We start from the raw sequence: 57,671 nt of genomic DNA, 5'->3' as shown, positions 1-57,671 counted from the left end.
GCTCCGGTTCCAGTGTCCCTGCGCCCCTCTACGCCAAGTGGACGGATGCCTATAACAAGCGCAAGCCGGGGTTCCAGATGCGCTATCTTCCCATCGGCACCAGCGAAGGCATAAAACAGATCTCCCACGGTGTCGGCGACTTCGGCGCCGGCGAAGTGGCGCTCACCGCCAAGGAGCGCAGTGAAGAAAATCTGCTGGAATTGCCCTCTGTGTTGATCGGCATCGTGCCCATCTATCACTTGCCCGGAACTCAGAAAGAGCTTCGTTTCTCCGGCGAACTACTGGCCGAGATTTTTCTTGGTACCGTGAAGACCTGGAATGCGCCGCAGATCGCCAAGCTGAACCCGGGCGTGTCCCTGCCGGATCTGCCCATCAAGGTGATTTACCGGCCTGGCGGCAAGGGCACCAATTACGTCTTCTCCGAGTTCCTGTCCAAGACCAGCCCCAAATTCCACGCGGAGATAGGGATCAGCCCCTCTCCCCGGTGGCCGGTCGGCGTCCCCGCCGAGCGCAGCTCCGACATGGCCGACAAGGTGAAGAGCGAGCCCGGCTCGATCGGCTTTGTGGAAGCTCAATACGCCATCAAGGCGGGCATCCCGTTCGGCCTCGTGCTCAACCCGGCGGGACACTTCGTCAAAGCTTCGTCGGAAACCATCACCAATGCCTGCCGCGCGGTCGAGGCGCCCTCGTGGGACAAGTTTGCCGCCTCCTTGACCAATGCGCCGGGCGCCGACTCATTCCCCATCACCAGCTTCACCTGGCTGTACCTGCGCACCAGCTCCCCCGATGCCCGGCGTGCTGCGGCTCTGGCGGATTTCTTGAACTGGGTGTACTCCGATGGCCAGCAGCTTGCCCTGCAGGAGGGCTACTCCGATCTGCCGTCCCAGTTGCTGGCCAAGGTGAAGGCGAAAGTCGCTTCCCTTCACTGAAGATCGAAGGGAATGGCTGCTGCCTACTTCAGCATGTAGAGCAGCATCAGCACCGGCGTCTCCGCCTTGATGGCGTGGGTCAGCTTCGCCGGCATGTGCGCCAGCGAGCCCGCGCTCGCGCTCATCACATCGTCGCCCAGCTTGAGCTGCGCTCGGCCTTCGAGGAAGTGCAGTACCGCCGGCACCTGCGCCGTATGTTCCGACAACTCTTCTCCCTGCGCGAAGCCGAACAGGATGATCTTCAGCTTTTCGTCCTGGTGCAGCGTGCGGCTTAGGATCCCCTTCTCGGGAATGGTCGCCTGCTTGGTGATGTCGGGAAAGAATGCGTACGCGCTCATCGGCTTATCGTACGCCGTTTATCCGGCGCAGTCCGCCTCCAGCGCTCACAGCTCGCTCAGGTTTCTGCCTCGCTTCTTATCCTCGGTCGATGCATGGCGCATGCTATGGCCCTCGAACAGGTGGACCAGCTCTTCACCCAGGTTCTTCGCATGGTCTCCTGCGCGCTCGAAGGCCTGAGCCATCAGCAGCAGGTTGATGGTTCGGGTGGGGTTCTGGCGGGCGGTTTGTTGCAGGTGCTTCCGGAACAGGGCCTGCCGCACTTCATCGATCTGGCGGTCCGCCTTGATGACGGATTGGGCCAGCACCGCGTCCCGGCTGACAAATGCCGTATGCGTTGTGTCCAACATTTGTTCCAGCGTAAGCCCCATCTTGAGCAGCGGTGCTGTATCTCTGCGCTCCAGCTTGGGATGAAACCGCTGGGCGCATTGTGCCACCCACAGCATCAAGTCTCCAATGCGCTCCAGATCGGTGATGAACTTCAGACAGGACAGCAGTTGTCGCGCCTGTATCTCGTCCACCTGTGTGATCGCCGCCGGGATTTCCTCGTCGATGAGGCGCTCGTAGCTGTCGAGGTCGTACTCGCACTCTTTGACCGCCAGCACCGCCATCCCCGATGAGCTCGATAGCAGATTGCCGACATTGAAGGCTGCGTCTCTCGCCACCAGGCATGCGTGCAGAATGATCTGCGTCAGCTCGGCGGTCGAATACGTCCGTTCTCGCCCCCGGTGGCGCATCGCCGGTGCATTGGAATTTGCTGCTACAGCTTGCCGCACGGTCCGGAGCTTACTCTTCCCAGGTTAAGAGAGCGTTACAGCCCCGTGAAATCGAGGATCGGGACCGCACGTGCGATCGGGAGCGCAGCTCAAAGCACCAGCAATGGTGCATAGTCTCGGCCGTCAAGCAATGTTAAAGGAATGTTAATTTCTGCCGCTGGCGGTTGCCTCGCGGCGCGACAGAGCTATCATTACTCTGGCTGCCGCTTCTGCAGTTGTCCAACTCACCAGCCCGACGATGATGGACGTGGACATGAACACATCTCGCAGTGATGATCGTATCTGGCTGAACCCGCCGAAATTCTGGGCCGCCACCAAGAACATGCCGCCGGCCGACGTGGACCGCCTCGTGGACAAGCTCTTTCATCTGGCTGAGACCCGCGATCTCGAGGCTTTGAAGCAGTACGATTTCATTTTGGTCGCCGGCAGGGCCGTGCCCAACTTCTTCCGGCGGCGGAGCTAAGTCCGGCCCGTATTCAGTTCCCGGTACGCCGGGATGAAGCTGTGCGAGTGTGGGGCGCTTCTCCCTTCTCTCGGCCGCATGCCCCGACTCCAGCGGTCACGATCTGCCCACTTCTGCTCTGTGATTCACCGACAATTCACGGGCGCGTAACCCTGCATTCACGACAGTGTGGCAATCTCGGCGCAACCCACCTTTCAGACAACCCAAGCGGGGCGCCGTCTCACCTCCGGCGCCTCGCTTCCGCCTGGTGCGATCAGTTTTCCTGGTAGGAGCGCAGCTCCACGTCGGTGCGGCGCAGGCGCGACGCCAGCGCTGTCGCGATGCCCTCCATCATGTTCAGCGCCAGCATCCGGTGGTCCACGGTAAGTTCGTCGAAGCGTTTTCTTGTGATGACGTAGAGTTCGGTGTCGGTATGCGACACCGCATCCGCCGACCGCGGTGCTCGGTCCAGGAACGACATTTCGCCGAAGAAATCTCCCCGCCCGAACGTCGCCAGGTGGTGTCCCGACTTGGCTCCCAGCGGCATCAGGATGCGCACCGTTCCCCGCCGGATCAGGAATAGTTCGTCGCCCGCGTCGCCCATGGAAAAGATCTTTTCCCCCGCCTTGTACGACTTGTTCACCGTGCACGACTCGAACGCCGCCAACGTCTCTTCTTTGCGCTGCCGGAACAGTTCGATCTCCCGCAGATCCAGCAGTTTCTCCTGCTCGCGCTCCATCCGCTCCTCTTCCAGGATCCGGTCCTCGATCCACTCTAGAGCCTCGTCCAGGTGGGCGAAGATCTTCGCGTGCCGCTCCGCACGGACCAGTCCGACGGTATCGAAGTACCGTTCCATGTCCTGGCCGCTCGGCACTTCGTTCGGCATGTGGCTGAAGATCAGCACCCCGCCCCGGTCCGCCAACATGTCTTCGATCTGCTCCAGCATGTGGGCGGCGGTGAAATCCACCGACTGCACCCGCCGCATGTCCAGCACCACGTATGTCCGTTTCTTCAGTTCCGGCTCGAGTTCGGTGTAGAGCTGGTCGGTCGTGCCGAAGAACAGGCTGCCTTGCAGTTCGAAGATGACGGTACGGTCGCCGCGCTTCTCCAGGATCGCCATCTCCTGCGGCAGCCGCATCTGCTTGGAGAACCTTTCGTTCCCATTGACCTTCCGCCGCACCACCGCGCCCCCCACCTGCTGCCGGATGAACAGCATGATGGCCAGTCCGATGCCCACGCCCGACGCCGCGATCAGGCTCACCGTCTCCGCCACCACCACCACCGTCGCGATCACCCCGAAGTCCAGGATGGTCGAGCGCGACTTCAGCAGGTGCAGGCTGTTGCGGTCGAACATCCGCACGCCCACCACGATCAGGATCCCGGCCAGTGCCGCAATCGGCACCCAGGCGATCAGCCTACCCAGGATGAGGAACGCGAGCAGCGCCAGCGCTCCTTCGATGACCCCCGACCTCCGCGTCTGCCCGCCGCTGGACATGTTGACCAGCGTTGCCCCCATCTGCCCCGATCCCGGCACGCCTCCGATCGCCACCGACGCCAGGTTTCCCAGCCCCTGCCCGATCAATTCCTTGTTCGAGTTGTGGCGGCTGCGCGTCAACGCGTCCAGCACCACGCTGGTCTTCAGCGTGTCGATCGAGAGCAGCACCGCCAGCGTCAGCGCTGTTGAGAACAGCAGATTCATGTCCAGGCCGTGCAGCGCGCTCACCGCCTTCCAGCGGCCCACGATGGCTTCGACGAAACCGACATTGGACCCAGCCAGTGGCCCGATCACCAGCTTGTTGCCCGCCAGCGCCAGCATGGACTTGTCCGCGAGCCCCAGCGCAAAATATGCGCCCATGCCCGCCAGCAGCCCCAGGATCGCCGCCGGCACCGCCTTGGTCACCTTCGGCGCCAACACCATCACCGCGACGGTGACCGCGCCCACGATCATGCCTTCCCACTTCCAATGCCCCGGCGAGCCCACCGCCTCCCAGAACCCGAGCGACTTCGGCGTCCCCAGGTATTTCGGCACTTGGCTGAGGATGATCACCAGCCCGACGCCGCTCAGGTAACCGCTGACCACCGGGTAAGGCATGTACTTGATCAGCTTCCCCAGCCCGATCACGCCGAAGGCGATCTCCATCACGCCGCACAGCAATGCCACCACGGCCAGCATGAGCAGCGCCGGCTCCGGGCCAACGCCTCGTTGCGTGAGTACGATGGCCAGCGCCGACATCACCGCCGTCGCCGGTGCGCACGGCGCCGTGATCAGCCGCCGGGTCCCCCCGAACGTCGGTGCCACCATCCCCAGCGCGAACGTCCCCAGGATGCCCGCGATCGCACCCTGCGCCGCGTAGCTGCTGCCCAGCGGCGCGAGAATGGTCACGCCGAAAGCAATGGCCGACGGCAGCGCCACCAGCATCGCTGCCAGACCGCCCCAGAAGTCGCCCGCCAGATCCTGGGTCCGCCGCACAGTGCCACCTTCTCCCGCTGGCTGCGATTGGGGAGCTTGGGACGCGTTGCTGCGCGCGACTGCGGGTTCAGCCATTCGTTTTCCTGTATTGCTCGGCGGAGTATGCCATTTTTCGCCTGATTTGCCACGCCTCGGATGCCAGCGATCACCGTTCCTTGCGGCTCTCGCAGTGAGCTCCGCAATACCCGAGCACGGCTTTGGCGATCTTGCCGTTTGCGCCGGCCGCCCACGCCACCCCCGACAAGGGAGCGCCAGCCACAGCGTTGAACCCCTCCGGCAGGAAGGACTTCCAGCTCTTCAGTCCGTCCTCGGAGAACGCGCTCCCGCTGGATCCGACCGCCGCCAGCCCGCCGCCTTCCGTCACGTATGCGATTCCCGAGAAATACTCCTGCTCCGCCACCTTCGCCGGTTTCCAGGTCTTGCCGCCATCATCCGTCGTGGCCAGGTTTGCGCCCCCCGCATCGGAACGACTGTAGTCTCCCCCGGCGATCACCCCATGACGCGCATCGCGGAACGCCACCGAAAAGATGCCGGCAGACGGAATCCCGTGCTGGATCGGTGTCTCGCTCACCTTCCAGCTTCTGCCCCGGTTGCTCGATCGGAACACCCGCGCCGCCGCTCCGCCGGTCACGAACCAGGCATTCTTCTGTCCCTCGGTCGCGATGCAGGTTCCGCTGGCCGCGAATGCGCCCTCGCCCTCGATCGCCTCCGGTATTCTGCGCCGGTCCACATATTTCCATGTCTTGCCGCCATCTTCGGTGGTGATGATCTGGAATCTTCCGTCCACCGGGTCGCCGACGGCGATGCCGTGCTTCTCGTCCCAGAATGCCATGCAGTCGAAGAAGCCCTTGGGATCATGGTTGGTGAACTGGAGTTCCCAGTGATTGCCGCGATCGTTGGTCTTGTAGATCCGCGATCGCTCGCCCGGCCCCGCGGCCAGTAGAAAGGCCGAGAACCCGAACCCATGCACATCGCGGAAGTCGAGCCCTTCCGCTCCCGGAACCTGCCCCGGCTTCCAGGTTTGTCCGCCGTCGACGGTGAGGAGGTAGGTCCCGTGGGTGCCGCTTGCCCACGCGATGCTTTCGTCGACGACACTGATCCCGCGCAGCGATTCCTTGGTGTTGCTTTCCTGCGGCTGCCATTGCCCGGCCGCGCTCGCTGCCAGCCACACAATGAGTGCCAGAATTCGGTACATGATGAGGACGTCCGCTGGGCGATCCCTTTCCACCATCTGCAATTTTCCGTCTGGGCGCCAGGATGGGAGGCGGCAAAGTATACACCGCAGAATCTTCCACGCCCGGGCCCACCCGTAGCTACGGCTTGACGCCCCACCTGCAATAGTGCTCTATTCGCCTGCACGCTCGTGCGAAACATGTGAGGAGGCCCAGCCCATGATCCGTCAGGACGTTCTCCAGAAGTTTCCAGACCTCTTCGGTGCCAAGCGGGTGAACGGTCGAGAAGTCAGCGTCGAACAGACGATCGCCACGCTCACCCGAGAGCTGGGTCCCGAGATCGCTGCCGGCCTGACCGCACGTCGGACGTTACTGGAGTCCCCCGCGCCGGTCACCAAGAAGTATGCCTGGCCGAAGTGGGACGAGAGGTTTGAGGATCCCATCACTGGGAAGTCTTGGACCTTTCGCCAGATCGTCCAAGGCCTGATTGACAATTTTCTGGGCCGGGACAGCGAGTGGCGCTGGCGGCTCAACGACCAGGTGCCCATCCCCAAGGACGCCCACCCCCTGACCAATCCCGGCTTGGAGCTCACCGGGCCGTGGCATCCCCTCGACATGGCCTTCAACGCCTTGAATAGCCCGGCGCCCGTGAACATGCCCGACTGGGAAGACGCCTCCCCGCCCCACTTCCAGCCCGATGGCACGCCCAAGGATCAGCCGGTGGGGATTTTTGCCGCCTTGCAGAACGCCAAGGAGATCCTGGAAGGTCAATGGGACGGCCGCCCCTATGAGGTGGTGAAGAAAGGCAACAAACGGACGTACAAGATCAACAAGCCGTCTTCGCAGTGGCCCACCCGGTTTTGTCGCCCGGCCGGTATGCACGTGCGATTTGATCACATCCGGGTCGACGATCAACCGGTGTCCGGCCTGATCGCCATTGCTGTCCTCTGGACCCTCAACAACTACGAATCTCTCACCCGCGCCGGCACCGGCGTCTACTTCTACATCCCGAAACATCAGACGCCTCAGGAAGCCCTCATCCTGGAGAAGCTCCTGTCGCGGCTGGAAGGCATCATCGGCGTCCCCGCCGGCACCATCAAGATCAAGGTGCTCTACGAGGAGGGAAATGCGGGACGCTTCTTGCCCGCCATTGCCTGGGTCTTGCGCCGTCGCCTCCTGGGGACGAACGTCGGCCGCTGGGACTACTTGGGCAGCATCATCGAGATGTGGAAGGACGACGCCAAGGGCGTCTTTCCCGATCCGCAGACCGTCGGCATGGCCACCCCCACCATGATCGCCTATCAGCGCTACAACGCCCTGATGATGCTCATGGCCGGCATGAAGAACGGCGAGCTCAGCCAGGCCGCCCCCATCGGCGGCATGGCGGCGGTCATGATCTATCAACCCAGCGATCCCTATGGCCGCGCGCGATACAACCCGCTGGCTCTCCGCGCCATGGTCATCGACAAGCTCCGCGAGCGCATCCTCGGCCTCATGTTCGTGCCCGAGCAGCCTCTGCCCGCAGGGCAACACCCGACCTTGGACGACATCCTTGCCGGTCGCGTGAAGGGACGGCTCTACGATGCCTACCGCCAGAGCTGGGTCGCCAGCCCGGAAACCGCCTACGTCGCCGCCGGCAATGCTCCCTTGCGCGCACCCGTGGCCCACCTCCAGGCCATCCTCGATGCCCCGCAAGAGACCGTGGACGTGAATGGCAAACCGCTGCCCACAGTCGCCAGTGGTCTCAGTGATGCGGAGCGGAGCCTGCTGAAATCCCGTGGCTTATTGGATGCGAAGGGTCAGATTACTCCCCAGGTCATCACCAAGAGCACGCTCGACACCCCGGAGAAACTCTTTACCCAGGAACTCTGGGACGCCATCTACAGCGTGCCCAAGGGTGAGGTCACTATCGAGCACATCCAGCACTCTTTCTACATGGCGGCGAACTACGGCTTCCAGATCCTCAACGGCAACTTCGCGGCCGCCATCGACGACTACGAGCTCAAGCTGCGCTTCATGAACGACCTCGCCACCTACCGCATCAACGTGTCCTGGCTCTGGACCCTTGTCCAGCACCAGGCCGCCATCACCAAGGACGGCCATCTCAAGCGCTCCGCGCTCACCGAGGATGGGGTCGAACTAGCTGCCAACGCCGCCGAGATCAAGGCCGGCACCCGCTTCACCCACGAGCTTTTCCAGAAGGTGTGGGACCACCACAACCAATGGACCGCGGAGTTCTTCGCCGAGCTGGATCGCCGCGGCGATCCCGGCCGCTTCGACCGTTCCAAAGCTCCCGTCATCATGGAGCTGCTGAAACGCCAATTGCTTTCGCCCCGCTACATCCAGCACAGCGCCCGCGTGCTCTTCGAGGTGGGCCAGGCCAACCCGAAGCAGCGCACCCAGATCCTGGAGACGCTCTTCGATCTCCCCCGCGAGGAGATCGCCAAGCGCGTCCAATCAGGCGCCCTGGACAAGATCGCCTTGGACGCCCACGACTATATCTATGACGTCTTTCCCGCACCGGTGGCGGCCGGCGCCCGGCGCTGAGATCACAGGGGAGCCTTGGGGTGCCCCGTCCTAGCCCGGGTTCGGCTAGGGCGGGGTGTGCGGCGGTGGTGGCAAACCCTTGCTGCTGGTCTCGATGACCTGCGGACCGACCTGGGTCAGCGAGCCGCCGGCGGCGAACGGGGAGCACGTGGGAACCATCATCTACGCTTGAGCTAGTGAGCGCCACGAGCCCGCGTCCCGCTCTCTAGATCGCAGGTCACGCGGCACCATCCGTGTGGTAGTGTCGTTCGTCATGCGAACAGTCACCTTTCTCCTGCTCCTCGCTACCAGTGTCGTGGCCCAAGCCCCTCCCCAGCAGCAACACCAACAGCAGCCACATTCGACGCAGCCCGGCAAGATGCGATCGTTCAGAGGCACGCCCGGGGACATCAATCTTATTACCGCCGAGATGAAAGCGCAGGAGAAAGCCTGGAACGACCGGGACGCCGCGGGCTACGTGGTCGACTTCATCGATGCGATGCAGTTCACGGACCTGGCGGGTACCGTCATCAGCGGCCGCAACCCGTTCCGGGATCGGCTTCAGCAGATGTTCCGCACGCATTTCAAGGGCGCGCACCTTAGGTACGAGATCCGCGAGATCCGCTTCGTGCGCCCGAGAGTCGTGGTCTGCGATATCGATGCAGAGATAACGAACTACAAGTCGTTGCCTCCCGGCGCCACCACCCGGCTCGGTCGCCCGCTGCGCACCCGCCTGAAGTACATCCTGACCAAGGAAGCCAGAAGTTGGGTGATCATCACCGGGCAGGAAACCGAGCGCAGAGAAAAAGACCAGAAATGACGTTGCGTGACCTGGAGGCGAAACCGCCCCGGCCAGATCACAGTTTGCGCAGGCCGCACGACAAAAGAAAACGGCACCGCATGCGGCGGTGCCGTTGGTCTTTTCGCAAAACAGCTCAGTGGGTGATGATGATCTGCGTTGGCGCGTTCGTCCCGTTTGAGAACGGTGACCCCGGGATCTGCGTGAGGTTCCCGTTCGAGTCGATGGTGACGCCGGTGATGGTCGAAGGACCAGTATCACAACAATCGGTCCCGAAATCGACGGCGTAACCGAACTTACCCGACGGATCGACCGCGATGTAGTGGAGCCACTGCCAGTTATTGAACACGAACGGCGACCCGCCGACCGCCTTAAGCTTCCCACTCGTGGTATCGAGGCTGAACACAGCGACATTGGAGGTGCCGTTGTAGTTGTTCGCGGCAACATAAGCCTGCCCCCCAACCATGAACTCCACTACTGTGTAAGGACCGCAGTCGTTAGCCCCTGTGGTAGTCGCGAAGGGCGATCCTTCTCCGGTCACTTCCGTGGGGACGCCGCTGTTCTGGTCGATCTTGTACACCGAGACGGTGCCCGGATCGCAGGCGTACTTGTTGGCAACCAGCAAGAATTGTCCGCTGGCGTCCACTGTCCCGCCGGTGCTGTAGTTGTCGGCGTCGAATGGAATACCGTTGTTCATCGCCGTCAAGGCGCCGTTACTGGGGCTGATCGTGAAGCCGTTGAACTGGCCGTTTTCGTTCGGCACATACAGGAAGCGTCCCTTCGGGTCCATCACCACCAGGTGTGGGTCGCTGGACAGGGGCAGGTCAGGTGGGATTTGCGTCAGCTTGCCGGCGCTGTCCACGGAAAAGGTGGAGATCGTGTTGTCGTTGTAGTTCGTCACGTACAGGACGGTTCCTGCGGGGTTCAACTTCGCCGAGTAAGGATTGCCCGCAGTACTGGCGAACGGCGACCCTGGGACGGCGGCCAGCGCGCCAGACGACTGGTCCACGCTGAACACGGCGATCTTGCCCTGCTCCGGCAGCGGCACGTAGATGAACCGGCTGGTCGGGTCGGCGTCGATGAAAACCGTAGCCACTCCGGCGCTGGAGCTGGAGGCTAGGCCCGCGTCGAATGCCGTTACCACCTGCGTCAGCGCGCCCGTGGTGGGATCCACCTTGTAGACATTGATGGTGGGAGTGGCGCTACCGTCGGCGCTGCCGTTGACCACGAAGGCGAACTTCGCCTCCACGCCGCCGGCCGGGATCAGGAACCCCTGGCCCACGGTCGTGCACCCGATGATGACCGCGACTCCAAGCAGGCAAGAGAAAGCTACTAGAACCATCAGTTTTTGCTTGTTCATGTCCAATCCTCTGTCAGGTCCTGCGGTTTGGCCCTGCTGTTTCAGTCCACTTGCTATTTCTTGCCGAAGCGGTACACCAAGCCCGCCGACAGGCGGAAGTTGTTCTGCGTCGCGTCGGCGTAACGCGTCCCCAGGTAATCGGCTTGCACGATGCGCACCGACAACCGCTCTGTCCACTTGACGTCGATCCCGCCCCCCAGCGCGAACCCCAGCACCGTGTCGGAGAAGCCTCCGGTCGAGGTGCCGTGGCTGACGCCCACCAACCCGTGCAGGTACGGCTTCAACTTCCCATGCCCCAGGTTGATCTGCGGCCCGAACAGGAAGTTGTGCATGGTCTGGTCGCAGCAGTAGTGGCCGGAGACGTCGGCCTTCAGCGCCAACCAATTGTTCCAGTTATAAGTGAAGGCGCCTTCCCAGCCGCTGGCGTTCCCCGCGGGCAGACTGAAGCCCGGGTCGGAACGCAGGTAGGAGTACCCGCCGAAAAGGTCCGCCTTGTACTCCTGGGCGAAGCCTGTCGCCGCGCACAGGAGGATCAAGGCTGTGACTACCAGAGTGCTTCTCATCAAAGCCCCCTTCTTAAAGGAATGTCGCTGCTACTGATGTCGACCTTGTGGGGTGTTACGAAAGACTGCACACGACCGCCCCATGATGTACAGTCATACTGGCGAAACGCGGATGGAGTGTCAAGCGCAATCAGGGGCGCTGTTTAACGATTGTATACGACTATATTCGTATCACAATATGCTTTAAAATCTTGCGCGGCCGGCAACCGGGATCCGTCCTGCCCGCTGAATTCGCTGTTGCGCTGCGATGTCCTGGCAGGCAGGGCTCCTCGATTTCCACAACTGGTATCAGCCGTAGGTCAATGCGATCCTCCCGGGGAGTCAGATACCTTGCAAAACACCTCAGAAGCGAACGACTCATGCCTCGGCACGGCGCAGCCGCGGATCGGCGGCTTCCCATCGCGCTCCATCAAAGCGGCGCGCGCCAAGGGAGCTTCGGGACAGAAGGGGGCGCCGCAGGAGGGAGCTTGCACCCCTCAATCCCATCGGGCTGTCTGACGGGCGGGTGGCCCGCCGGTTCGCTGGTCAGAGAACGTGTGGCTTCGGCCGGTTGTAGGGGGGTGCGAGCTACTAGGGCCCGTCGCCCAGGGCTAATTCAGTCCGGATTGCGTCAGCTTCACGCCACAGCCCACGCCGCTGGTTCCATTACAAGAGTTTCCGGCCGTGGAATTCGCGATGTTCGTGAAGTAGATGTTGGACGCCTGACCCGACCCACTCACGTTATCGACCACGAACCCGCTGGTGGCCCCGGTGTTCTGGGCTGCCGGGGCGGGCAGCGTGAACGCCGCTGCGGCGTTCGCCGGAAATGTGCTGGTGATGTCGAACGAGTAGATGCACGCGGTTGCGCATCCGGTCAGGGCGCCGCTGCCGCCGATGCTGAGGAAGATGCGGTCCGTAGCTCCGTTCTTGATCTCCGTGATGGGCGAACACGCGCCTCCGGATCCGCTACTGGTGATCAGCTCCAGAGGGCCGGCATTGGTAGTGGCGTTCATTTGGCCAAAGACGTTGAAACCGACGCGGTACAGGGCTTGGCGGTCGATATGTGCCGGTTCTCTCGCGCACAAATAAAAGAAGCCGGTGATCGAGCCCGGCGAACTGTTCAGGTACTTGTCATCGAAGGCGCCGCTATGCATGTTGTAGACAATCGGGCCAGTCGATGTGAACGAGATCGCCACCTTCCCACCCAGCGCCGTAGTGGTCTGGATCAGCTGCCCCGTGATCGTGCTGGTAGCGGTGCCATCGGTGAAGCCATTGAACCAGAGCACCCGTCCCGTGGTGGGATCGACGACGGGCGGATCGACCATGCTGCCGCCCGGTGACAGGTTCGTCCCACCCAGGCACGGCGGACTGCCGGCGCCGCAAGCACCGACGCTGCTGCCCACCTCCCGGACGTAGCTAGCCCGCCCCGTACTATCGCCCATAAAGATATTTCCCGAGGTCGAGTCGAACACCGGCCCGGTGAGAATGGCCCCGGCATTCACCGTGATCGGCCACCCCGTGACCACTTCCGCGGGAGTGCCGCTGAAGATCGGGGTGAACTTATGCAGCCGGCCATTGTTGTCGCCGACGTAGAGAACGTCGTGAGCATAATCGTAGAAGGGGGAAGAGTTCGTGTCCGGCTGCGCGCCGTTGAATGTGAGGTTGACGATGCAGGAGTTGCCCGCTGTGCACGCGCCCCACGACGCTACGATCTGGTCCGGCGCCACTGCCCCGGACGCGCTGCCTTGGCCGGACTTCCACTTCAGGATGTGCAGGATCGAACCGCCGTTGGCGTTCGTCCTCGACTCCACGTACGCCACCATGCTGCCGTCCAGGGAAAGCACGGGCGAGGTCAGCGTCGTGCCGGTGTTGTCCCCGGCGGGGTTGGTATTGTAAAACCACATGACCGAGGGGCCATTCTGGTTGCACAGGCCTCCGGCGGCGCCCTGCGTGGAATAGAGCTGGTTGAACGCGATGATGCTTCCGGTCGCGTCTAAGCCACCGGCGAGGGTGGCGCCTGCCCAGGTGAAGTTGGTCAGACCCTCGGCGAGCGTGATGCTGTTGCCTTTGGCGCCTGCGGTGGTGGCAGTGACGGTCACCACTGCGGCGGCCGAGCTGCCCGTCACGCCCACTCCGGCGCCGTTCCGAGTGATGGCCGCCGCCAGGTTGGCGGCCGTCACCGTCGTGCCAATAAGGCTGATCAGGAAGTTAGTGCCAGTGTTCAAGGTGGAGCTCGCGGTCAAGACCAGTGTGCCGCCGATGGTGACGGTTTGGCCGTTAGTCGGCTGGCCCGTGAAGGTTCCCGCCCGGCTCGCTTTCACCGCTGCCTGTCCGCCGGTAAGGCTGGTGGTGTAGGCCACGTAATCGTTCGCGCAGCTGGGTGCGGCGTTGATGTCAAAGCTGAACTTCGCTGGAAACATCCCCACACCGGACTCGCCGTTCGCGCCCAGCGATACGCCCCAGTCTCGTTTCATCGAAGACTTGCGCCCTCGGTTTTGGTTGAGATTGGGCGCTGGCGCCGCCGCAGGCTGTTGCTGTGCGACCGCGGCAGGTTGCATGGCCGCAGCCTGGCGCTTGATCACCTGCTCTCGGTACCGCGATACCTGCAGGAGTTGCCAGGCTTGGTAATCATTGGCCGGCGCAGAGAAAACCATGTGCCGGTGGCTCCAATCCGTGCTCGCGTGCAGCGGGACATGATTCGTCGGTGATCCACCAATCCCGCCGGCAGGAACAAGGACGAGAAGGATTCCTACAACCACGGCCAGCCTGGCCGATACAAGCCCCCCCCTCGTGATGATAGTTGGATTCTTGCGTCGCTTTAGCCTGCGGGAAGACTGTGGGATCGAATGGCAGCCATTGCCACTACCGTGGTCAGGGCACTCTGTTGCCTGTTTTGTTCCCCCACCTGCGTCCTGAGCCCGGTTATCGAACGTACCGATTCGCTCAATCATTAATTCCACACTCCTCACACCATCACACCATCGCCGGCTGGAAAGTTTCGGTTGACCTTCCGAACCTGCTCGAAACCATCGCGTTATTCTCTTATGAACCTAAGGTCTTGGACAAGAGTACCCCGGTAATTAAAGACCCTCCCGTCTGCTGACTTATGGACCAGGACGCAGCGGATGCTGCTCAGTAGCGGAGTTGCTCATCGAGATTCGGCATTGTACAGGCTCCATAGATCCTGAGAGGCGCGAAGCGGACGATAGACAGCTAATCCATGGGCGGCCCTAGAGGACGATTTTAGAACTCCCGATTAAGTGAAATGCTGTTTGCGCCAACTGGCCACGAGAGCCCTTTGTCCTAATGCGGATAGCGGCAGACAAGGAAAAGCTCAAGAAACTTCTTGACAAGCTAACTAGTGTTATAGTTAACTATAACAGTGCATGACGTGTGGGGGTTCATTTGAGCTGATCGGTTCGCAACTGAGTACGCCAGCGAATGACCCCTACCCGAGAGCAAAAGAAGTGAATTTGTTGAGGAGAATGAAACATGAGATCCCTTCGTTTTGTGCTGTCCGTTGTTCTGATGTCGCTTTCCACCGTGGCTTTCGCGCAGTCCGGCGCGCAAAAGCCTGTTGCGCCGTCCGACGCGCAAAAGTCCTCCGTGGCTCCTGTGCCGTCCGAGGCGCAGAAGTCCTTCGCAACCATGAAAACTCTGGCGGGTTCCTGGGAAGGACCCGTGACAACCTCCCCGCCGGCCGTCGAGGTCCAAGGCAAGCCCGCGCAGATCTTGCTTCGGGTGACTTCCCGGGGGAACGCGCTGATGCATGACTTGACCGTTGCGGGAATCCCCGACAATCCCATCACCATGTTTTACCTGGATAGCGATCGCATGCTCCTGACGCACTATTGCGACGCCGGAAACCGGCCTCGAATGACGGGCAAGATGTCGCCGGACGGCAAGAAGGTGGAATTCGAGTTTCTCGATATCGCCGGCAACCCGCAATACCACATGCACCATGCCGTCTTCACCATCATTGACGAGAACCATCACACCGAGGACTGGACCTTCATGATGAAGGACGACCCGATCCAGGCGCACTTCGACTTGCAGCGCAAGAAGTGACGGAAGGCGATCTCTCGCAAGGACGATCTGGAAACCTGGATGGACCGTGAATGGAACGACAGTCAGCCGATCTACCGCCAGCTGCGCGACCGCGTGGTGGCGATGATCCTGGACGGCGTGCTGAAGGAAGGCGACCCGCTTCCCTCGGTGCGCAATGTCGCGGCGGAATATCGGGTGAATCCGCTCACGGTCCTCAAGGGCTATCAGCAACTGGTGGATGAGGGCCTAGTCGAGTCCCGGCGCGGCCGCGGCATGTTCATCAATGCCGGCGCGCGCAACCTGCTGCTCCAGAGCGAGCGCCAGAAGTTCCTCGCGGAAGAATGGCCCCGGATCCAAGAAACCATTCAGCGGCTCGGCCTGACCGCGGAAGAACTGCTGGACGGCGCCCCAAGCCAGCAGCCCAAGTCGAAAGCTAAGAAAGAGGAGGAGCGCTGAAGCCATGGCATGCATAGAAGCTCGCGGTCTGCGCAAGGCCTACGGCACAACGGTCGCGCTGGACGGCGTCGATCTGCGTGTCGAAGAGGGCCGCATCCTCGGGCTCATCGGCCCCAACGGCGCCGGCAAGACCACCGCGCTCAACGCGATGCTCGGCCTCACTGCCTACCAGGGTGAGCTGCGGGTGCTCGGGCGCGACCCGTGGAGCGAGCGCGATCAGCTGGTGCGCGATGTCTGCTTCATCGCCGACGTCGCGGTGCTGCCGCGCTGGATACGGGTCTCGCAGGCGCTCGATTACGTCGCCGGCGTGCATCCGCGATTCGATCGTGCGAAGGCGGAAGGTTTTCTTGCGAAGACCACCATCAAGCGCGCCAGCAAAGTCCGAGAGCTGTCGAAGGGCATGGTGACCCAACTGCACCTCGCTCTGGTCATGGCGATTGACGCGAGATTGCTGGTCCTGGACGAGCCGACGCTCGGCCTCGACATCCTCTTCCGCAAGCAGTTCTACGATTCCCTGCTCAACGACTACTTCGACGGCAACCGCACCATCGTCGTCGCGACCCACCAGGTCGAGGAGGTCGAGCACGTGCTCACGGATCTCATGTTCATCGACCGCGGCCGCATCGTCTTCGACCGCAGCATGGAGGAGGTCGAGTCGCGCTACCTGGAAGTGTTGGTGAATCCCGAGCAGGTGGCCGCGGCACGGGCTCTCAAGCCCATGCACGAGCGCCAGGTGCTGGGTCGCAGCGTCATGCTCTTCGATGGCGCCGACCGGCAGCGGCTCGCCGCGCTTGGCGACGTCCGCACGCCGAGCATCGCCGATCTGTTCGTCGCGGTGGTCGGCGGCCAGGCACAAGGAGCATCGCAATGAACACCACTGCCATGGGGGAAGTGCCGGTGAGCGCGCAGACCAGCGCCGAGATCCCGCCGATGCGGCTGCTGTACTGGTCCGTACGGCGCGAGTTGTGGGAGAACCGTTACCTCTACCTCGCGCCGCTCGCGGTCGCGGCGCTGATCCTGGTGGGTTTCGCGTTCGGCCTGGTGCACCTGCCGGACAAGCTGCGGGCGGCCTCGGCGCTCGACGCCATGCAGCAGCACGAGCGCATCGAGCAGCCGTACACCTTTGCCGCGCTGCTGCTGATGTTCACCACCATCGTCGTCGGAATCTTCTATTGTCTCGACGCGCTGTACGGCGAGCGTCGCGATCGCAGCGTCCTGTTCTGGAAGTCCCTGCCTGTCTCCGACCTGACCACCGTGCTCGCCAAGGCGAGCATTCCGTTGGTCGTCCTGCCGCTGCTGACGTTCGTGGTCACAGTGGCGACGCAGGTGGACATGCTGTTGCTGGCCGGCGCCAGGCTGATGGGAACCGGACTTAGCGTATGGTCCCACCTGTCCTTCGGGCAGATGTCGTGGATCCTGTTCTACCACCTCGTCGTGGGACATGGGTTCTCGTACGCGCCGTTCTGGGGCTGGCTGCTGCTGTGCTCCGCCTGGTCGAAGCGCGCACCGTTGCTGTGGGCTACGTTGCCGCTGCTGGCTGTGGGGCTGGTCGAGAAGATCGCCTTCAACACGGCGCACTTCGGCCACTGGCTCGCATACCGCTTCGCGGGCGGCCCGGCCGCCATGCCGGCTCATGACACCCCAATGACCATCGCCGCCCTCACGCCGACGCCCATGCAGTTCCTGGCCAGCCCCGACTTCTGGTTCGGCCTGGCGCTCACCGCGGTCTTCCTGGTCGCAGCAGTCCGCCTGCGCCGCTCTCAGGGACCGATCTGAGCACATCACCCTTGGTTCCAGTTCTTCGCAGTGGGAGAAACGACCATGAGCACAACATTGATGATGGAACGGACTGCGGAAACGTCACCGCGGATCAGATCAGCAACGAGCATCGGCCGGATTGTCGGCGTGCTGTTGCTCGTGCACTTCGCCGCCGGACTTATAGTCCCGTTCGTGTTGCTGGACCGAGTCAGAAGGCCGGCAGGTTTCCTGGCAGGCGCGGCGGGGAGTCCTGTTCAGGTACGCGCGGCTGTGTTTCTCTTGTTCGTGGGCGGCGCGGTTGCGATCGGCATCGCCATCACGGCATGGCCGGTCTTTCGCCGGTACAGCTCTGCAATGGCGCTTTGGCTCCTGGCTCTTGCCGTGGCGGCTTTTGCGCTACAGGCCGTCGACAATGGCGCCTTGCTGTCCATACTGTCTTTGAGCCAGGAATACGCAAAGGCAGATGCTGCGAAACTCGACCTTTTTCAGGTGCTGGCCGGCGTGGTCGGGTCAGCCCGGAAGTGGGCACATTACACGTCGCTGCTTGTCGCAGTTAGTTGGATCTTCCTGCTCTACAGTGTGTTGTACCGCTTCAGGCTCGTTCCGCGCGTGCTCGCTGCGTTTGGGCTGGTCGCGAGCATGCTTCAGATCACTGGGGTCACATTGCGGGGCCTTTTGGGGTATTCGCCCGAAACGCGGTTGGCCATGCCATTGGCTCCGGCCTACGTGGCTCTGGCGGTGTGGCTGATGGTCAAGGGCTTCGATGAACGGCATTGCCCCCTTCAAGCCGAAGCACGAGGCGCTGAAGTCGCCGGGGCGTAGAAATCACAAGACATGAGGACAACGATGGAAGGAGCAATGGCGGGTGGCCCAGACAACGCCGGAATGTTACACCTCGCCATGATTGGGGGTGCCCCGCCTAACGCGGTTTTCGTTGGGTGGGCGTGCTTCTGCCTCTGCGCATCGGCGGTTGATTTCTAAAGAATGGTCGGCCCTAGAGGACGTTTTAGAACTCGAGCCGATCTGCGGGCGTGAGCGCGCCTGGGCGAGCGGGAGCCCGCAGGCGAGATCCTGAGGACGAAGTCCGAAGGATCCACACGCTACAACTTACTTCTTGATTCGTTGTTCGTCTTTCCCACCCTCTGCGTCCACACCCCGGGCCGCAAAGCAAGGGCACCCTCGGGATTTTCGTGGATGCCGAGTATCATCTCGACGAAAGGGCGGACCACCCGCCGTACAATCTCCATACGCGGCGAAACCCGCGGCTTAGTCCAACAGGCTATTTCCGTAGGCGCACCAGCTTCCAACATGCACTCCCATCCTCGTCGCTGCGCTTACGGGAACAACTCTATCTGTTGGGCGGACTCGGATCGAGCATGCTCATAGAAATCGGACATGTGGAGGCGATCTTCCGGTATCCCGTGAAGTCCATGGCTGGAGAACGACTCGAGGTCGCCAACCTGGGCTGGTACGGCCTCGAGGGCGACAGACGCCTGGCATTCCGGCGGATTCAAGACCGCAGCGGAATGCCATGGCTCACAGCAAGCAAGCTTCCCGACCTCGTCCGGTTTGCTCCGCAGCGCCGTGAAGACGGTGCTCAGGGAGACCTTCCTACGCATATTCGCACGCCGGATGGCGTGGAGATGCCTGTCTTCGGGGAGGACTTGGCCAAGGAGGTCGGACGCCGGTACGGGGCTCCCGTCGAGATGATGCAGTTGAGGCATGGCATCTTCGATGAAGCATGCGTCTCCGTGATCGCCTCTGATACGGTGCGCGAGATCGGGCGACTCGCAGGGCGGGGCCTTGACACCCGACGATTTCGCCCGAATGTTGTGGTTCGTTTACTGCGACCGGATCCCTTCTCGGAGGACGGATGGCTGGGCGGTGTGCTCTCATTCGGCGAGGGGGACGATGCTTCCGCCATCAACGTCACGATGCGCGACGAGCGCTGCTCGATGGTGAACCTTGATCCCGACTCAGCAAGTACCGCGACAGAAGTGATGAAAGCCGTCGTCCGTGCAAACCAGAACAACGCGGGAATCTACGGCGCGGTCACTCGCATCGGTCGACTGGCGGTCGGACAGACCATACTCTTCCGTGCGGCGACCGAGAAAAGGGAACGTGGGTGATCGAAACACAATGTCCCGGAACGGGCGGGTGGCCCAGACAACGCCGGAATGTTACACCTCTCCATGATGGGGGTGCCCCACCCAACGCGGTTTTCGTTGGGTGGGCGTGATTCTGCCTCTGCGCATCAGCGGTTGATTTCTAAAGAAAAGAATGGTCGGCCCTAGAGGACGATTTTAGAACTTTCGTGTGGGAAGGAGCTTGACGCCACCCAGACGAGCAAAAACAGCTCGTCTGGGGCACCCCCGGTTTACCCGGGCCACCCGCCTGATGGCCAGGCTCCTTCCGGTGCCTACACCCACCTCATTGCAAATGGGAGACCTCAGGGTTAATCAGAACCCGCTCGCAAGGTTGTCTCCCAGGTACGAAGCCCCAGTCCGCATAATGCGAGGGTGCGGCAACAGGCGTCGTTGCGGAGGGGTCAGGTTCAATCTTGACTGTCATGGTCACCTGATTGATGCCGCGCTTGAGCCAAAAATCATCCCGGGTAGCGCCCTCCGCGAACACGATGTCTCTGAACTCCATAATTAACCTGAAACCTCGCAGGCTAAATGTGCGCCGCGCACCCCAGTCCGGATAGGCGGAACACTTGCCGTAGAGTTGCATGGGCAAGATGATCGCCCTGGGCATTCGGCTATATGGGTCTCTGCTGTCCTCCAATAGGTCAACCGTCGTCGGTGTGGTGAAAAGCTTACAATCGATGCCAGACCTTATGATGGTGAACCCGCCTCCGTATGGAATGGTGTAGACAGAACAAGCCAGGTCATATGCAGGGTTGCCGGCGTCATCTCTTAGGGTAAGAGAAAAATCAGAAGGATTCTCTGACCTTGAGCCCTTCTTCGGAAGTACTACAGAAAACTCCGCAGGCGCGACCCGCGGGTAGGGCGGCGCGAGACCGTACCTATTCACCTTGTCCGCGATGCTGACTCCAGGTACGTGCCGACGGTCAACTTTGTCACAATTGAGAGAGACAGTACCACCTTCTTCGCCACTGTTTTTCTTGAAAGGTGGCGGCGCAAAAGGAACGTCCTCGTCGATTGCGGAGAGAATGCGGTCGTCTGGAACAACTCCGACTTCGAGATCAAAGCTGTGAACGAGGGGAATGCGTTTCCCCCTTCCGTACCGACGGCCGAGAACGAATCTCACATGGCTCAGCGCGAGCCTGACTACCATGCCGCGAACCCGAAATGTTCTGATCCGACCGTATTCAGGGTAGTCAGCACACCTACCTAACAGTTCTTCCGAAAAGAATCGCGCTCTGCTCTCGATACCTAGATTGCCAAGAGGTTCGTAGGTAAACAGATCGATGTAAACGTCGTCTGGGGTCAACGACCTGAGCCAGCACTGAAAATCTCCAGAGAAGTCGAACTCCGCGTCGCCGCTCTCACCGGAGCGACAGCGGAAACTGTAAAGCAGAGAGCCACTCACTGAGCGTAAGTCTAGATCGACCTTCATACGACTTACGTCGCGGACGTGGAATGTCGCTTTGGATGGAGCAACCCGAGGCCATTCATACATTTCCACAGGGGTTAGGGGGACTCCGGGTGGTGCGAGAGAAACCAAACCCAGCAGCGTTAATAGCCCAACAAGCCTGATGGCTGATACAGTCATGGCGTCTCAACCGTGTTCGGCGGGCAGACTCCGGATAGCGGAAGAGGTATCTCCAGAGTGCCTTCGGTATCTCCCCGCGGGCGGGTGGCCCAGACAACGCCAGAATGTTACACCTCTCCATGATGGGGGTGCCCCACCCAACGCGGTTTTCGTTGGGTGGGCGTGATTCTGCCTCTGCGCATCAGCGGTTGATTTCTAAAGAAATGAATGGTCGGCCCTAGAGGACGATTTTAGAACTCTCCTCGCGCTTGAGATGCCTGACCTATACCAGATTCCGGTTCAACTGTGATGAACACCCCCGCCCGAGCGAACAACCGCAGGGTGATTCGTAACGTGGAATCTGCCAGATGTCTTCACGGACGAGCCCTGCGGTGCTCACGCACCGCGCCACATACGTGTGCTCTTGACAACGCCTTCGCTCTTATCGAGGGCCACCCGCCCGCCCATTGTTTGCGGGAACTGTCGATCAAACTACCACAGCCTATTTCTCGGGCAGGACCGACCTGCTCCTGCCTTCAAAGCGTTTGCGAACCAAGAAAAAGAAGCTTGGCCCGACAACGGCCTGTGGTATCAGAGTGATGAAATCCGCTGCTGTTGCCTGATATGCAACATGGAACAACACGAGCAAGATCCAAGCCAGCCCAGGAAACAACGCCACAGCTGCCAAAAACCCAAGGACTGCGAGCACGTAGTGCTTCCGCGCTCTTTCGACCAAGAACGCAAGTGTGCCACAGAAAAATGCCACGCCAAACGGCACAAAAAGAGGACGACGCAGCTCTGGAGCAACAATTTCAAGTGTACAGGCAGCAACAAAGACGAATGCAGCCGCCACTGCAATCGAGCGAAATATCAACTGAATGAAAGGATCGCCCTGGTTAAGTCTGTTCATCATGGCAAAGCCCAGTTCTTTCAGTCCCCGCAAGCCAGGGTTATCATTATGGTTGGCCCAGCCCCTACGGTAGCAGCCCATCCTCCAGCCCCAGCTCCAACTGTTAATGTCGACGAACCGCCGCCATTGCTAGAAATCTCCCAAGATCCAGCCAGACCGTCTCCGCCACCAAGAGAGCCCGCCCCAGACGGCCCTCTCATGTCCCAAACCGTAGGTGCCCATGGGGCGGTTGAGAACTGCCCGCCAACAAGGAACCCAGCACCTGTGGCACGCCCAGCGCTCGGAGAAATCCCCAGAGCTAGATTCCCATGACTATCTGAGTACACCGTAGCCGAGATAGATCCGTAGAAGCCTAAACGGTTAGCAATCCCCTGAAACGCGCGGCTCGCCCCGGCACCAACCCCAACAACACCTCCTCCACCGAGCTTGGGAATCTGAAGCAGTCCTGGCGGGTGGCCCAGACAACGCCAGAATGTTACACCTCTCCATGATGGGGGTGCCCCACCCAACGCGGTTTTCGTTGGGTGGGCGTGATTCTGCCTCTGCGCATCAGCGGTTGATTTCTAATGAATGGTCGGGACGGCCGGACTTGAACTTGAGGCGCTTAGCGGGCGTGAGCGAAGCGGGAGCCCGCTGCCGAGATCCTGAGGAGCGCAGCGACGAAGGACCTCAGAAAACAGTGGTCGGCCCTAGTGGACGATTTTAGAACTTTCGTGTGGGCAGCGGCCTGACGCCGTCCCCAAAAGAGCGGGAAGCCGCTCGCCAGGCCCCCACGTGGGCCACCCGCCCACATCGTTGAACTCTACGATGTTTCGATGCAGCTTAAGGTCCCCGTCAAGAAGCGCTAGCGATGTTCCCAGAGCTTTGCTGAAAGTTAGGGAACCGGTGATCACATTGATGAGAAAAACATCCCAGCCGACCGATGAGGAGTTCCTGGATTCGCAGCTTCACGTTCATGCGGCAGTTCCATTTCGGCTTCGGAATGTCGGAACCGGCCCTGCGTTAATGGCACGCTGGCGATTTCTCAAGGAATCCGAAGAGGAAGGGGTCGCGGGCATGATTCCGTACATCCGAACAGATCAACGCGTAAGTACGCAATTGAGCAAAGAGCAGTTGGGCTTCCAGCGGATGTGCGGGACCTTTCCGGGGATCACCTTGACTTCGCCGGGGTCTTGTAAGTGTCGATTGTTGGCGGATTAGAAACAATCCTGACGCGAGCGGGCAGGCTGAAGCTGACACGGGCGCACGCATGTTCGCGACGAGGTTCTTCCAGCTCAAAGATGAACTCGATGGTTTGCGTCAACTCTTGGGATTCCGTGGGGGGGGCGAATCTCCACCGTCGAATGTTTCCCTCTACCTCCTTGCGCAGAATCGCATCCCCGCTGTGTGTCTCAACCATCGGCACGGTGCCGTCGGCAGCAATGGTTATTCGCGCCTCCACCTTCCCTTCGATCTGCGCCATCCTTGCGATTTCGGGATACCGGGGAGACTCGATGTAGACGGGTCGGAGCTGAGCCTGCGACGTAGCAGTCAGCAGGGACACCCAGAAAAAAATCAGAGCGGATAGTCGCATCATTGTCCCCCTCGTCATTTGGTGATTGCCTTCAAGCTGTCCTTGCAGTTAGCGTCAATTGCTTTGTCATTCCTATCCTCGGCCTTCTGATCTTTCTTTGCATCGCCGGTGAAGTCTGGAACCAGCGCGCCGGTTAAGTGGCCGAGCTCGTGAAGTAGGATAAACGCTTTCGCACCTACTTGCCCTCCCAGATATTTTCCAAAATCCACGGAGAACTTACCACCTGAGGAACTGTTCGAGTTAAAGAATGCTCCCTGCGAATTTATTGTTACGAATTGGTCTTTTGCAACACCTTTAGCGGCAGGCGTTGTTTCATCGAACGAGGGCTTTACCTGGCTGAGGTCAGCCACGCCGAAGCGATTGTTGGTCGTTATCTCGTCAATAAGACCCGAAAGACTGCCAACTTCCTGAAGCAACTCTGAATTGGCGGGTGGCCCACCCTTCGCATCGAGTTTCTCGCTCACTCACAGATGAAAACCTGAGGGTGCCCCATCCTTTGCGGCACGCTTTTGGCCGCAAAGGGTGGGCTACCAGATTCACGCGGGCCGGGTGGCCCAGCCAACGCCAGAATGTTACACCCCTCCGTGATGAGGGTCTCCCACCCAACGCGGTTTTCGTTGGGTGGGCGTGATTCTGCCTCTGCGCATCCCCGGTTGATTCCTAAAGATTGGTCGGGGCGACAGGATTTGAACTCGAGGCGCTTAGCGGGCGTGAGCGAAGCGGGAGCCCGCTGCCGAGATCCTGAGGAGCGCAGCGACGAAGGACCTCAGAAAACAGTGGTCGGGGCGACAGGATTTGAACCTGTGACCCCCTGCGCCCAAGGCAGGTGCGCTACCAGGCTGCGCTACGCCCCGACTGCTTCCCATTGTAGCCGATGCCTTGCGCCGCCCCGGCGCAGGCGAGCATGTTACCAAAGAGTGCCGGAGGCCCTTCCCTGGCCCCCCTACCGGCCCTCCCTGCGGCTTATAATGCGGGACGGTATGCCCTCGCAACACGCCGTCGTGGCGTATGTCCGCAATGACCTCGGCCGCTTTGTTGAGGACCTCCGCCGCGAGGTCCATCCCGAGCACGTCCATCTCGGATCGCATTTCAGCATCCTGCCCCCGCGGGAGCTCCAAGGGGCGGAAGAAGACGCCCGCCGCCTGCTCCGCGACCTCTGCAACAAGGTCGAGCCCTTCGAGGTCACCGTGGGCGAAGTCGCCAGTTTCCTGCCCACCACCCCCACCGTGTTCCTGCGCATCTCCTACGGCGCATACCGCATGCGGGAGCTGCACGACCTGCTCCACCAGGGCGCCCTGGGCGGCCCCGAGCAGTGGCCCTACATCCCCCACCTCACCCTGGCCAAGGTCGATGACCCCCGGCGCGCAGAAGAGATCTTCGACGTCGCCCGCGAGCACTGGGCACGCTACCGCGGCCCGCGCCGCGTCCTCGTGGACGAGATCACCTTTGTCCGCAATACCGACGAGAATGGCTGGCGCGACATCACCCCCGTCCCTCTCGGCGCCCAGCTCACCAAAGTCAGGTGATTGAGAAATCGGGGAATCGGGAAATCAGGTAATTGAACGGCCAAGGTATTCCTCCGGTTTTCAATTCCCCGATTACCCAATTACCAAATTACCCAATCTCTTCCAGTCGCCAAATTCCCCAATCTCTTCCATTACCTTCGTCCCCTGTCCTCCCGCCCGTACATGTCCCTCTTCGGCGTTGCCGATGAACATTGCGAAGCGGTAGAAACAAGGTTGCGGAAGGCGTCGGTATCGAATTCCCCGACCCCCCTCTGGCGGAAAGGATCCAACATGCATATCGGTGTCTATGGCTCGGGATACCTGGGGACCGTCGTGTCCGCCTGTCTGGCCGATTTCGGGACCCCCGTCACCTGCTTCGACGAGAACATGGGCCGCATCAACGGCATCGCGCAGGGCAACATCCCCTTCTTCGAGAAGAACCTCCAGGACGTGGTGCGCCGCAACGTGCGTGCCGGGCGCTTGATCTACTCCACCGACATCGCTTCCTTCGCCTCCAAGGCGCAGGCCATCTTCATGGCGGAAGATTCCCATTTCTACATCGAGGAGGCGGCGTTGAAGCTGGCCCGCCTGGCGGGCAAGAACGCCACCCTGGTGATCGTCACCCCAGTGCCGGTGGGCACCGCGGCCCGCGTCGAGCAGAAACTCAAGGCCGCCGGCGTCGCCCTGACCGTGGTTTCGCATCCCATCTTCGTCACCGATGGCTGCGCCGTCGAGGACTTCAACTGGCCCGACCGCATCGTGCTGGGGACCTCTTCGCCGCAGGCCGTGGCCCTGATCAAGCAGATCTACCGCCCGCTGGCCATGCGCGGCGTCCCCGTCATCGTCACCAACCACGAGACCGCGGAGCTGGTGCGCGAGGCCTCCACCGCCTTCGTCGCCACCAAGATCTCCTTCATCAACGAGCTGGCCGGCCTGTGCGAGCACGTCAGCGCCGACGCCGTCGACCTGGCGCTCGCTCTCGGCCTGGACAAGAAGATCGCGCCCCGCTGCCTCCAGCCCGGCGCCGGATTCGGCGGCCCCTTTGCCGAGCACGACATGGAATCGCTCGCCCAGTTGGCCAGCGGCAAGGGCATCTCGCTGAAGATCCTCAGCGCCGCGCGCGAGGTGAACCACTCGCTCTCCGACCGCATCCTCGGCAAGCTGCAGATCATGATGGAGACGGTGATGGGCAAGGAAGTCGGCCTCCTCGGACTGGCCTTCAAGCCCAACACCAACTCGGTCGCGGCCTCCTCGTCCATCCTGCTGGCGCGCCGCCTGCTCGCCCAGGGCGCGCATGTCCGCGCCTACGACCCGGTGGCGCTGCCCGACGCCAAGCTCGAGCTGAACGGCAGCGTCCGCTATTGCGATTCGCCCTACCACGCCGCCGAAGGCGCCGAGGCCCTGGTGGTGGGCACCGGCTGGCCCGAGTTCCGCGCCCTCGACTTCGACAAGATCAAGCGCCTGCTCAAGCGCCCCGTCCTGCTGGACACCAAGAACCTGCTCGACGGCCAGCGCATGAAGGCCATGGGCTTCCACTACGTCGGCGTGGGAAGAGCGTAGAAGCAGGAAAAATCTTTCAGGCCGGGCGTCACCGCCCGGCTTTTTCAGTTCCCGCCGGTCGCGCAGAATCGTGTAAATTCGCCTTGCCCTGAAACGAGTCAATCCGGTTTGACTTGGCGAGTAGAATTGTATGAAACCGATTTTCTGTGGAGAACCTATGGGAAGGCCACGCAAACCGGAATCGCAGCGCCGCAGCAAGCTTTTCTTCCTCCGACTGCTGCCCAGCGAGATGGCGGAACTGGAGCGCGCCTCGCGCGACCGCAACGAAAGCATCGCCGCCATCCTGCGCAACGGCGCCGCTCTCTACCTGAACCGAGCGCCCGAAACCGCTCCTCCGGCGAAACACGCCGAGAGAGCGTCCTGACGAGACGGTCCGGTCAGACCTCGCCGCCGCCGCTTTTTTTGAGATTCTGAGCAGCCCGCGCATGGTCCGGCTCATCTATTCGATTACCACCAGGAGTACAGATCGATGATCCGCCGTCTATTGCTGACTCTGGTCGCGGCGCTCGCGTTTGCCGCTTCCGCTTCCGCCCAGGTGGAAACCTGGAAGATCGACCCCAACCATACGGCCTCGCAGTTCGCCGTCCGCCACCTGGCGATCTCGACCGTCCGCGGGCAGTTCACCAAGACCACTGGCACGGTGACCTACGACCCGAAGGACCCGGCCAAGACCATGATCGACGTGACCATCGACGCCGCCTCGGTGGACACCCGCGTCGAGCCCCGCGACCAGGACCTGCGCAGCGCCAACTTCTTAGACGTGGAGAAATATCCCACCCTGACCTTCAAGTCCAAGCGCACCGAGGCCGCCGGCCCGGGCAAACTGAAGATCACCGGCGACCTGACCATCCACGGCGTGACCAAAGAGGTCGTGCTGGACGTGGATGGCCCCACCGAGCCGATCAAAGACCCTCGCGGGAATCGGCACATGGGCGCTTTGGCCACCACAAGGATCAATCGCAAGGACTTCGGCGTGAGCGGCGCGCCGGCGGCGGTGGGCGACGAGATCACCATCACCATCGACGCCGAACTGATCAAGCCGGTGCCGCAGCCGCAGTAATCAAACATCCGCGGCCCAAATCGGGGCGCTGGTGGGTGGCCCAGACAAAGAGCTGAGGGACAACCCACTCTGAAAAAAGAAGGTGTACCATTCTCCCCGCATCACCTGGGCCATCCGCCCGCAGCATCGCGACAACTTGCCGCAACCTGGGTTTAAGTTCCCAGTTCTTCCCAGAAGGTAAATCCATGGAAGCCATTCCCCGGACACCGCGGTCTCCGCAACACTGGATTTTTCTGTTCGCCTTGACGCTTGCCGCCGGGACGCTGATGGCGCAGCAGGCGCCCACGATCTCCGTGAACGTAAAAGTGGTGAACGTGCTGGCGACGGTGCGCGACCAGCACGGCAACATCGTCAATACGCTCACCCAGGACGACTTCATCCTCGATGAAGACGGACAACCGCAGGTGATCCGATATTTCACGCGTGAAACCGACCTGGCCCTTTCGCTGGGGTTGCTGGTCGATACCAGCCGGAGCCAGTCGCACGTCCTCGGTCAGGAAAAGAAAGCCAGCGCTGCGTTTGCCAACGACGTGTTGCGAGAGGGGACGGATTCGGCATTCCTCATCCACTTCGATCACGAAGTGGAGTTGCTCCAGGACCTGACGTCTTCGCGCCAGAAAGTGGTTTCCGCGCTGCAACTGCTTCAGGAGCCGAGCTACGACGACCGGCAGCGAGGTGGCGGGTATCCGGGGGGCGGCTCGGGACGCGGTTCGCATGGCGGCGGACCCGGCGGCGGCACCCTGCTCTACGATTCGATCTTCCTTGCCTCCGATGAACTCATGCGAAAGCAGCCAGGGCGCAAAGCCATCATCGTGCTCACCGACGGTGTGGACCACGGCAGCAAGATGTCTCTCGACCGTGCCATCGAAAGCGCGCAGCGTGCCGACACCATGGTTTACTCCGTCTACTTCGAAGGCCAGGAGGGCGGCGACCGCCACTCTGGCGTGAGCGGACCTTGGGGCGGTGGCCGCCGCCGCGGCGGAGGCTGGCCAGGCGGCGGGGGAGGCTATCCCGGCGGTGGCAGCCCTCAGCCGCGACCTACAGACAGATCATCAGCCGACGGCAAGAAAGTACTGGAACGCCTGTCGCGCGAGACGGGCGGGCGCATGTTCGTGGTATCCAAGAAAGAGCCGATCGATCAGATCTACCGGCAGATCCAGGACGAGCTGCGCAACCAGTACAATCTCGGCTACACGCCGGATCGAGCTGCCGACAGCAGCTCCGAGTACCGCCACATCCTCGTGACTACCAGGAGGACGGACCTCACGGTGCAAGCGCGCGAGGGCTACTACGCATCGCGCCAGATCGATGCCAAGCGGGGACAATGAGGCGGGCGGCCCAGGCAAATGGCAGAGGGGTGAAGGCAACCCACCCTGAAAAACAAGTTGTGCCAAACTCCCCGCATCACCTGGGCCACCCGTACCGGCAGCCACCCGAACCGAATCACGGTTCAGCGACGGTCCCGGTCATGATCACGGCCCTGGTCATTGTCATAACGATCCCAATCGCGCTCGGTGTGCCATTGACGGTCACGGACACCCCACCATGCGTGATGCAGCTTCCAGCAACGCTCGCGCTCAGCGTTTAGATCACGTCGCCTGTCGTTCGCCTGCCGGCTGGACGGGCCATGCCTACGGACGGCGTCGTGCAGTCTGTTTTCAGCCTTTTCAATTCGCTGTTGGCACTTTCCCCGCTCGTCCGCCTGCGACTGTGGCACCGCAATGAACAATGCAAGGACAGTGATTGTTACCGCAGTGACCATTGCTCTTCCAAGTCTTGTGAAATTTCTTCGTATATCCATCGATTCCTCCCTGTCACGACATGCAACGCTTCCTGAATACGTGGTTCTCCGTCTTCTGACCGGCATATCCAATCTTGGACCCCCAAGCGGTCGGGAGTATACACGCAGTCGCCGGTACGGCGTTTAGGGTACGGGCGCGGTAGCTGGCTGACTGTTCAGAATTGCTCATTCGACTACGAGCCCGGGATCGCGCCCTCCAAGCCCGGCGCGCCACCAATAATGTGGTTCGTCGGCATCTCGGAACCCGACTTTGAAAGAAGAAAAGGTGTACCATTCTCCCCGCATCACCTGGGCCACCTGTCCCTCTTCCTGCCGATGAGGCAGCGTGACATAAGTCATCGCCACGGATCTCTCGCTGGAATAGAAACGTGGCATCGTACCTGGGGGCCCGACATGTTCACTCCGCCCGCGAAGATCATTCGGCTTGGTTCGTCCCTACGTCACTTGCTGAACCCAACCAACACCTGTTCCGCCGCCCGGCCCTGCCGGCCTGGCCGCGGTGACAGTCACACTCAGTGGAGGAAAAGCCTATGTTCACACGTATGTTGAACTGCACACTCAAGCCGGAAAAGAAGGACCAGTTCCTGGAAGCCGCACGCCAACTGGCCGGCGCTTACAAGAACCAGACCGGCTTCGTGGACCTGCTCACGTTCATCTCGGATGAGAATCCGAACCGCGCGATCGTGGTCGCGGTCTGGAACACGAAGTCCGATTCCGCGGAGTTCTACAAGACTCGTGCTCCGCTGCTCGATCTGAAGCCCTTCCTGGAGGAGGAGCGCATCGAGCATTACTACCTGGAGACGTCGGGCGTGTTCAAGATCGCCAGCGGCAAGGCCGCCTGATCGGGATAGGGTTGTGATTTCCGGTTCCTGATCGCTGGTTTGCCGGCGGTACGGTCACCGCGGGCCGCACAGAGAAAATCTGAGTTCAGGAACCCGGGATCGCATCGGGTCCACTCGCCCCCCTATACCAGTGCACCGCCATAGCTCTGGGCGCGGCGATCCGTCGCGCTGTCATATTCTCTCTTGCAGCAGGTCCCACCCTTCCCGGAAACTTTCGAAGCGCAGGCCGCTGCCCGGCCGCAGCCACATCGTCCTCACCGGGGTGAACGATCCGGTCAGCGGAGCAGGCGCCAGGCATTGCGGAACTTTTCCAAGGGGCGGCGTGAGCCGGGAACGAGGCGGAAGTTAGTGACTCCCCCCAAAGCGTTGACGGGGATGATGTACCAAATCCTTCGGCGAGCGATGTAGGCAGCGATGAAATCAATCTCCCGCCGGGAATAGGCAACGTGTTCCCAGCGATGAGCGGCGGAAAGCTGGTAGCCGCGAGCCTCGGCTGCGGCAGTGGACTTCACTTGCACGCGAGAGAGCTTGCGGCCGTGGACGACGACGAAATCGAAGGGTTCGGAGTCGCCGTAGGGCTTGCACACGACAAACCCGAGTTGCATGGCGCGGTGGAGGAAGGCGGCCTCGGCGACGTGGCCGCGGTGCAGGGGCAAGGTGGCAGAGGTTGGGCCTGCGCCGGGAGCGGGCGCGCGAGTCCGACGAGGCATGGCAGGGATTAGTAGCTAGTAGCTAGGGGCTAGATTTTGAGGGGCTTGACAAGAAGTACGCAGTACTCAGTACTCGGTACTCAGAAAAATCTCTACCCTCTACTTCCAGTATGACAAATCGGAGGGGGTGAATCCGACATTATCCACAAATTTATTTCGTGATTGTTTCCAGCCACTTACACGCCACTCCGGATTTTGAGGGGCTTGACAAGCAGTGCTCAGTACTCGGTTCCCAGTACGCAGTAAAACCTCCCCGCCCTCGCTCTTGAAGCGCGGCATCGTGGGAACGTGGCATCGCGTCAGCGCAAAGCACTTGTCGGCCTACCTGAATGAGATGTGTTTCAGGTTTAACAGGCGAAAAAATCAAGACTTATTTCTTGATACTTTGCGGCATATGATTACTGCTCCGACCCTTAAATTTGAAACACTTACGGCCTAAGCGGTTTGGTTATGGCTAGATATAGCAAATGGCTGGAACCAGTAAAGTAAATAATCCGCTTTTTTCCTAAGCCGCTTTGCATTAAACTATTAGGGTAAATAGGAAGGGCTCCCGCCCTCGAAAAGACAGACGGGAGCCGTGGTGTTATATCCAGATCAGAACGACCAAGAGGTCGCCGACCTGGATCACCATGAACGTATACTTCATGGTGCCACCTCCTTCCACCCCGGGTAAATTGCCGTAGGCTGTAACCTACGGCGATCGGGGAACCGAGTGGACCTAGAGGGACTTGCGCCCTCGCCGGATAGGATGGAAAGCCCCCCGGCGCACTATGCTAGGCCCGCAGCCTTGGGCCGCGAAAGCGGCCCTTATTTATTTCCAGTGATACTTGCCCTCCTTCTGCTCTAGCGCACCATCCCTGAACAAGCGCCGGATCGCGGTGCTCACCACTGACGCGGCGACCACGTCATCCCTGAACGTGTAGCCCTTCCCCCTGACGTAGGCGACCACGTCTTTGGGACGCATGCCCGCTGGGCCTGCTTCCCTTATCGCGGAGATTACCTGCCGCTTCAACTGCCCGCGTTCCGGCTTCTTTCCCGTCCTCGTCGGAAGTCGCTGCGCGATATTGTGCGGGGACACTTCAGCAGATGCACTCGTACTCGAAACGTTTCCCGATTTCCTGCGCAGCAGCCGTTCCACGCGTTCGAGAGCGCGGAGGTCTTCGGCAACCTCTGCCTTGAGCCGGAGAATCTCCGAGAGTTCGATCATCGGATTACCTCGCAGACTGAGTCTAACATAGCCATAGCCAATTTCACCAAGCCAAAAAATTTGGCTTTGTTCCCTGTTCGTGAAAAAGTACCAACCAGTTACCCATCCCCGGTGGTTCACCGATGGCTGCCCAGATGGGTAGAAACGTTACTGTAGTGAAGTAAACAATCGTGTTTATTTCGTGATTGTTTCGAGCGACTTACGCGCCACTCCAGATTTTGAGGGGCTTGGCAAGAAGTACTCAGTACTCGGTACCCAGTACGCAGTAACTCCTCCCCGCCCTAGCCACACCCGGGCTAGGACGGGCCACCCTCAGCATTCGGGGTAGGCCGGGCCACCCGCCCATTTTCCCCTTGTTCTGTTTTCGGAACAGAATCCAGTTTGTGTTCACTCCGAGGTGCTGGAGGTATAAGAATTCCCCTCAGCTTGAGCTTGGCGGTATCGGAGGTTCTCATTCTTCTCCGGTAGAACAACAGTCATGACTGCGCGAGTGATTCTGATCGCGCGTGCGCGTTTGTTGACGCCCCGAACGGCGCCTAAGACTTGATCCCGCTGAGTCCTTGAGAGAGAGGCGGTGTTTCATGAAGAGTCTTTCAACCAATCCAAGAGTGCTATTGTGTACGACCTATCAGCGGTTCCCCGCCGATTACTTTGACGTCGCCGACGAGGGAATCTGCGATTTCCCAAAGATAAGCACTCCTCGCAGATTCAGTCCCGGCCTTCGCTTTATCAAGCAGAATGTACCCGAGGTTGAAATCCTTGAGTTTCCTCTGTGGAACGAGTACGTCGCCAAGCTGAAGGAGGGGTGGGATGTTGTCGGGTTTAGCTTCCACAACATAGAGCTTGACGAGATTAAGAAAATGGCGGACGAAGCACGACGTCAGGGCGTCCACGAACTATGGGCAGGCAACTACGGAGCCCTTGATGACAGGGTACCTAGCCTAGTGGATCGTGTCTTTGTAGGGCCTGCGGAGGACGACATCGCCCAGGTTTTCGGGTACCGCGTTCCTAAAGACGAGATTCAACATCCTGCGATGTTGTGCAACGTCTCTCTTGCACCTTACGGATTACGTCTGTTCACGGTCGGGGTTCTCTACACGCACTTCGCTTGTCCATTCAAATGTACATACTGCCAAACCACGGTGTTTAATAACGAATGCTACCCGGTCAATATAGAAAGCATTGAGCGAGTCCTCTGTTACTACAAGAAGCTGGGAATCAGTTACGTCGTTGCACTTGATGAGACGTTTGGAGCGTTTCAGAAGTCTACCGACAAAATCACAGAACTATTTGCGCGATACGGCTTCAACTGGTGGGCTCAGACACGTGTGGAGATCGCGCTGCGCAACGTCGATGAATGGCACAAGCGTGGCCTGCGCATGGTGGCAATCGGTGTGGAATCCATGAATCAGAATACTCTCAACGCGCTGAACAAACGCCAAAAGGTGGAGGAGGTCATTGAGTTTACCTGTCGCACCAGTGCGATGCCATATCTGGCGCGAATGCTTTACTACCAGCTTGGCTTCCCAAACATGACGGCTGATGAAACCACCGAAGACGCAAGGCGCCTTAGTAGGTACAGCTATGAAATAGCTACGGTCGGGGTCATAACGCCTCATCCGAAGACACGATTGTGGGACGAGCTAGATTCCACGTATGGCATCATTGATCGTACCAATCGTCACTGGAACAATGCGACATTGGTGTGGCGCCACCCATACATATCTCCGCCTCAAATGAAGGAGCTAAGGGAAACAGTAGTGCACATGCTTAACAAACCCGGATGTTTGCGTCGGCTCGCGTCAAGGGCCTTTCGTCCCGACACGGTTGCCTCCGCTTGGCGCAATCTGGCTAAGCCCTGCGTATCATCTATGTCCATAGACGACAGGAAGCAAGTAGTTTTCCCTGGCAGAATCACGAAAGGCGCAGACAAGGGTTCGCGGACTGCTACTCTCAACATCTTAGGGCCGTGAGTTGACACTCATCGCGGCGCGGCTGGGCCTGAGAGACTGCAAGCGCAGGTCAAACCAACGCTGGTCGGGTCCACCTATTACCGAAAGATTATCGGCTGAAGAATTTCTTCTTCTGAAAAGGCGAATTTGCTGAGCAGGGGCGGGCAGCCCGGGCGACCCTTCCCCACGTCGGAGCACTGACGGGTGATGGCTGACAACAGACAACTGCCGACTGCTCTACTCCGCCTCGCACCACGCGTCTTCGTTGATGTTCTGGATCATGCTCTCATCCGGCGCCCAGGCTGATTTCGCCGGGTCCCTCTTGCTTGCGCGCTCACAGCTTGGAGCGGGGAAATGCCTCCGCGAGCGTGACACCGACCTCGGGCAGATCGCCCTTGCCCAACGCCAGCAGCCGCAGTGGCGCAGCATTCTTCTTGATCTCGCGGCAGTACAGGATGCGCGTCGAGAATTCCCGCAGTCTCGCAAAGGGCCGGAAATGCTTGTTCAGCGTGCACACCAGGACACTGCGTTTGCCCAGCAGTGGGTCGAGGTCATCCAAATAGAACTCCAACGACCAATGGAAGCCGATGCTGAAGAAGGCGTAGATCAGCTCGTAAGGTCCGGGCAACTGACGAAGCGGCAGCGCTGCTGCATCGAAAATCCGGCAATTCGCCATGTGGTTGTAGTCCAAGAAACATCGCAGCAGAGGTAGATTGCCGCAGAACGACGACACATCAGGCCATTGCGGCGGGCGATCATAATGCTTCCCCTTGTACTTGGTTTCCGCGCCGTTGGCATCGTAAAGATGCACTTCGGCGTGCTCTCCCCAAACGCCTCTTTTACTGAAATGAACGACCGAGCGTCCGATCCCTGGCCCAATCTCCAGGACGCGCTGTGGCTTCGGCATCTGCCCGAAAAGCGGGGCCAGCGCTTCGTATTCCCGCTCGGACATCGCATTGGCTGTCGTCTGGCAAAGCAAACGAGAGCGCTCGTCGGCGCGGATCGGCAGGCGTGTAGAAATGAGGCTCACCGCAGCGGCGATCTCCGGCGTGAATGGCGGCGCCAGGAAGACCTGCTCCGCCCGTTCAACGTCCGGATCGAGGATCTTCGCGCCACGCAGCCGGTTCAGTGATGCCTTAAGCAAAAAGCGCACCGCCGCCCCCAGGGCATGACCTGCCCGATGCTTCGTACCAAGCGATTTGAAAGTCTACACCACAGCTTCCAGGCGGGTGGCCCAGGCGAACCTTCCCCACGTCGTAGCGCTGGCGGGTGATGGCTGCCGGCTGCTTTATTCCGCCTCGCACCAGGCGTCTTCGTTGATGTTCTGGATCATGCTCTCGTCCGGCGTCCAGGCTGATTTCGCCGGGTCCCACTTGAGCACGGAGTTGTAGTCCGCCGGCTTGCAGACGAACCTCTTGCCTTTGTACTTGGCGGAACTCTTCGCGCTGCCCTCCACCGTGACCGCGATCTTGCAGGTCAGCCAGAAGCGGCCCTGGCTCTGGTGGAACTCCTTAGCGGCGATCTTGACCCCGAGCACCTTGAAGTCGGGGCGTGCATTGCTCCAACCGGCGGTGAAGATCTTCGCCATGTCCGCGTCGGAGGGTTGCGCGGGCGATCCGGCAGCGGCCAGCTCTTCGACCTGTCCCACCGGCAGTTCGGCGAACTGCCACGCTTTCCCCGTGAGTTTGTAGAGAGCGGCGACGTGGAACTTCGCCTGCGTCTTGTTCGGCCGCTCCACGGTCACGTTGACCATCTGGCGCAGGTAGCTGCCCTCGCGTCCCTTGATGGTGGTGGACCAGGAGGTGTCGTGGAAGCTCCAGTCGCTCCAATCGAACTCGCTGGAGGTGGAGGTCATGGTCTCGGTCTTGCCGGGCTCCGCGTTGAAGGCCGGCTCTCCGATCTTCTCCACCTTCTTGACGGTCTCCTTGGGATAGGTGTCGGCCCACCAATGGCGCACTTGGGCCTCGATCTGCGTCCAAGCGGGCATGGGCGCGCCGGCCATGGTCTTCGGGGCCGGCTTGGCGGCGGTTTGACCACTCAGGGCCGAAGCCGGGAGGACCAGAAGTGCGAAGACGGCGAGGGATCGGGTACGCGGCATCATGGAAGCGCTCCTTCGATCAAATCCGGGGCCGCAATTGCAGGAAAATTGCCGGTGGCGTGCCGGTCAAGATAACCCAACCCGAATTGCGAAAAAAGACTTTTCCGCGGGAAAGAAGGGCGCCTCACGGCGCCCCTCTTCTCTCATCACGCCGAGACCTTGCTGACTTACTTCGGGACCGCGAGGTTATTGGTCACCGAGTACGTCCCGGACACACCCCTGGCCCGGCTGCCGGCGATGATCTTGTCCGCCTGGTTGTCCACGTATCCTTCCAGAGTCACGTGCCCACTTTTCACGATGATGCGGATGGGCTTGTCGGGGTCCAGCTCGTAGCGTTTCAAAATGTCGTATCCGTAGATGGCGCGATAGAGGCGGCGTCGTAGCCGATCGTCCGAGGAGGAGGCCGGCAGGACTTCGATCTTGTTATCAACCTTTTCGACTCCCTCCACCTTCTTCACCGCGGCCTCGGCATCCGCCTTCAGCGATGGCTGGGTGACCTGCCCCAGCAGGGTGACGTCGTAGCCATCCACCTTGAATGCCAGGTTGTCGAAGACGCCGAACCAGGGAAGCATGAGGAGTTCGTGGCGTACCGCCTTCTGAATGCGTTCCGTCGCCTTTTGCGACGGGCCCCGCTTTTGCGCGGAGGTCTGTGCGGACGCGGGGAAGCAGATGGTTACAACCGCGAGTAGCAACAACCAGGATTTCGCTCTCAGCATGATCTCCACTCCTTTCACGATTCCGAGCTTACGCCGGCAGCGGGGTGGCGCGCACTAGCCTATAATCACGCCGCTTATGACGCGCTTCGCCGTGCTGGCCGACATCCACGCCAATGCCTGGGCGCTCGAGGCGGTGCTGGAGGACGTGCATCGGCGCGGCCTGGAAACCATCCTCAATCTGGGCGACGTATTGTACGGCCCGCTCCAGCCGCGCCCCACCTATGATCTCTTGATGCGCGAGAAGGCCGCGAGGACTGTCCAGGGCAACCAGGACCGCGAGATCTACGCAGCGGCCGAGCCCGACCTGGCCGCGAACCCCACGCTCGCGTACACGGTCAAAGATCTCGGGCCCGAACCCATCGCGTGGTTGCGGCAGCTCCCCAGGACGGCGGAGTTGGACTCCGGCGTCTTCCTCTGCCACGGCACGCCGGCCAGCGACACCACTTACCTGCTGGAGGACGTCAGCAGCGGCCGGCCTCTGGTCCGCGCTGAGCAGGACGTGCTGCGCGACCTCGGCGGGGTCACGCATCCCGTCGTGCTCTGCGGGCACACCCACATCCCGCGCCTGGTGCGGCTCGCGAACGGACAGATGATCGCGAACCCGGGCAGCGTCGGGCTCCCGGCGTACGCCGACGACGCGCCCGTGCGCCACCGGATGGAGACCTACTCGCCCCACGCCTCCTACGCCATCCTGCGCCAGGGAGAGGCGGGGTGGTACGTTTCGTTCGTGCGGGTTCCGTACGACCACGAGTCTGCGGCGAAGCAGGCGGCCGCGCTGGGCCGCCACGACTGGGCCCACGCCCTACTGACCGGGCGAATGGCGGGGTGAGCGGCGGCGCCTTCCCCATCCGCCAGCCTGGTCGCGGGCTGGCTGCGGTGGCGCATCGGAATTTGTTCCCGGCCTCGATTGCTGTACTGTATTGGCCCGATGGAAGAGCTTGCCGAAGTCGTGGTCGACCGCAAGGTGCTCGATTCCTTCAAGCGCCGGGCGCTGAAGGTCTATCCCCAGGAGATCTTCGAGCAAGTGGTGGGGCGGATCTCCGGGCCTCAGGCGCGCATCTTTGCCTTCCGCGATCTGGAGCACGTCGCCAAGAACGGCAACGTGTACACCGATGATGACATGAACCCGATGACCGAGGGCGAGGACGAGAGCAGATTTGAGATCCTGGGGACCATCCATACCCATCCCCAGGACACGGTCGAGCCCAGCGATCTCGACTGGGAAACGATGCAGAAGGATGGCGAGCTGGTGATGGGCATCTGCTCCATCCGCAAGACCGCCAAACGAAGGTTTGTCAGCTTCGCTTTCTACAGCAGCAGCAAAGTTCACCTTCAGTTGACCATCAGCGAGGAAAACACCTCGGCCACGGGTTGAGAGCGTTGATCGGTCACCTGTCCGCGACTGTTATAATCGAAGCATCTTCTACGGCGGGCGTAGTTCAGCGGTAGAACACCGGACTGTGGCTCCGGCTGTCGTGGGTTCGATCCCCACCGCCCGCCCCAATGAAATCGTCGGGATCGCCGGGATGAAGACAGCGGCACTCTACGACTCCTTCCACGTTCCATCCCCTTGATGATTCCGCTATAGTTGGCGGCACGTATGCGAAGGTTTGCGATCTGGGCAGCGGTGATGGGCGCCGTCTGGCTGGCGGCGGCGCAGGAGAAGCCGGAGGTCCCAAAGGTGGATGGCGGCGCCGGCGCCTGCTGGGTGGACTTCACCGTGACCGCGGAGCGAAAGCCGGTGTACAACGCCAAGATCCACGTGCTGGTGCGCTATGGGCTGGTGCACAAGGTCGACCTCGAGGTGGGGACGAACTCCGAGGGAAAGGCGCGGGTGGCCGGAATCCCGCAAAATGTCAAGAAGCCGCCGCTGGTGTTCGACATCCGCAAGGACCTTGCGGTGACGACGGTCTCGCACGATCCAGCCAGCAACTGCCATGCCAGCTATGACGTGGCGCTTCCGACCACTCCCTCGAAGTAACAACATCCGCAAGAAAGCGCATTGCTTCGGAGATCGAGAGGCTCCGCCCGCCGACACCGAGCTCAGGATGACAATCCTGAAGACCTGCTTTGGGCAGGGGTCCTTCGACTCGGCGCGGCAAAGACCACCGCGCCTCGCTCAGGATGACGCCAACCAAGAGTCGTTCCCGACTAGCCGCGGTAGGTGAGTTCAAAGACGGTGCAGTCGTCGCTGAAGGGGACGCCGGCGCAGAAGCTGCGCACGTCGGTAAAGATGGCTTCGAAGGGATTGGGTTGGGCGGCGGCGGCCTCGAGGCGCTCGTCGCCGAAAAACTCGCCCTGGCCGTTCTCGGCCTCGGTGACGCCGTCGGTGAACAGCACCAGGCGGTCGCCCGGGACCAGCTTGCGCCGACCGCACTGATAGGTAGCGCCGGGAAGCAGTCCGAGCGGCACGTTGGATTCCTTCATGCGCTCCACTTTCCCGTTGGAGACGAGGACAGGCTGCACGTGGCCGCAATTCACGAAGACCAGTTCGCCGTCGCGGGAAATGTGGGCGATGAAGACGGTGGCGTACTTCTCGCCCAGGGCCTTCTGGACCAAAAAGTCATTCGTGGTCTGTGCCAGACGCTCCAGGGGGACGGCGGCGGTGAGGTTGGTGTAGATCATTCCCTGGAGGATGGAAGCCAGCAGCGCAGCGGAAACTCCCTTCCCGCAGACGTCGGTGATGACCACGGCGACGCCGTTGTCGGTGGGCACGACGTCGTAGAAATCCCCTCCAATATCTTTGCAGGCCACGTTCGTGGCCTGGATCTGAGCGAAGGGCAATTCCGGGATGGTGACCGCCATGAGCCGCTGCTGGATGGAGGCGGCGATGGTGAGCTCCTGCTGGTAGCGGCGGGCGGCTTCCTCGGCCTGGACCAGGCGGGCGTTCTCGACCAGCGCGGCGGCTTCGGTCGCGATCGCGTTCAGGATGTCCTTGCTGACGATGGAGAGGTCGCGGGAGGCGTAGCGACTGTCCATATAAAGGACGCCGGTGACCCCGGCGGTGGGCGCGGGCTTGCCTCCGGCTTTTCCCTGCACCGAATGCTTGCGGAAGGGAATGCAGATCACGGTGCGCAGGTCGTAGGCGATGACGCTCTTGCGGGTGGCGATCTCAGCGGTCTTGGTGGTGTCGGTGACGTGGTAGGCGGAGGCCGAGGCTGCTGCCTCTTCGATGATGGAACGGGAGACGGTGGTGTCATCCAGCAGGGGCTCGCCCTTGCTGTTACGGCCGACGGCGAGGGCCAGCTTGCCATCGGGCTCGCGCAGGAAGACGTAGCCGCGCTCGGCGCCGGTCAGGCGCAATGTGGCCTCGATCAGAGTGACCAGAATCTCTTCCAGGACGCCGGTGGTGTTGAGCTTGCGCGCGGCGTCGAGAAACAGGGTCAGCTTCTCCAGATCGGAGGTGGCGGTGCCCGAGGGCATGGAGATGCCGGAGATCTGGCTGAGGAACTCGCGGGCGGTGCTGGTGGTGGCAGCGGTGGGAGAGAAGACCAGGTAGGGGCCGCCGCGGGCGCCGAACTCGACGCGATCATTGGGGGCAAGCTTCTGGCGTTCGACCTTGGCGCCGTTGACGTAGGTCCCGTGGCGGCTGCCGACATCGACCAGGATGAAGTCTTCCCCATGGAGCTGAATCTCGGCATGGTCGCGCGAGATGCGGGGATCGGCGATGACCAGGTCCTTGTCGGTCTTACGGCCGACGGTGAAAGGGGTGCGGTCGAGCTTGATGGTGCGCTGCTCGCCACCCTGCACGAAGACGACCTCGGGCAGGGGCCGGATCGAGGTTGCTGTGGCGGATGGGGCCATAAAAGTGCGCAGGAAGTAACACAGGTTAGCACTAATCGGCCGGAAGAGGGTATGGGCCCTCTTCTGTGCGGCACTGGAGCAGCGCGAGCAGGAGCCAGAGGGCGGCGGCGAGGGCCGAGATCACGCCGCCCCAGAGCCGGTCGGGGGTACGGGTGAAGCGGAGTTCGACGCGGCTGGCGCCGGCGGGAAGTCGAATGAGCATCTGGCTGGTGTTGGGCCGCGCTTGCGCCTCGGCGGGGCGGCCGTTGACGGTGACGCGCCAGGCGGGGTAGGTCATCAGGCGCAAGGCGACCATGACGGGCTGCTGGGCGTGGACGGTGAAGACTTTGCGCTCGGCGCGCCAGCGTTCCAGGTGAAGCAAAGCGTGGGGCGCGACGCCGTCCACGGGCTCGACGGCAACGTTGGCGACTTTCGGGTCGAGGTCGTAGTGATCGGAGCCGCGCGTGCCGTACTCGTCGGCGCCGAAGTAGCCTTTGCCCTGGACGAGGATGGACTGGTAGAGATCGTTGGCGCCGTCGGAGTCCCACCAGGCGTGATGCGCGAGCAGAACGGCGCAGAGGGCGAGGGCGAGGACGGAGCCGGCCCAAAAGAACGCGCGTCCGCGACGCGCCACAGCGGCGGCCAAGAGCACCGCCAACACAGCATTGAAGGCGAAAAGCCAGCGCCAGGGGAACTGCACGAAGTGGAGCTCGGGAAGGAAGCGCCAGGCAAGCGTGGTGATGCGGAGCATCAAAAGAGCCGAGGCGCCCAGCAGGGTAATGAGCGGCCACCAGGCGTCGCGGCGCTCGCGCAGCTTGCGACCGGCGAAGAGGGCGAGGGCGGCGACCAGCATCTCGGCGACCGCGATCTTGGACACGCGGAAATTGAAATAGGTGTGCTCCGGATCGCTGGTCCAGGTGAAGAGGAAGTTGTCCTGCGGCCGCAGGCCGGAAGCGAGGGCCTCGACGATGTTGACCCAGCGCTGCTCGTAGGCGGCGGGCAGGATATAAAACGTCGCCAGCGCGAATCCGAGCAGGAGGGCGCAGGCGCCGAGGGGGATCCCGCGCCAGGAGCGGCGCTGGAGTGCAGTGACGGCGAGCAAAAGGGCGACGGTGTAGGTCGAGACCACGGCGGCGGGGGCATTCATCAGCCAAGCGGCGGCGACGACAGCGGCCAGAGGCAGCACGGCGCGCCGCTCTCCCTGGCCGGCGCGGATCGCGTACAACACCACCAGGGGGAAAATGGCGCTGGCCAGCAGTTCGGCGAAATCGCTGCGCCAGTAAATATGGAGCTGGTGGTAGGGATTCACGGCGTACAGGAGCGCGGCAAATCCGGCATCGTCCGGGGGCAGCCACTCGCGGGCCAGGCGGAACATGCAGGCTCCGGCCAGCACCATGCAGATCCAGAAGAACGCCCCCGGGACCATGGGCCAGGGCAGCAGCAGAGAGAGCGCCGCGCCCAGCATCCAGGAGAGTGGCGGGTAGAAGACGAATCGCGGCTCGCCGTAGCCCCAGTTGGCCAGCTCGGCCCAGCGCGGGTAGAGCACGCGCTGGTGCCACTGGTGCACGACGTCCATCCAGGAGGCGAGATGGAATTCGAAGTCGTGTCCGGAGGCGTTGCCGAAGATCATGAAGGGCACGAGAAGAGCGAGCGCAGCCGCGGCGACCAGCAGCAGCGTGATCCCCAGCGGCTTGTGAGAGGCGTGCACCTGCCGACCAGCATACCGAAACATCGGGTGTTGGGAAGCGGTATCAGGGGCGCCGGTAGGGGCCAAAACGCCCGAAAAGCGAGGTTGAACTGTTCGTTGTCATGCCCCCGGCGGCATCTCACCGGGGAGCATCCCGAGTGGTGAGCGAAAACCGGGTTTTGACGGCGCCGCGGTAGCCTATCGCCTGGCTGTTGCAGTTCGCGTTGACTCGACTGCAATCGCAGCCTAACATGCAGCAGCTTGTGGAGGCTCCCGAACCCAACGTCGGAGGGACGCTCGGCCACTATCGCGTGCTGGAGCGGATTGGAGCGGGCGGGATGGGCGTGGTCTTCCGTGCCCACGACGAGCGCCTGGACCGCGATGTCGCAATCAAGCTTTTGCCACCCGGCGCGGTTAACGACGAGCCAGCCCGAAAGCGTTTCCGTAAAGAAGCGCTGACTGTCTCCAAGCTCAACCATCCCAATATTGCCACGATCTATGATTTTGACTCCCAGGAGGGTGTGGACTTCCTGGTTATGGAGCTCATTCCGGGAGCAACGCTGGACGAAAAACTGGCCGCGGGTCCCCTATCGGAAAAGGAAATTCTTCGCTTGGCAACACAAATGGTCGAGGGGCTGGCGGCAGCGCACGCCCACGGAGTAGTGCACCGAGACCTAAAGCCCGGCAACCTGCGGGTTACGCCCGACGGTCGTCTAAAAATCCTCGATTTCGGTCTGGCCAAACTCTTTCTGCCTGCCAGCCCGACTGCAGCGACCGAGAGTCTAATCCAGAGCCAGGCATTGAGCGGAACGCTGCCCTACATGGCGCCCGAGCAGTTGCTGAGCGAGGCAGTCGATGGGCGCACGGACATCCACGCCTTCGGGACTGTGCTCTACGAAATGGCCACCGGCCAGCGACCTTTCACGGAAACACAAAGCTCGCGGCTGACCGACTCTATCCTTCATCAGATACCAGTCTCTCCGCGGGCGGTCAATGCGCGAGTTTCGCCTGAGCTGGAACGCATCATCATGAAGTGCTTGGAGAAGGCCCCGGAAAACCGCTACCAGTCGGCTCGCGAGCTAGAAGTGGACATGCGTCGGCTGGGACTCTCGGCGTCATTACCCACGGGACGGGTCGGTGCGAAGTCGCAGGCCAGTCGGCGGATTCCCCTGATCGTTGCGGCCGCGGTGCTTATCGCCCTTGTGGTGCTGCTATCGGCGACGAACCCGAGTCACTGGCGAGATCGGCTGTCCAATGCAGCAAGGCCAGAACATATCGAGTCGCTGGCGGTACTGCCGCTGACCAACCTTTCCGGTGACCCCGCACAGGACTACTTTGCTGACGGAATGACGGAGGAGTTGACCACGGAACTCGCCCATATTGGTGCCTTGCGGGTTATCTCCAGAACCTCGGTCATGCAATACAAGAGCGTTCGCAAGCCTCTTCCGGAGATCGCACGTGAACTAAACGTGGATGCCGTGCTGGAAGGCTCGGTGCTGCGTTCGGGGAATCGCGTGCGGATTACAGCCCAGCTCATTCAGGCAGCCGCCGACAAACATCTTTGGGCAGAGAGCTACGATCGTGACCTGCACGACATTTTGGACTTGCAGCAACAGGTAGCTCGCGACGTTGCCCAGCAAGTCCGTATCAAGCTGACGCCTCAAGAGACGAGCCGACTTGCCAACCGCCGCCCGGTCGATCCCGAGGTCCACGATGCCTATCTCCAGGGTCTCTATCATCTCAACAAGGGGACCGACAAGGATCTGCACACGGCGATTGAGTACTTCCAGCGGGCCATAGCCAAGGACCCCACCTCCGCTCTGGCCTATTCCGGCTTGGCCGACTGCTACGTTGCTCTTTCAACTTTTTATTGGCCTCCCCGGGACGCTATGCCGAAATCAAAGGCAGCAGCCTTGAAGGCTTTGGACCTGGACGAGTCTCTGTCCGAAGCACACACATCCCTGGGGAACGTCTACTTTTTCTATGACTGGGACTGGTTGTCGACAGAGCGAGAGGCGAAGCGGGCCATTGAACTCAATCCTAACAATGCGAACGCCCATGACCTTTATGGCACTTACCTTACAGCGACGGGCCGGACTGAGGAGGCGTTGGCGGAGTTGCAGCGCGCTTACGAGCTCGACCCCTTCTCCCTCGGCATCTTGGCGGATAGATCGTTCTGGCCGTTCATGGCGCGTAGGTACGATTTAGCTATTGCAAACGGGCGCAAGGCGATCGAAACGGAACCAAACCTTGCGTTTGCACACTCCTCTTTGGCATTGGCCTATGCACAGAAGGGGCGATTTCCCGAGGCCATCGTCGAAGCGGATACCGCACACCGGCTAGACGACAGCCCGCTGATCGCGTCGTTCCGTGCTGGCGTCTATGCCGTCGCTGGCCGGAAAACGGAGGCAAACAAAGCTTTAGGCGACATCGAGGAGCAAATGAAGAGCCGTTACTCATGCGCCTACGAGGTGGCAATCGTATACGTATCCCTTGGACAAAAAGATAGGGCTTTCGAGTGGTTCCAAAAAGCCTATGATGCTCGCTCGGACTGCATGGTTCTGCTCAAGATAGATCCGCGTCTCGATTCCCTCCACGGCGATCCGCGTTACCAGTCACTCATACGGAGTCTCGGTCTGTGACAGCAGGCCTCGCTGTGACGGAATCCTGAGGTTTCGCCACACCCTTTTCGTCCCGCCTTACCCCTCCTGCAAAATGACCTTGCGGGCTGCGCTGCCTCGTGCGGCACGTAATCCACGCCTCGGCAGGCATCCCGCACCGCCCCAGGTCCAGCAGGTCGGCCTTGCGGAAACCGGTGCGGTCGCGGATCGAGCTGATGCTCTCCGGTTTGCCAGTGGAGAAATTTTCGATGCCGCGCACCGTTTCGCCCTTCGCGACCAGCGCTGCGCCAGGGATAAACCTATGACTCCCGCGATGCCTGTGATCAGATACGTCGCCATGTCCTGCCCATAAGATGCTCTTCGGCCTCGGTCACGGCATCCCGTGACCATGCTCACTGCAAGAATCGTTGGTTCGTGATTCATTCACCCGTGTTCCGATTCCAGAACAGATTCGCTCGAAATCAGCGCCCTCGAAGTAGGCTCGCGCATACTTGTGAGCGAAATCTTACGACGCAGCCAGCAACGCCCTCGGAGGTCCCATTATGTCGATCCTGGGACGAGCTCTTGCGGCCCTGATCCTGCTTTCATTGGCAGCCATTGGCGCGCCGGCGCAGAACACCATCTACGTTCCCTCGGGTCAGCCCACCATCCAGAAAGGGATTGACGCTGCACAAAACGGGGACACCGTCCTGGTCGCACCCGGTACCTACCAGGAAAACGTCAATTTCAAGGGGAAGGCAATCACGGTGACCAGCTCCGGGGGACCGGCGGTGACCACCATCGACGGCGGCGGCCAGGAAACAGTGGTGACGTTCAAGACCGGCGAGAGCACCGCGTCGACGCTAAACGGGTTCACAATCACGAATGGCAATGGGTACGTGAGCTTTGGCGGTGGAGGAATCACAATCAAGTATGCGTCACCGACGGTCACCAACAATGTGATCATCGGAAACAGAGCATACAGGGGAGTGGGAATTCAGATCTGCTGCGGTTCACCTGTGATCCGCGGGAACACCGTGACCAACAACATCGACACCGGTGCCTTTGGTGCAGGAATCCAGATTAATGCTCCATCGGAAGCTCAGATCGTGGAGAACATGGTCTCGTACAACCAAGGCGCCTTCGGTGGGGGGATTGAAGTGGACGCGGCAAGCCCGTTGATCTCCGGAAACAAGATCCTGGCCAACAGCGTGTATGGTGATGGCGGCGGATTAGTAGTGAACTACGGACATCCGCTGGTGGTGAACAACGTCATCGCGGCCAATTCGGCGGGCGGAAAAGGCGGTGGAATCTATGTCAGCACAGACATCGGACCTCAGGGACCAGTCTTCCTCAACAATACGATCGTCGATAATCAATCCACCAGTAATACATGGCCATTTGTCACGGCGGATGTTCATGTCTTGAGGTACGACGGAGGTGCTTCAGTTCTGCTGGCAAACAATCTTGTCTACACGAGTGTGAACCAGGCGGCGATCTATTGCACTCTGACGAGCGATGGTGTCGTTCCTACGTTCTTGTCGAACGACGTTATTAACACGAATGGTGCGAACTATGCTGGCATGTGCACCGACGTCAGCGGAACGAACGGCAACATCTCAGTGGATCCTCTGTTCGTCAACCGCGCCGTTCGCAATTTTCATCTCCAGCCGAATTCGCCGGCACTGGACGCTGGCGACAACGGGGCGAGCAACCTTCCGGCAAAGGACCTGGACGGGAATCCGCGGATCGCAGACGGCAACAACGACTGCGTCGCAACCGTGGACATGGGCGCGTATGAACTAACGAAAACGGTAGGCGGGACCTTCGCGCCTGCCAGCGTCGATTTCGGCGACCAGCTTACCAACACCACCAGTGCGCCAATGATCGTCACCTTTACGAGTAGCGGCGGCACCTGCTTGCTGTTGTCCGGAATCACTGCCAGCGGAGACTTCGCCGAAGCACAGACCTGCCCGGCCAAGATGCCCGCGGGGACGAGTTGTCCCGTGAGCGTCACGTTCACACCGAGCACCACGGGCCTGCGCACCGGGACCCTGGCGGCGGCGGGGAATTTCAGCGGGGCGCCGCCAACGGCCGCCTTGTCCGGCAATGGAGTTGTTGCGTCTATCCAACTGAGCCCCGCCAGCCTGAACTTCGGCAACCAACTGGTGGGAGTACCGAGCGGGCCACTGCCGGTGACGGTCACCAATGTTGGAACGGGAACGCTTTTCATCTTTGGGATCTCAACGACAGCCGAGTTCACCTGGACGTCGGATTGCGGAACTTCTCTCGCGCCCAACGCAAGCTGCACCATTCGGATCGTGTTCACGCCGGCAGCGGTCGGACCCCGGAGCGGGACTTTCACCGTCAGCAGCAACGCGCCAACGGGCTCGCCGACAGTCACCCTCCTGGGGAACGGCGTGGCCCAGCAGCAGCTGTACGCCATCTGGAGCAATGCGACGCCGGCCGTGATCGACGCGGGCGCCGACTCCTCGGTGGAGTTGGGAGTGAAGTTCACCGCGGACGTAGGCGGGACGATTCAGGGGATCCGGTTCTACAAGGCGGCGGCGAACACGGGGACGCACACGGGAAGCCTGTGGGACAGCCAGGGACACCTGCTGGCGACGGCGACCTTCACCGGGGAGACGGCCTCGGGATGGCAGCAGGTGAACTTCGCGGCTCCGGTGACGATCACGGCCAACACCGTGTACGTGGCCTCGTACCACACCAGCGTGGGGCACTACAGCCTGACGAGCAAGTACTTCGCCACGTCGGGGGCGGACAATCCGCCGCTGCATGCGCCGGCCAGCGGGACGGTGGGCGGCAACGGGGTGTACAAGTACGGGGCCAGCACGGTGTTCCCGAAGAGCAGCTACAACGCGAGCAACTACTGGGTGGACGTGGTATTTGCGACGACGGCGACTGCGGACTTCACCGTCTCGGCCGCGCCCAGTTCGGTGACGGTGGCGCAGGGGAACAGTGGGACCTCGACCATCACGACCACGATCAGCGGAGGCTTCAACGCGGGGATCACGCTGAGTACGTCGGCGTTGCCCAGCGGGGTGACGGCGGCGTTCGTGCCCAACCCGATCGCGGCGCCGGGCTCGGGAACGTCGACGCTGACCTTCACGGCCAGTGCATCGGCGGCGGTGGGGACGACGACGGTGACCATCACGGGGTTGGGCGGGGGGATCACGCACACCACGACGGTGCAGCTGACAGTGACTCAGCCGGACTTCACCGTCTCGGCCGCGCCCAGTTCGGTGACGGTGGCGCAGGGGGGTTCCGGGACCTCGACCATCACGACCACGATCTCTGGCGGCTTCAACGCAGGAATCATGCTGAGCACGTCGGCGTTGCCCAGCGGGGTGACGGCGGCGTTCGCGCCCAACCCGATCGCGGCGCCGGGCTCGGGAACGTCGACGCTGACCTTCACGGCCACGGCATCGGCGGCGGTGGGGACGACGACGGTGACCATCACGGGGACGGGCGGGGGGATCACGCACACCACGACGGTGACGTTGACGGTGCAATCGGGAACGGCCGCGGCGTCCTCGATCTGGAGCAATGCGACGCCGGCGGTGGTAGATGCGGGAGCGGATTCCTCGGTGGAGTTGGGAGTGAAGTTCACGGCGGACATAGGCGGCACGATCCAGGGGATCCGCTTCTACAAGGCGGCGGCGAACACGGGGACGCACATCGGAAGCCTGTGGGACAGCCAGGGGCATCTGCTGGCGACGGCGACCTTCACCGGGGAGACGGCCTCGGGATGGCAGCAGGTGACCTTCTCGTCTCCGGTGACCATCACCGCCAACACTGTGTACGTGGCCTCGTACCACACCAGCGTGGGGCACTACAGCCTGACCAGCAAGTACTTCGCCACGTCGGGGGCGGACAATCCGCCGCTGCATGCGCCGGCGAGCGGGGCGGTGGGCGGCAACGGGGTGTACAAGTACGGGGCCAGCACCGTGTACCCCGCCAACAGCTACAACGCCACCAACTACTGGGTGGACATAGTGTTCGCGCAGTGACGTTGCAATCTTGATACTGCCGGGCACGCGTACTCGGTGTCGCCAGCCGCATGGGTCGGCGCCGGGTAGCTGCTTTGCTCTTTTCATTACTATTTGGTTAGAAAAGGGGGCAAGCGCGCTAGCCACCGGTCACGGCCGGGTAACACGGGGGAATAGCCGAAGGTAACTACCCGATACACAAATCCTGTTTAACTCTGGCCCGAAATTCACTAATATCTAGCCGCACCCCCGGTTGCATGCGGTAGTAAGGCGCAGGAGGCCCGATTCGTGCGTACGGAGGATTGTACCCAGCACCGCGTCTTTATCTTGAGCCGCCTCCTGATTGCCCTGTTTCTGCTCATTATCCTCAGTAGTTTGGGCGGATGTGGATTCGGTGCAGGGCAATCTCAAAGCGATGTCACAAAGGGCTCCAGCGGGATCACTCTCACCGCCATTGCTCCTTCTTCTGGCCCACAAACGGGTGGGACGACTGTCAACTTGACCGGCACAGGGTTCGTGGCCGGCATGACGGTCAATATTGATACCACTGCGGCGACCTCCGTCACCATCCAGAGCACATCCAGCGCAACCGCGGTCACGCCGGCCCATGCTACGGGAGTTGTCGCAGTCCAGGTCAGCTCGCAGGGAACTGCCGCCAGCCTTCCTTCGGCTTTCACCTACACCCCGGCGTTCAGTGTCACCGGAATAAGTCCAAATAGCGGACCCGTAGCCGGCGGGGCGACTGCGACGGTTAGTGGCTCGGCATTCCAGGCCGGCGCCACCGTTCTATTCGGTGGCGTGCCTGCAACCGTGGTGAACACAACGGCGACGCAGATTACGGTCACGACGCCACCCGGGCCAGCCGGCATCGTGGATGTGAGGGTGAATAATCCAGACGGGCAGACCCAGACGCTTGCCGGTGCGTACACCTACACGGCCGCTTTGACGGTGAGCTTGGTGACGCCGGCGTCGGGTCCTTCCACGGGCGGGAATTTCGTTACCATCAATGGCGTCGCATTCCAAAATGGGGCGAGCGTACTTTTCGGGGGTACGGTTGCACCATTCGTGAGTTTCATCAGCAGCACCCAGCTTCAGGCAACGACGCCGGCCCACGCAATCGGGGCCGTGAATGTGCAGGTCACGCAAGGCGGGCAGACGGCTACCCTGGCGAATGGCTACACCTACCAGGGCACCATGACCATCTTGGGGCTGGCGCCGAACAGCGGCGGAACCGGCACCCTGGTCACCTTGAACGGTACGGGATTCCAGAACGGCGCGAAGGTGTCGTTTGGGGGTGTGGCGGCCACCCAAGTCAATTTCGTCAGTTCTTCCCAGATATCTGCGGTCGCGCCCAACCATGCCGCAGGTGCGGTCGACGTCGTGGTGACCAATGCTGACGGACAAGTGATCACGCTTCCCGCGGCATTTTCGTACGTTCCGCTGACGATCTCCTCGTTGCAGCCGAACTCCGGGCCGGTTGCGGGTCAGACCTCGGTAATCATCAACGGCACCAGCTTCCAGCCGAACGCCACGGTCACCTTTGGCGGTGTGGCGGCGTTGGCGGTGTCAGTCGTGACATCAAACGAGATCACCGCTGTTACTCCCGCCGGGGCGGCCGGAGCCGTGGATGTTGTGGTCAAGAACCCGTCGGGCGAGACTGCGACTGCGACGGCGGCTTTCACCTACGTACCGCCGGTGACCATCAACAGTCCGCTCGTGCCCGCAAATGGCGTGGCATCGGGCGGGACTGTCGTCGCCATCACGGGAAGCAACTTTGAGCCCGGCGTGACGGTCTTGTTTGGCGGCATCACCGCACCAGTGGTCGTTTTCAATAACCCCGGCTCCTTGACCGTCACGACGCCTCCGCATGCGGCGAGCGCGGTCCCGGTCGATGTGACGGTGATCAACCCGGACGGCGGAACGGCGACTCTTGCCGGTGGCTATACGTACACGCCTGCCGTCGTTGTCAGCAGCATCACTCCGGCGACCGGACCTGGCGGAGGAGGCACGATCGTTACCATCACCGGCGCGGGATTCTCCAATGTGCCGACCTTGCCGACGGTGTTCTTCGGCGCTACGCAAGCCGTCTCCGTGACCTTCAACAGTCCCACTCAATTGACGGCCACGACGCCCGCAGGGGCGGGGACCGTCAATGTGAAGGTAGTGAATCCTGACGCGACCAGTTCCACGCTGGCGTCTGCATTCACCTATGTCGCTGCACCGGCTCTCAACAGTGTCGCTCCGAACACTGGTCCGGCGACTGGAGGGACCGTGGTCACGCTCACCGGTGCCAACTTTGTCTCCGGTGCGCTCGCAAGCTTCCAAGGAGTGGCTGCGGCAACGACATTCGTGAGTAACACCAAGTTAACGGCAGTCACCCCGCCGCAAAATGCGAGTACCGTTGATGTGCAGGTCACGAATCCAGACGGCCAGAACGCCATCCTGATGGGCGCATTCCAATACGTCGTGGTCAAGGGTGGCGGCGGTTCGAATCCAACAATCTCTAACGTAAGTCCTTCCTTCGGCGGGACCTCCGGCGGCGACAGCGTATTGATCTCGGGCGCAAATTTCAACAACGGGGCGACGGTCACATTCGGTGGCGTGGCAGCGCCCTCAGTCGTGGTCAACTCGGGTGCGCAGATCGCGGCTTCGACCCCTCCTGGTTCCGTGGGGGCAGTGGATGTCACGGTCACCAACACGGATGCGACGACGGGCACGCTGCCGGCGGGGTACACCTACCTGGGCCTGTCGATCATTTCGCTGAACCCGAACTCCGCTTCCATCCTGGGAGGGACCCAGGTCACGATCACCGGAACCTTATTCCAGAACGGGACCAAGATCACCTTCGGCGGCATACCCGCGACCCTGGTCACATTCGTTAACTCGACCACCCTCATCGCCATCACGCCGGCACACGCGAGCGGACCGGTCGATGTGACCGCAACCAACCCCGACAGTTCGACCGGCACTCTGCCCGGTGGGCTCATCTATGGTCCGCCGCCGACCATCACGAACCTGACGCGGCAAGTCGGCACCACCGCGGGGGGCACGATCTTCACCATCAACGGCACGGGGTTCGAGAACGGTTTGACGGTGAAGTTCGGCGCCACCCAGGCCCCGACCGCACAAGTGCTGACTTCCACACAGATCCGTGTGACGACGCCACCGCATGCGCCGGGCTTTGTGAACGTGACGGTCACGAATCCTGACGCCACGAACGGCACGGCGAACAACGCCTTCGACTTCGAGCCGGCTGAGACAACGTTTTACTTTAACAACGCCTTCGAGGCTGGCGTCTTCGATCCTCTGACCGCGGGACACTTCTCCGGCAGCGGTCTGAACACGGTCATCAGCACCGACGTAGCGGTTTCCGGTACGCACTCGGTGAAGTGCGAGGTGGATGCGGGGCAGGCGTCGGGGATCTCGCGACTCCAGTACCTGTGGAGCCATGCGGGAGAGCCGCCCAACCCAGGGCTGGCCAACCCCAACGGGTTCTACCAGCGCTGGTACCTGTACTTTGCGCCGGGGTCGATTGGGCACGTCATCAACGGCCCCAACAGTGCCCAGATGAAGCTGCTGCTGAACCGGTACGACCTCTGCTGCGGTGGTCTTACTCACTATCCGTGGTTCATGGTGTCGCTGGGCCTGTCAGCCGGAGGCACGCCTCTCAACAGGATGATGGCGCTGGAAGATTCCGGCATCGACAATGGCGCCGCCAACATCGCCACCAAGATCGTGCTGCAGGAGGGGGTCTGGTACGAGATCGAGACCCACTTTGTGCGCGACGGCGTGAACCACGTGGGCCAAGCGACGATCTGGGTCAACGGCCAGTTGCAGGGCCAGACGCCATTCCTCCCGGGGTTGGGGAGCGACATCCCCACGGCGCAGGAGTCCGCACTCTACGGCGCGGTGTATGTGCAGTCCCAGATCGGCACGGTGACCGTGTACGTGGACGACGCGGCCGCGGCGGACGGATTCATCGAGCCGACGTTCTATCCATAGCGTTCCGACCGTGCTTCGCGGCCGGCCTGAGGATTATTTGCACACCCCCGAGTCCCCGTCCGGGGGTGTTAACATGGAAAGAAATCCTGCCAATGCTTGCGCGACTAGGCTGAATCGAATGTCTTCAGTGGCCCCGTTGGAGAAGACCGCCGTTCCCCCGGCTGAAGGGACTGTTCCCGGATCCCGAGTCCGACGTGCTTTCCAGTCCCACTGGGGAGCGGGTTTCGCCGGGGTCATCATCTATGAGGTTGTCGAGTACGCCCGCCTGCCGGCTATGTACCCGATCCTAGGGCCACTTCAACTTGGGAAGATCGGCATAATCATCGCGCTTGTCGGGCTGCTCTACTCTCCACCGGAGACGAAAACGCTGGTCCAGTCTAGTTGGCGTCGAATCGCGGAGGTGTCGCTGCTTGCTTTTTTCGGTGCTGGTGTGTTGTCAGGGCTCTTCGCTCCGGACACAGAAGCCGCTGTTGCTTGCATTCTCCTTATCATCAATTGGTTGGTCATTTACTTCGCGGTTTCACGGAGTGTTAGCACTCCCTGGCGATTGCGTGCGTTCATATTCGTTTATCTTCTATTTAGTTTGAAGATGGGACAATTCGTGGTCCGGTCATACCATGGAGCGATGGCAAATTCACCCCGCAGCCAGATGTCCCTGATGACTGAGGGTTTTGGAGCGGGTGCGACGGGATTCTTCGGGAACGCGGCCGACCTTGGCGTAGCCATGTGCGTCGCTTGGCCGATTGCAATGTCTCTTCTGTTCTCCGACGTGAAGGGGTGGAAGCGGTTCGCCCTACTTGTCTGTACTCTGGTGTTCCTGGGGGCCATCATGTTCTGCGGCTCCCGCGGTGCCATCGTGGGCGCCACGGGCGTCACCATTGCCGCCTGGCTGAGAAGCCCGAAGAAGCTGATCGCAGTCTTTCTGCTCCTGCTGCTGGTGCCTGCCGTCATCTTTGTGATGCCGGAGGCCACCAAGCGGCGGATGAACAGCGGCTTGCTGGACCCGGAGAGGGACAGAACCGCGAGTCAGCGCCTGGAACTCTGGCGAGCGGGAGTCCAGATGTACAAAGAAAATCCAATCCTTGGAGTTGGGCCGTTGAATTTTGGCGCGGTCTACGGCGCCCGGTTCAACAGGGGTGAGCGGTTATCGGAGCGAGTGTCGTGGGTACCGCATAGCACGTATATTGAAGCGATCTCTGAGTGGGGAACATTCGGGTGCATTTTCTTGGTTCTGATAGCTCTCGCGATCTTCCGGATCAACGCAATGACCCGCAAATCTATCTTGGCGGCACAAGGTAAGGCGGGCAAAAGCAGTTTCGAATTCTGTCTTGCAACGGGCTTGGAATTGGGTTTTATCGGATATCTGGTGAGCGGCGCTTTTGTCGCGGTGCTACTTTATCCCCATATCTTCATCCTTCTAAGTCTTTCGGCGGGGCTTAACAGTTCAGTCTTGAGCCGCAAAGGAGCACCTGCCCCAGGGCCCGAACCGCCAAAGCGAAGGTTCGCACCCGCACTCGGCGTTGCCGGCTGAGGCGTTGTCAACCTAATTGCGGGAAGAGTCTCTACGGCAGGCAGCGCACGATTCTTGGCCCGATCGCCTTTGTGATAGCGAGTGGCAGCCGCTGCCAGACAGCGATGGCGAGCCGATACTTCCGGTTGTGCGGATTCAGTTCCGGCAGTTCACCACCGCCCGCCAGCCAGTAGTGCCAGTACAACGGGACCTCCGTCGGTTCCCACTGCTTCTTAAAGCGGTGCGTCCCGGAATCGGGGGAGCTGCGTCCAAAGTCGAAGCGTGAGTATCCCTTCTCGGCGGCGACGCGCAGGTTCTTCCAGTACAGCAGCATGTTAGGTTTCATGGTCAGGTATCCCCGAAGGGACGCGCTCCACGGCACCTCCAGCGTGTCGCGATACCCCAGCAAGAAGGAGGATGCGATCGCCTTTCCCGCGTGGCGGACGATGGTGATGAACGTGTCGCCGGGGAATTCACCCAAAATCTTGTTGAAAAAGCTGCGGTCGTAGACGGGTGTCCCGAGGTCGCGCATGTTCTGGGCGAAGATCTCGTAGAACTCGGGGAGCGCGTCGGCTCCGCGGACCTCGGCGCTGAGGCCGTACTGCATCGACTTCTTCACGTCCGCCCGCACCTTCTTGTCCAGAGACTTCCACATGGCGTCTTCTTCCCGCTGGACTTCTCGGACAAGGGTCAGCTTGCTCTGCTTGACAACGAGACCGAGATCGTGTGGCCGCTGATGGCGCAATTCGATGTGCGATGCACCCACCCGCTTGGCCAGCGCGATGGCTTCGCTCGACAGCCGCTGTTCCGACTCCAGGTCATCGGCCAGGATGCCGCCGTAGTTGAAGAAGGGGAGCGCAGTGAGAAAGCTTCCGAAGAGAAAGCTTTTCTGCCAGACCAGGGGCAGGATTCCGCGCACAGTGCCGGCCTGATGGAGCATCAGGTAGTAGGTCGGCCACTTGAAGCTCTCCTCCACCACCTGCTTCCATCCCCAGCGGTGATAGTTCACCGCTTCCGGATGGCGCTCGACATACTCCTGCCAGCGTGCAGCCTCCGCTGCGCTGGAGGCCCGGATCACGGTCATGTCGGCGGCCGGCATCACATCCGCGTCGCTGGTCACCGAGCTCCTAGTGGCGGTCGATCGATGCCGGTGAAGGGGCGCAGGGGTGATTGCAGGGACTTCATGGAGTGCGAACGCCAGCATTCTATCTGGCCCGTGTCGCCGCGGTCTAGCCGCGGGGAAAAGAAGAACGTGATTCTCGGGGTTCCGAGGCGCTGCTATGCTTGTGCCGTATGCCTGCGAAGTCTGTGCCACAGATACTTCTGCTCGGGCTGGCCGCCGCGATGATCGCGGCTGCGCCACCGTCGCGGTACTCCCGTACCTCACCGCACTGGCCGCACATTCGCACCATGTCGGCGGACTACCGGACCGAGTTCATCAAGGACGCGAAACAGCAACGCCTGGAACGCGAGTGGCTGGCCGATCACCTGGACCACGAGATCGGGATGCCGCCGGAACTCTACAAGCGCAGGAATCCGGCGATCAAAGCGTACAACTACGCCCTGAACATGACGATCTTCCAGAAGGGCGACGAGATCCCGCAGATCAGTCTGACAGTGGCCTATTCCGCGGACATGCGGCGCTGGTTTCGCGGCCATCCCGAGTACAACATGGAGGATGCCTTCCTGCACGACGACAAGCTCTGTCCCGCCCCCCAGCCGGTCACGGCCGGCTGCCGCCTGGTCGTCGAATGGAGCAGTGCCAAGCGATGGGTGCCCAATCCCGCAGACCCGGGTCGCGTGACTTACGAGAAAGACCGGTTCAAGCGCCTTGCGGCCGGCGGCTGGGACGGCATATTCCTCGACGAGCACGCTTCCGGCAGCATGGATGACTATGTATGCGGCCCGACCCATCACACGCGGGAGTATCACGGCACCAAGAAGGCCTGCGACGGGTATTTCGACGCCATGGTCAACCTGATGGCAGCCGAGCGCGCGGCCGCGGGAAAAATGCTCATCGTCAATCTCTCTCAGTACAGTACCTCCTATGACTTCCGGATGGCCGTTGCTGGGGGAGGAGCGCAACTGGAGGGGGCGAACTATCCGGCGATCGAAACCGAGCCGAGATGGAACTTCATTGACAAGCTGCTGGCCAGCGGAATCTTCGTGAATTATGCGCCCGCCAGTCCTGACGTCTTTCCCCAAGGTTATACGCAGGGCAATTCGGTCACTCTGTCGCAACGATTCCAGCTTGCGATGCTGGCCAACTATTACCTGGTCGTGCCCGATCCCCCGGACAATCTGACCTTTACCAACCAGCACGGATGGAACGCGCCGTTCCTGACATGGTGGACCGCGGCGCAGGAGATCGACCTGGGCAAGCCCCTCGGTTTGAGGCACGTCTACCAGAGCGGAAAGGACGGGGCCGGGCAGGGATTCAAGATCTATGTCCGCGAGTTCCAGAACGCTTTTGTGATCGCACATCCTAAACTCGAATGGTCCGACAAGGAGTTCGGAGACAAAAGTGCCGTGGATGTGACAATACCCGGCGGGCAGCCGCTGGTTCCTCTATCGGCAGACGGAACGCATGGTTCTCCAGTGACTCGGGTTGCGCTCCGGAACGCCGAGTCCGTCATTCTCCTGAAGCCCTGATTCCGCTCCAATGAAGAACGCAAGAGCCGCGTGCTTCGCGACTTTACCGCGCTGCTCGACTGGAATGGGACCCCGTCAGCGCGCGCTCCCAGATCTCACCAGCTGCCGCGCCCGCATCCCGCCCTCGATGCTCGAGGCGAGCGCGACAGCGAGGATGGCCACT

At 61.4% G+C, this 57,671-nt stretch carries 45 protein-coding genes, 2 tRNA genes and 2 pseudogenes (1 of these 49 only partly in view); 29 read left to right on the top strand and 20 right to left on the bottom strand.

Annotated elements, in window-relative coordinates:
- Positions 1–929, top strand: partial view of a phosphate ABC transporter substrate-binding protein PstS gene (gene pstS, locus LAN37_07895; GenBank protein ID MBZ5647127.1) — the 3' portion only. Its footprint begins 94 nt before the window's first position; the window shows 929 of its 1,023 coding nt (coding positions 95–1,023); the start codon falls outside the window, past its left edge; its stop codon occupies positions 927–929.
- Positions 930–952: 23 nt separating this feature from the next.
- Here pstS and LAN37_07890 read toward each other — a convergent pair whose 3' ends face one another.
- On the bottom strand, positions 953–1,267 hold the full coding sequence (locus LAN37_07890; GenBank protein MBZ5647126.1) for a cupin domain-containing protein: 315 nt from the start codon (positions 1,265–1,267) through the stop codon (positions 953–955).
- 45 nt (positions 1,268–1,312) lie between these two features.
- Complete coding sequence (locus LAN37_07885; GenBank protein ID MBZ5647125.1) at positions 1,313–2,041, bottom strand: hypothetical protein; 729 nt, start codon at positions 2,039–2,041, stop codon at positions 1,313–1,315.
- Positions 2,042–2,294: 253 nt separating this feature from the next.
- Between LAN37_07885 and LAN37_07880 the strand changes: the two genes are divergently transcribed.
- On the top strand, positions 2,295–2,504 hold the full coding sequence (locus LAN37_07880; GenBank protein MBZ5647124.1) for a hypothetical protein: 210 nt from the start codon (positions 2,295–2,297) through the stop codon (positions 2,502–2,504).
- 253 nt (positions 2,505–2,757) lie between these two features.
- On the opposite strand, the gene LAN37_07875 is transcribed toward LAN37_07880, so the two are convergent.
- Both LAN37_07875 and LAN37_07870 read right to left on the bottom strand, forming a co-directional pair.
- Positions 2,758–5,028, bottom strand: coding sequence for a cyclic nucleotide-binding domain-containing protein (locus LAN37_07875; GenBank protein ID MBZ5647123.1), 2,271 nt, complete (start codon positions 5,026–5,028; stop codon positions 2,758–2,760).
- Positions 5,029–5,098: 70 nt separating this feature from the next.
- On the bottom strand, positions 5,099–6,148 hold the full coding sequence (locus tag LAN37_07870) for a glycosyl hydrolase (GenBank protein ID MBZ5647122.1): 1,050 nt from the start codon (positions 6,146–6,148) through the stop codon (positions 5,099–5,101).
- 196 nt (positions 6,149–6,344) lie between these two features.
- Between LAN37_07870 and LAN37_07865 the strand changes: the two genes are divergently transcribed.
- Both LAN37_07865 and LAN37_07860 read left to right on the top strand, forming a co-directional pair.
- Entirely contained in the window at positions 6,345–8,672 is a 2,328-nt protein-coding gene (locus LAN37_07865; protein MBZ5647121.1) for a malate synthase, read from the top strand.
- A 253-nt stretch (positions 8,673–8,925) separates the two neighbouring features.
- Positions 8,926–9,471, top strand: coding sequence for an SgcJ/EcaC family oxidoreductase (locus tag LAN37_07860; protein MBZ5647120.1), 546 nt, complete (start codon positions 8,926–8,928; stop codon positions 9,469–9,471).
- Between the two features lie 115 nt (positions 9,472–9,586).
- Here the strand turns inward: LAN37_07860 and LAN37_07855 are convergent, their stop codons facing one another.
- The 3 genes from LAN37_07855 to LAN37_07845 all read right to left on the bottom strand — a co-directional run bounded on the left by LAN37_07855 (position 9,587) and on the right by LAN37_07845 (position 14,006).
- Complete coding sequence (locus LAN37_07855; protein MBZ5647119.1) at positions 9,587–10,810, bottom strand: lactonase family protein; 1,224 nt, start codon at positions 10,808–10,810, stop codon at positions 9,587–9,589.
- Positions 10,811–10,863: 53 nt separating this feature from the next.
- A complete protein-coding gene (locus tag LAN37_07850) occupies positions 10,864–11,373 on the bottom strand; it encodes a porin family protein (protein MBZ5647118.1) in 510 nt (169 codons plus the stop codon).
- A 590-nt stretch (positions 11,374–11,963) separates the two neighbouring features.
- Positions 11,964–14,006: a hypothetical protein gene (locus LAN37_07845; protein MBZ5647117.1), complete on the bottom strand. Its 2,043-nt coding sequence runs from the start codon at positions 14,004–14,006 to the stop codon at positions 11,964–11,966.
- Positions 14,007–14,862: 856 nt separating this feature from the next.
- Between LAN37_07845 and LAN37_07840 the strand changes: the two genes are divergently transcribed.
- The 6 genes from LAN37_07840 (at position 14,863) to LAN37_07815 (ending at position 19,742) form a co-directional block, all read left to right on the top strand.
- Complete coding sequence (locus LAN37_07840; protein MBZ5647116.1) at positions 14,863–15,420, top strand: hypothetical protein; 558 nt, start codon at positions 14,863–14,865, stop codon at positions 15,418–15,420.
- Between the two features lie 39 nt (positions 15,421–15,459).
- Positions 15,460–15,855, top strand: a complete 396-nt coding sequence (locus tag LAN37_07835) for a GntR family transcriptional regulator (protein ID MBZ5647115.1) — start codon at positions 15,460–15,462, stop codon at positions 15,853–15,855.
- Positions 15,856–15,859: 4 nt separating this feature from the next.
- On the top strand, positions 15,860–16,726 hold the full coding sequence (locus tag LAN37_07830; protein ID MBZ5647114.1) for an ABC transporter ATP-binding protein: 867 nt from the start codon (positions 15,860–15,862) through the stop codon (positions 16,724–16,726).
- Complete coding sequence (locus LAN37_07825) at positions 16,723–17,631, top strand: ABC transporter permease (protein MBZ5647113.1); 909 nt, start codon at positions 16,723–16,725, stop codon at positions 17,629–17,631. The genes LAN37_07830 and LAN37_07825 overlap by 4 nt, the downstream gene beginning before the upstream one ends.
- Before the next feature lie 45 nt (positions 17,632–17,676).
- Positions 17,677–18,435 (top strand): DUF4386 domain-containing protein, encoded by a 759-nt coding sequence (locus LAN37_07820; protein MBZ5647112.1) that lies wholly within the window; start codon positions 17,677–17,679, stop codon positions 18,433–18,435.
- Positions 18,436–18,989: 554 nt separating this feature from the next.
- The gene (locus tag LAN37_07815) at positions 18,990–19,742 is read left to right on the top strand and encodes an MOSC domain-containing protein (protein MBZ5647111.1); all 753 of its coding nucleotides are present in this window, start codon (positions 18,990–18,992) and stop codon (positions 19,740–19,742) included.
- A gap of 301 nt (positions 19,743–20,043) precedes the next feature.
- Here the strand turns inward: LAN37_07815 and LAN37_07810 are convergent, their stop codons facing one another.
- The 5 genes from LAN37_07810 to LAN37_07790 form a co-directional block, all read right to left on the bottom strand.
- Complete coding sequence (locus tag LAN37_07810) at positions 20,044–21,195, bottom strand: hypothetical protein (protein MBZ5647110.1); 1,152 nt, start codon at positions 21,193–21,195, stop codon at positions 20,044–20,046.
- Between the two features lie 637 nt (positions 21,196–21,832).
- Complete coding sequence (locus LAN37_07805) at positions 21,833–22,273, bottom strand: hypothetical protein (GenBank protein MBZ5647109.1); 441 nt, start codon at positions 22,271–22,273, stop codon at positions 21,833–21,835.
- 1,117 nt (positions 22,274–23,390) lie between these two features.
- Positions 23,391–23,702 (bottom strand): energy transducer TonB, encoded by a 312-nt coding sequence (locus LAN37_07800; protein ID MBZ5647108.1) that lies wholly within the window; start codon positions 23,700–23,702, stop codon positions 23,391–23,393.
- A gap of 125 nt (positions 23,703–23,827) precedes the next feature.
- Positions 23,828–24,277: a hypothetical protein gene (locus tag LAN37_07795; protein MBZ5647107.1), complete on the bottom strand. Its 450-nt coding sequence runs from the start codon at positions 24,275–24,277 to the stop codon at positions 23,828–23,830.
- A 313-nt stretch (positions 24,278–24,590) separates the two neighbouring features.
- Positions 24,591–24,667 (bottom strand) — tRNA-Pro (locus tag LAN37_07790).
- A gap of 126 nt (positions 24,668–24,793) precedes the next feature.
- On the opposite strand from LAN37_07790, the gene LAN37_07785 reads away from it, so the two are divergent.
- The 6 genes from LAN37_07785 to LAN37_07760 all read left to right on the top strand — a co-directional run bounded on the left by LAN37_07785 (position 24,794) and on the right by LAN37_07760 (position 30,581).
- Entirely contained in the window at positions 24,794–25,339 is a 546-nt protein-coding gene (locus tag LAN37_07785; protein ID MBZ5647106.1) for a 2'-5' RNA ligase family protein, read from the top strand.
- Positions 25,340–25,609: 270 nt separating this feature from the next.
- Positions 25,610–26,878, top strand: coding sequence for a nucleotide sugar dehydrogenase (locus tag LAN37_07780; GenBank protein MBZ5647105.1), 1,269 nt, complete (start codon positions 25,610–25,612; stop codon positions 26,876–26,878).
- Between the two features lie 157 nt (positions 26,879–27,035).
- On the top strand, positions 27,036–27,242 hold the full coding sequence (locus tag LAN37_07775; protein MBZ5647104.1) for a hypothetical protein: 207 nt from the start codon (positions 27,036–27,038) through the stop codon (positions 27,240–27,242).
- 105 nt (positions 27,243–27,347) lie between these two features.
- Positions 27,348–27,938, top strand: a complete 591-nt coding sequence (locus LAN37_07770; protein ID MBZ5647103.1) for a YceI family protein — start codon at positions 27,348–27,350, stop codon at positions 27,936–27,938.
- A gap of 185 nt (positions 27,939–28,123) precedes the next feature.
- Positions 28,124–29,266 (top strand): VWA domain-containing protein, encoded by a 1,143-nt coding sequence (locus LAN37_07765; GenBank protein MBZ5647102.1) that lies wholly within the window; start codon positions 28,124–28,126, stop codon positions 29,264–29,266.
- A gap of 1,003 nt (positions 29,267–30,269) precedes the next feature.
- Positions 30,270–30,581: an antibiotic biosynthesis monooxygenase gene (locus LAN37_07760; GenBank protein MBZ5647101.1), complete on the top strand. Its 312-nt coding sequence runs from the start codon at positions 30,270–30,272 to the stop codon at positions 30,579–30,581.
- A gap of 275 nt (positions 30,582–30,856) precedes the next feature.
- Here the strand turns inward: LAN37_07760 and LAN37_07755 are convergent, their stop codons facing one another.
- Positions 30,857–31,291 (bottom strand): hypothetical protein, encoded by a 435-nt coding sequence (locus tag LAN37_07755; protein MBZ5647100.1) that lies wholly within the window; start codon positions 31,289–31,291, stop codon positions 30,857–30,859.
- A 280-nt stretch (positions 31,292–31,571) separates the two neighbouring features.
- Between LAN37_07755 and LAN37_07750 the strand changes: the two genes are divergently transcribed.
- The gene (locus LAN37_07750) at positions 31,572–31,730 is read left to right on the top strand and encodes a hypothetical protein (GenBank protein MBZ5647099.1); all 159 of its coding nucleotides are present in this window, start codon (positions 31,572–31,574) and stop codon (positions 31,728–31,730) included.
- A 372-nt stretch (positions 31,731–32,102) separates the two neighbouring features.
- Here the strand turns inward: LAN37_07750 and LAN37_07745 are convergent, their stop codons facing one another.
- Positions 32,103–32,498 carry a hypothetical protein gene (locus LAN37_07745; protein MBZ5647098.1) on the bottom strand — a complete coding sequence of 132 codons (396 nt, stop codon included), beginning with the start codon at positions 32,496–32,498 and terminating at the stop codon, positions 32,103–32,105.
- Between the two features lie 581 nt (positions 32,499–33,079).
- Between LAN37_07745 and LAN37_07740 the strand changes: the two genes are divergently transcribed.
- Positions 33,080–34,471: a hypothetical protein gene (locus LAN37_07740; protein MBZ5647097.1), complete on the top strand. Its 1,392-nt coding sequence runs from the start codon at positions 33,080–33,082 to the stop codon at positions 34,469–34,471.
- 313 nt (positions 34,472–34,784) lie between these two features.
- Here LAN37_07740 and LAN37_07735 read toward each other — a convergent pair whose 3' ends face one another.
- From LAN37_07735 to LAN37_07725, 3 genes are all read right to left on the bottom strand, one after another.
- Positions 34,785–35,594: a hypothetical protein gene (locus LAN37_07735; protein ID MBZ5647096.1), complete on the bottom strand. Its 810-nt coding sequence runs from the start codon at positions 35,592–35,594 to the stop codon at positions 34,785–34,787.
- 144 nt (positions 35,595–35,738) lie between these two features.
- Positions 35,739–36,551 carry a hypothetical protein gene (locus LAN37_07730; GenBank protein ID MBZ5647095.1) on the bottom strand — a complete coding sequence of 271 codons (813 nt, stop codon included), beginning with the start codon at positions 36,549–36,551 and terminating at the stop codon, positions 35,739–35,741.
- A 164-nt stretch (positions 36,552–36,715) separates the two neighbouring features.
- Positions 36,716–37,264, bottom strand: a complete 549-nt coding sequence (locus LAN37_07725; GenBank protein MBZ5647094.1) for a BON domain-containing protein — start codon at positions 37,262–37,264, stop codon at positions 36,716–36,718.
- A 76-nt stretch (positions 37,265–37,340) separates the two neighbouring features.
- On the opposite strand from LAN37_07725, the gene LAN37_07720 reads away from it, so the two are divergent.
- The 4 genes from LAN37_07720 to LAN37_07705 all read left to right on the top strand — a co-directional run bounded on the left by LAN37_07720 (position 37,341) and on the right by LAN37_07705 (position 39,245).
- Positions 37,341–38,093: a metallophosphatase family protein gene (locus tag LAN37_07720; GenBank protein ID MBZ5647093.1), complete on the top strand. Its 753-nt coding sequence runs from the start codon at positions 37,341–37,343 to the stop codon at positions 38,091–38,093.
- Between the two features lie 99 nt (positions 38,094–38,192).
- Entirely contained in the window at positions 38,193–38,639 is a 447-nt protein-coding gene (locus tag LAN37_07715) for a Mov34/MPN/PAD-1 family protein (GenBank protein ID MBZ5647092.1), read from the top strand.
- A 53-nt stretch (positions 38,640–38,692) separates the two neighbouring features.
- A tRNA-His gene (locus LAN37_07710) sits at positions 38,693–38,767 on the top strand.
- Between the two features lie 97 nt (positions 38,768–38,864).
- Entirely contained in the window at positions 38,865–39,245 is a 381-nt protein-coding gene (locus LAN37_07705) for a hypothetical protein (protein MBZ5647091.1), read from the top strand.
- A 170-nt stretch (positions 39,246–39,415) separates the two neighbouring features.
- Here LAN37_07705 and LAN37_07700 read toward each other — a convergent pair whose 3' ends face one another.
- Positions 39,416–41,068: a SpoIIE family protein phosphatase gene (locus tag LAN37_07700; protein ID MBZ5647090.1), complete on the bottom strand. Its 1,653-nt coding sequence runs from the start codon at positions 41,066–41,068 to the stop codon at positions 39,416–39,418.
- Positions 41,069–41,099: 31 nt separating this feature from the next.
- Positions 41,100–42,779, bottom strand: a complete 1,680-nt coding sequence (locus tag LAN37_07695; protein ID MBZ5647089.1) for a hypothetical protein — start codon at positions 42,777–42,779, stop codon at positions 41,100–41,102.
- A gap of 206 nt (positions 42,780–42,985) precedes the next feature.
- Here LAN37_07695 and LAN37_07690 point away from each other — a divergent pair, with 206 nt between their 5' ends.
- The 6 genes and pseudogenes from LAN37_07690 (at position 42,986) to LAN37_07665 (ending at position 54,877) form a co-directional block, all read left to right on the top strand.
- Positions 42,986–45,376 carry a protein kinase gene (locus tag LAN37_07690; GenBank protein ID MBZ5647088.1) on the top strand — a complete coding sequence of 797 codons (2,391 nt, stop codon included), beginning with the start codon at positions 42,986–42,988 and terminating at the stop codon, positions 45,374–45,376.
- Positions 45,377–45,897: 521 nt separating this feature from the next.
- Positions 45,898–47,394, top strand: a pseudogene (locus LAN37_07685) (choice-of-anchor D domain-containing protein).
- 258 nt (positions 47,395–47,652) lie between these two features.
- Positions 47,653–48,243 (top strand): annotated as a pseudogene (locus LAN37_07680) (DUF4082 domain-containing protein).
- Positions 48,244–48,672: 429 nt separating this feature from the next.
- Entirely contained in the window at positions 48,673–49,365 is a 693-nt protein-coding gene (locus tag LAN37_07675) for a DUF4082 domain-containing protein (protein ID MBZ5647087.1), read from the top strand.
- Between the two features lie 267 nt (positions 49,366–49,632).
- Positions 49,633–53,346, top strand: a complete 3,714-nt coding sequence (locus tag LAN37_07670; GenBank protein MBZ5647086.1) for an IPT/TIG domain-containing protein — start codon at positions 49,633–49,635, stop codon at positions 53,344–53,346.
- A gap of 136 nt (positions 53,347–53,482) precedes the next feature.
- Positions 53,483–54,877: an O-antigen ligase family protein gene (locus tag LAN37_07665; GenBank protein ID MBZ5647085.1), complete on the top strand. Its 1,395-nt coding sequence runs from the start codon at positions 53,483–53,485 to the stop codon at positions 54,875–54,877.
- A gap of 31 nt (positions 54,878–54,908) precedes the next feature.
- Here LAN37_07665 and LAN37_07660 read toward each other — a convergent pair whose 3' ends face one another.
- Positions 54,909–55,976 (bottom strand): FemAB family PEP-CTERM system-associated protein, encoded by a 1,068-nt coding sequence (locus tag LAN37_07660; GenBank protein ID MBZ5647084.1) that lies wholly within the window; start codon positions 55,974–55,976, stop codon positions 54,909–54,911.
- Positions 55,977–56,149: 173 nt separating this feature from the next.
- On the opposite strand from LAN37_07660, the gene LAN37_07655 reads away from it, so the two are divergent.
- Positions 56,150–57,508: a hypothetical protein gene (locus LAN37_07655; protein ID MBZ5647083.1), complete on the top strand. Its 1,359-nt coding sequence runs from the start codon at positions 56,150–56,152 to the stop codon at positions 57,506–57,508.
- The last annotated feature ends 163 nt before the right edge of the window (positions 57,509–57,671 follow it).

This window comes from Terriglobia bacterium, assembly GCA_020073495.1.
GTDB lineage: Bacteria > Acidobacteriota > Terriglobia > Terriglobales > Acidobacteriaceae > JAIQFD01.
The sequence above is the reverse complement of the archived record's forward strand: the minus strand, read 5'-3'. Positions and strand labels throughout refer to the sequence as shown.

Excerpts from the sequence above, each read along its gene's own strand:
- LAN37_07860 (MBZ5647120.1), top strand. The coding sequence starts at position 8,926 with ATGCGAACAGTCACCTTTCTCCTGCTCCTCGCTACCAGTGTCGTGGCC.
- LAN37_07740 (MBZ5647097.1), top strand. The coding sequence starts at position 33,080 with ATGAAGAGTCTTTCAACCAATCCAAGAGTGCTATTGTGTACGACCTAT.
- LAN37_07775 (MBZ5647104.1), top strand. The coding sequence starts at position 27,036 with ATGGGAAGGCCACGCAAACCGGAATCGCAGCGCCGCAGCAAGCTTTTC.
- LAN37_07785 (MBZ5647106.1), top strand. The coding sequence starts at position 24,794 with ATGCCCTCGCAACACGCCGTCGTGGCGTATGTCCGCAATGACCTCGGC.
- LAN37_07890 (MBZ5647126.1), bottom strand. The coding sequence starts at position 1,267 with ATGAGCGCGTACGCATTCTTTCCCGACATCACCAAGCAGGCGACCATT.
- LAN37_07875 (MBZ5647123.1), bottom strand. The coding sequence starts at position 5,028 with ATGGCTGAACCCGCAGTCGCGCGCAGCAACGCGTCCCAAGCTCCCCAA.
- LAN37_07845 (MBZ5647117.1), bottom strand. The coding sequence starts at position 14,006 with ATGGTTTTCTCTGCGCCGGCCAATGATTACCAAGCCTGGCAACTCCTG.
- LAN37_07870 (MBZ5647122.1), bottom strand. The coding sequence starts at position 6,148 with ATGTACCGAATTCTGGCACTCATTGTGTGGCTGGCAGCGAGCGCGGCC.
- LAN37_07655 (MBZ5647083.1), top strand. The coding sequence starts at position 56,150 with ATGCCTGCGAAGTCTGTGCCACAGATACTTCTGCTCGGGCTGGCCGCC.
- LAN37_07835 (MBZ5647115.1), top strand. The coding sequence starts at position 15,460 with ATGGACCGTGAATGGAACGACAGTCAGCCGATCTACCGCCAGCTGCGC.
- LAN37_07725 (MBZ5647094.1), bottom strand. The coding sequence starts at position 37,264 with ATGCTGAGAGCGAAATCCTGGTTGTTGCTACTCGCGGTTGTAACCATC.
- LAN37_07770 (MBZ5647103.1), top strand. The coding sequence starts at position 27,348 with ATGATCCGCCGTCTATTGCTGACTCTGGTCGCGGCGCTCGCGTTTGCC.
- LAN37_07765 (MBZ5647102.1), top strand. The coding sequence starts at position 28,124 with ATGGAAGCCATTCCCCGGACACCGCGGTCTCCGCAACACTGGATTTTT.
- LAN37_07690 (MBZ5647088.1), top strand. The coding sequence starts at position 42,986 with ATGCAGCAGCTTGTGGAGGCTCCCGAACCCAACGTCGGAGGGACGCTC.
- LAN37_07700 (MBZ5647090.1), bottom strand. The coding sequence starts at position 41,068 with ATGGCCCCATCCGCCACAGCAACCTCGATCCGGCCCCTGCCCGAGGTC.
- LAN37_07780 (MBZ5647105.1), top strand. The coding sequence starts at position 25,610 with ATGCATATCGGTGTCTATGGCTCGGGATACCTGGGGACCGTCGTGTCC.
- LAN37_07865 (MBZ5647121.1), top strand. The coding sequence starts at position 6,345 with ATGATCCGTCAGGACGTTCTCCAGAAGTTTCCAGACCTCTTCGGTGCC.
- LAN37_07695 (MBZ5647089.1), bottom strand. The coding sequence starts at position 42,779 with ATGTTTCGGTATGCTGGTCGGCAGGTGCACGCCTCTCACAAGCCGCTG.
- LAN37_07880 (MBZ5647124.1), top strand. The coding sequence starts at position 2,295 with ATGAACACATCTCGCAGTGATGATCGTATCTGGCTGAACCCGCCGAAA.
- LAN37_07720 (MBZ5647093.1), top strand. The coding sequence starts at position 37,341 with ATGACGCGCTTCGCCGTGCTGGCCGACATCCACGCCAATGCCTGGGCG.
- LAN37_07755 (MBZ5647100.1), bottom strand. The coding sequence starts at position 31,291 with ATGCCTCGTCGGACTCGCGCGCCCGCTCCCGGCGCAGGCCCAACCTCT.
- LAN37_07730 (MBZ5647095.1), bottom strand. The coding sequence starts at position 36,551 with ATGATGCCGCGTACCCGATCCCTCGCCGTCTTCGCACTTCTGGTCCTC.
- LAN37_07810 (MBZ5647110.1), bottom strand. The coding sequence starts at position 21,195 with ATGAAGGTCGATCTAGACTTACGCTCAGTGAGTGGCTCTCTGCTTTAC.
- LAN37_07675 (MBZ5647087.1), top strand. The coding sequence starts at position 48,673 with ATGCTGAGCACGTCGGCGTTGCCCAGCGGGGTGACGGCGGCGTTCGCG.
- LAN37_07715 (MBZ5647092.1), top strand. The coding sequence starts at position 38,193 with ATGGAAGAGCTTGCCGAAGTCGTGGTCGACCGCAAGGTGCTCGATTCC.
- LAN37_07800 (MBZ5647108.1), bottom strand. The coding sequence starts at position 23,702 with ATGGCGCAGATCGAAGGGAAGGTGGAGGCGCGAATAACCATTGCTGCC.
- LAN37_07855 (MBZ5647119.1), bottom strand. The coding sequence starts at position 10,810 with ATGAACAAGCAAAAACTGATGGTTCTAGTAGCTTTCTCTTGCCTGCTT.
- LAN37_07705 (MBZ5647091.1), top strand. The coding sequence starts at position 38,865 with ATGCGAAGGTTTGCGATCTGGGCAGCGGTGATGGGCGCCGTCTGGCTG.
- LAN37_07825 (MBZ5647113.1), top strand. The coding sequence starts at position 16,723 with ATGAACACCACTGCCATGGGGGAAGTGCCGGTGAGCGCGCAGACCAGC.
- LAN37_07830 (MBZ5647114.1), top strand. The coding sequence starts at position 15,860 with ATGGCATGCATAGAAGCTCGCGGTCTGCGCAAGGCCTACGGCACAACG.
- LAN37_07760 (MBZ5647101.1), top strand. The coding sequence starts at position 30,270 with ATGTTCACACGTATGTTGAACTGCACACTCAAGCCGGAAAAGAAGGAC.
- LAN37_07815 (MBZ5647111.1), top strand. The coding sequence starts at position 18,990 with ATGCTCATAGAAATCGGACATGTGGAGGCGATCTTCCGGTATCCCGTG.
- LAN37_07745 (MBZ5647098.1), bottom strand. The coding sequence starts at position 32,498 with ATGATCGAACTCTCGGAGATTCTCCGGCTCAAGGCAGAGGTTGCCGAA.
- LAN37_07820 (MBZ5647112.1), top strand. The coding sequence starts at position 17,677 with ATGAGCACAACATTGATGATGGAACGGACTGCGGAAACGTCACCGCGG.
- LAN37_07850 (MBZ5647118.1), bottom strand. The coding sequence starts at position 11,373 with ATGAGAAGCACTCTGGTAGTCACAGCCTTGATCCTCCTGTGCGCGGCG.